This window comes from Mucilaginibacter sp. MD40 (genome assembly GCF_002288635.1).
Classification (GTDB): Bacteria; Bacteroidota; Bacteroidia; order Sphingobacteriales; family Sphingobacteriaceae; genus Mucilaginibacter.
Genome location: NZ_NRSW01000001.1, coordinates 3,985,004 through 4,042,674 on the forward strand (window position 1 = coordinate 3,985,004; position 57,671 = coordinate 4,042,674).

A 57,671-nucleotide genomic window follows, 5' to 3' on the forward strand; every position below is an offset into this window, starting at 1 on the left:
GAAAAGCCAGGCAAATGCCTGGCTTTTCTTGTTTTATATCTCAAAAGGCTTAAACGCCTAATAATAATCTTGCAGGGTCTTCCAGCAGTTGTTTAACACGTACCAGGAAGCTTACCGATTCGCGGCCGTCAATGATGCGGTGGTCATAAGATAAGGCCAGGTACATCATCGGGCGGATAACCACTTGTCCGTTAACGGCTACCGGACGCTCGACAATGTTGTGCATGCCCAGGATAGCTGATTGCGGCGCGTTGATGATCGGAGTCGACATCATGGAACCGAACACACCACCGTTGGTGATGGTGAAGGTACCACCGGTCATTTCATCAATGGTGAGTTTGTTCTCGCGGGCTTTACCTGCTAAAACAACTATGGCTTTCTCAATTTCGGCCAGGCTCATGGCATCAGCATTACGGATCACCGGAACCACCAAACCTTTTGGTGCCGATACCGCTATAGAAATATCCGCGAAATTACTGTAAACAATTTCTTCACCTTCAATGCGGGCATTCACTGCAGGCCATTCTTTCAGTGCCTCAGTAACCGCTTTGGTAAAGAACGACATGAAGCCTAAGCCTACGCCGTGTTTTTCTTTGAATTTATCTTTGTATTTGCCGCGCAGTTCCATAATTGGCGACATATCCACCTCGTTGAAGGTGGTTAGCATGGCTGTTTCGTTTTTAACGGCAACTAAGCGTTTAGCAACAGTTTTGCGCAGTGAAGACATTTTCTCACGGCGATCGCTACGCGGGCCTTGTGCCTGAGGAGCGGCAGCAGGAGCAGCGGGTGGTTTAGCAGCCGGAGTTGCAGCAGCGGCCGGTTTGTTTTGCGCGCCAAGTGCATCACCCTTAGTGATACGGCCGTCAACGCCTGAACCGTTTACAGATGCAGGATCAACTCCTTTCTCGGCCAGTATTTTTGCAGCGGCCGGTGACGGCGTGCCCGACGCGTAAGTGGTACCTTTTGAAGGGGCAGCCTGTGGCGACTCATTCACTTTATCGGCAACAGCCGGTGTAACCTGTGCTGGCGAAGTTGCAGCAGGGGCAGTTGCGCCCGCGCCTTCTATTTTGCAAACCACCGCGCCAATAGCCAGCGTATCACCTTCGTTAGCCAAAGTTTTTAACGTACCGGCTTTTTCGGCGGTAAGTTCAAAGGTCGCTTTGTCTGATTCCAGTTCGGCAATGGCTTCATCCATTTCTACGGCTTCGCCATCTTTTTTGATCCAGCGTGATAGGGTAACCTCGGTGATAGATTCGCCAACCGGTGGCACTTTTATTTCTATAGCTTCGCCGCCAGCCTGCGGTGCAGGCGCGTAGGCATTGGCCGGGTTCTCAGGGCTATTAGCCGTGGCAGGTTTGTCACCATCGGCAGTGGTAGCAGGGGCGCTTTCGGCGGCCGGTGCAGCGGCGGCAGCGCCACCTTCCTCAATGGTAGCCACAACAGCACCAATGGCTAAAGTATCGCCTTCGGCAGCCGCTGTTTTTAAAGTTCCCGCTTTTTCGGCGGTAAGTTCAAATGTTGCTTTGTCTGATTCCAGTTCGGCAATTACCTCGTCCATTTCTACATGGTCGCCATCCTTTTTTTTCCAGGATGCCAGGGTAACCTCGGTAATGGATTCGCCTACCGGCGGAACTTTTATTTCTAAACTCATATTTTTATTGATAGTAGTTGTAGTTTTTTTATTTTCGTTGGAAAGTTGGAATGTTTTAAAGTTGGAAAGTTGACCTATCGGAAAGTTAACATTTTAACCTTACAACATTGCAACCTTACAACTTAACAATCAATCCGCTCCGGCGTTGGCCATTTTTTCAGTCGTTTTCTCGATTTTCTCTTTAACCTTTTTGCCGGCAGGCGCTTCAAACGCTTTTGAAACAATATGCGCTTGTTGTGCCGCATGTTGTTTGGCAAAACCGGTAGCCGTACTGCTGCCTTCCAAACGTGAAATCACACGCAGGTTAAGGTACTTATCATCATGGAACTTGCGGCAAATGTATGGCCATGCTCCCATGTTTTCCGGCTCTTCCTGTACCCAGAAAAACTCAGTGGCGTTTTCGTACTTAGCTTTAACTTTTAGTATCTGCTGTACTGGTGTAGGGTACAATTGCTCAACACGTACAATAGCTACATCCTTGCGCTTATCTGCCTGTTGTTTCTCCAACAGATCGTAATATACTTTACCGGTGCAAAGCAGTACGCGTTTTACTTTTTTAACATCAACAAAAGTATCATCAATCAACTCATGAAACTTACCGTTGGTAAACTCGCTTAAAGGCGATACGCAATTAGGGCTGCGCAGTAAGCTCTTTGGTGTAAATATGATGAGCGGCTTACGGAAGCTGCGGTGCATTTGCCTTCTTAAAATATGGAAGAAGTTGGCAGGAGTTGTACAGTTAGCTACCTGTATGTTATCATCAGCGCAAAGTTCCAGAAAGCGCTCTACACGTGCCGATGAGTGCTCGGGGCCCTGCCCTTCATAACCGTGCGGCAATAACATTACCAAACCATTACCACGCTGCCATTTTGTTTCGGCGCTGGCTATGTACTGGTCAACAATGATCTGGGCGCCGTTAAAGAAGTCGCCAAACTGTGCTTCCCAAATGGTTAACGCGTTAGGGTTAGCCAAAGCGTAGCCATATTCAAAACCCAGCACACCATACTCAGACAGTAAGGAGTTAAAAATACTCAGTTTAGCCTGGGTGTTAATGGTCTCTAATGGTGTATACTCGTCTTCAGAATCAACCAGGGTTAATACCGCGTGGCGGTGTGAGAAGGTACCGCGTTTAACGTCCTCACCACTCAGCCTCACCGGGAAACCTTCTTTCAACAGGGTACCGTAAGCCAGTTGCTCACCCATTGCCCAGTCAAATATTTTGGTAGAGTTAACCATTGCCTTGCGGTCTTCAAATAACTTTTCAATCTTTTTGAAGAAAGCCTTGTCTTTAGGCAGATCGGTGAGGGCGTTACCAATTTCGCTGATCACCTCTTCGCTTACCGAAGTATCCGGAGTGCTAATGAACTCGCTGTGGTTGGCCAAATGCAGGCCCTTCCAGGCACCTTCAAACATCGGGATGGTATCAGTAAACCTGTCAGAAGCTTTCGCTTCATCCAGCATTTTTTGCAACTCGGCACGGAAATCTTTTTCCAGCTTTTTCACATACGCCTCATCAACCGTTTTTTCAGTTATCAGCTTTTTGCTGTATATCTGCAATGGATTGGGGTGGGCCTCAATAGCTTTGTATAATACGGGCTGGGTAAACTTAGGTTCATCAGCTTCGTTATGGCCATAGCGGCGGTAGCAAAGTATGTCAATAAAAACATCTTCGTTAAATACCTGGCGGTATTCCATAGCCAGGTTTACTACATAGGCCAATGCTTCCACATCATCACCATTCACATGGAAAACCGGTGATAACACCGTTTTGGCCACATCTGTACAATAAGTACTTGAGCGGGCGTCTTTATAGTTGGTGGTGAAACCTATCTGGTTATTAATCACCAGGTGAATGGTACCGCCGGTGCTGTAACCATCCAGTTTTTCCATTTGCAATACCTCGTAAACAATGCCCTGGCCGGCAACTGAGGCATCACCATGTATCAATATCGGCGCTATTTTAGAATGGTCGCCGTTGTATTTAAAATCTATCTTAGAGCGGGTTATACCTTCCACAACCGGGTCAACCGCCTCCAGGTGAGATGGGTTGGGGCAAAGGCTTAAGTGAACCTTTTTGCCTTCGGCTGTTTCCACATCGGTAGAGTAACCGAGGTGATATTTCACGTCGCCACCAAATGGTTGTGATGAATCGTAATTTTTACCTTCAAACTCAGAGAACACCTCTTTATAGGTCTTCTCCATAATGTTGGTAAGCACGTTTAACCGGCCGCGGTGAGCCATACCGATGATAAACTCCTCGATACCCAGTTCCGATCCTTTCTTTACAACAGAATCCAGTGCTGGTATCAATGCTTCGGCACCTTCTAACGAAAAACGTTTCTGGCCCAAAAATTTAGTACCCAGGAAGTTTTCAAATACCACTGCCTCATTCAGTTTTGACAGCATTTGCTTTTTCTGCTCGGCGGTAAATGACGGCGTATTACGTTTTTTCTCCATCCGGTCCTCAAACCACTTTAATTTAATAGGGTTGCGGATGTAAGTATATTCGGCGCCAATAGACTGGCAATAGGTTTGTTCAAGCAAGTCGCGTATATCGCGCAGTTTGGCGGGGCCCAGGCCCACTTCAACACCGGCATTAAATACGGTATCCAGGTCGGCGTCGCTTAAACCAAAGGTTTCAAGCTCTTTACCAGGAAAGTATTTGCGGCGTTCGCGTACAGGATTGGTTTTGGTGAATAAATGGCCGCGTGAGCGATAACCATTTATCATATTCATTACGTTGATTTCTTTAAAAAGATGGCCTGATGTTTCCGGAGAAGAAACACCTGCAGCAGGGGCATTATCCTGGCCAAACTGAAATCCTTCGAAGAATTTCTGCCAGCCATAGTCTACTGATTCGGGGTCTTGTTGATAAGCTTCGTATAATGAATTGATGTAGGCAGCGTTTCCGCTGTTTATATAATTTAGGCGATCCATAAGATTGCTATGTGGTAAACGGTGCAAAACTAAGCATAATAGTACAATATGCCGAAAATATCTGTTATAACTTTTTAGTCATAACTAAGGTTTGATAAAAGATTTCTTTTAAGGTTTAAACCTTATGTTTCATAAACCGCCTATCAGGCAATAGGCAGGGTGTTGCCAATGGCCGGGAGCCAGGTGTTAATGTAGGCGTTATCAGACTGGGATGGCTTAGCCGCGTTAAAGAAACGGTTGCTTTTGGTATCATTACCTACACCGGCCAAAAACGCCCAGTTGCCCCAGTTACTTGCCGGAGAATAATCAATCAGCTTTTCTTCAAAATAAAGAGCGCCTTTGGTCCAGTCTACCTGTAAATCTTTAATAAGGTAAGCGGCAACTGCCTGGCGTGCATAATTACTGATATAACCAGTAGCATTTAACTGGTGCATGGCGGCATCAATATACGGTTCGCCGGTTTGGCCGTTCTTCCAGCGCTCAAAAAGTTCATCCTGGTTATCCGCTATATCCGGCGCACTGCCAAACCCCTCTGACCGGAAAAATTTTTGCCCGTGCTTTTTAAACATGAACCGGAAATAATCTCGCCACAGCAGTTCCAGCATCAGCGGGTCGGCGTTTTGCAGGTGATGTTCTTTCTGGTAGTTAAGTACCTCCCAATATACCTGCCTTGGCGATATGCAGCCAACGGCCAACCATGGCCCCAGCCCCGATGAATTGGGCTGGTTACGCACATCAGCGTTAGACAGGTATTGCTGCATGCGCTTTAGCGCTTCAGTTTCTCCACCGTTTATCTTTTCACCGGCACGGGGATCGTCCACCGGTTCGGGTACGCCAAGGTCATGCAGGGTTGGTAATTCGCCCGCGTCATTAATTTCCGGGATGATCACCTGTTCCGGAGTTGTCACCACCGGGCGTACGGTACTGTCACGTTCCACCTTCTTTTTAAATGTGATAAAACTATCGGGTATATCTTTTATAGGGAAAGGCAGGTCTTCTTTATGGTACATGGTATGCCCTATAAAGTGTTTGAGGTTAAGCTGCTTCTTCCAAAGGGCCTCCTCTACCTTTTCAGAGATGGTGGTTTCATCCGGCGCCACTTCGCGGTGGTGGTATACTTCACTCACCTGGTATTCCTCAGCCAGCTGTACCAGCACCTCGGCAGGGTCACCGGTGCGGATGAGCAAGTCGGCACCTATTTGGCGTAAGCTGGCACGCAAATCGGCGACAGACTCTATAAGGAAACGGGTACGGAAACTGCCGGTTTTAGTAGCACCGGCGCTGTTTGCTTTAAAATAGAAGGGGTCAAAAACGTATACAGGTAATACTTTATCAGCCCGGCGCACCGCTTCAGATAATATTTCATTATCATGGATGCGCAGGTCATTTCTAAACCAAACCAGTATAGTTTTATCACTCATATGAACAAATCAATCTTATTTAGATTGATTTCAAAGATGCTAAATTTTTACTTCTTCTGCACTTGTCGCTGCAATATTTGACATCGTCCCAACACTTCTCCCACTTTTTTCGCCATGAGAAAGGTTTATTGCATACCAGGCAATTTTTAGACGGAAGATGTTGTTTGTTTCCTTTGTATTCCATTAATATAATTCTTCATCTATTCATCCGTCGGCTGAAGCCGACGGCAATGAATCACCCGGCGCATTTAATAACATCATTGCCGTCCCGTTCATGGGGACGGATAGGCACCAATTAGAATAATATAAATGCTATTCTACTACCGTCGGCTGAAGCCGACGGCAATGAATCACCCGGCGCAGTTCATAATATCATTGCCGTCCCCATTTATGAGACGGATAACATGCAAAGCCTACTGCAATTGCTTTCATAGTAAATGCCACACTACTACCGTCGGCTGAAGCTAGCGGCAATGAATCACCCGGCGCAGTTCATAATATCATTGCCGCCCAATTTCTGGGACGGACAGACAACAGCCTGTCAACCAAGTGTTATTCTATTGTAAAAACTAAAGCAAGCCCTGCATCGTTAATATAACAGAGTAGCTTTTATCACTACCTTTACTACAAATAAAAACATTTATGGCCACTACCGAAAGCATACAAAAAGCCTATATCGATTATGTGCTGACAGAGGGGAAGCAACCCCAGTCTGTTTACGTTTTTGCCAAAAAGAACAAAATGGCGGAAGAAGAGTTTTACCGCTTCTTTGGCTCTTTTGACGCTATTGAGCAAAGTATATGGACCAGCCTGATGCAAAAAACCATCAGCGAGATCCGTTCGCAGGAAATATGGCCACAATACAGCTCGCGTGAAAAAGCATTATCATTTTTTTACAGTTTTTTCGAGCTGTTAAAAGGTAGCCGCAGCTTTGCTGTATACAGCATAAAAAAACATAAAACCATTGGCACACCCAAGGTGCTTGAACCGGCTAAAGACATTTTCGAAGAGTTTGCCACCGGTATTTTAAATGAGGGACTTGAAAGCGCCGAATTAAGCGACCGTAAATTTTTCAGCAAGCGTTACAAGGATGCCCTTTGGGTACAGTTTGGCTTTGTACTTAACTTCTGGATCCATGATGATTCGGCCGGTTTTGAGAAAACCGACGAAGCTATTGAAAAAGGCGTAAACGTAACCTTCGATCTGTTCCAGCGCTCGCCTATAGATAACCTGTTTGAATACGGTAAGTTTCTGGCCAAGAATGGTGGTATAAAAGAGAAAATGGGTTTTTAGTAAAATTTGATTGAACAACAACACGCCCGCCGCATTTACAGCCATTTTTGATATGGATGGTACTATCATTGATAATACCTCCTATCATTATAAAGCCTGGCAGGAGTTATTCAAAAAACATCAGCTGCCGCATCTTACTAAACAAACCTACCTTAACCAGATAAGTGGGGTTCCTATTATCAACACGGTTAGGCAGTTTTTTGGTAAAAACGCCGATGAGCAGTTTAGCCAACAGCTTGCCGAAGAGAAACAAGCGTTATACCGTAAGGGTTATGGGCCTCATGTAAAGCCTATAGAAGGTTTAGAAAACTTTTTAGCCGGTTTAAAAGCTGCAGGTATTAAAATAGCTCTTGCAACATCATCCGGTAAAGAGGATATTGATTTTATTTTTAACTCGGTAGCTATAGGTAAATACTTCGATACCCTTGTTACCGGCAATATGGTAACAGAGCCTAAACCCTCACCGCAAATTTTTCTGAAAGCAGCAAGCCTGCTTAACGCAGAACCCGCCAAATGCCTTGTTTTTGAAGACTCGATAGCAGGGTTAAATGCCGGTAAAAACGCGGGCATGAAGGTTGCCGGTATAACCACCAGCCATAGCGCCGCCGAAATAGCAGGATTGGCCAACATAGTGTTTAACAATTACACCGAACTGGACATAAGCCGGCTAAATACTTTATTTGAAGATACTATAAAATGAGCGACAATAAACCAAAAGAACAAAATAGTATACCCACCAGTAAGGTGGAGCGTAGTGCCAAGTTTGTAACTACAGGACTTAAAATAGGCGGTAATTACATAAAGCACTATTCTAAAAAGCTTTTTAACCCCGACCTGGACCGCAGCGAACTAAACGAGGATAACGCGACTGACATATACCAATCATTAAGCGAACTAAAGGGCAGCGCGTTAAAAGTTGCGCAAATGCTTAGTATGGATAAGAACCTGCTGCCACAGGCTTATGTGGATAAGTTTAGCCAATCGCAGTACAATGCGCCTCCACTCTCCGGGCCGCTTATTGTACAAACCTTTAAAAAGTATTTCGGTAAAACGCCCGAGCAGATCTATGATAAGTTCAATATCCGCTCAACCAATGCCGCTTCTATTGGCCAGGTACACCAGGCCGAATTAAACGGCAAAAAACTGGCGGTTAAGATCCAATACCCAGGCGTGGGCGATTCCATTTCATCAGACCTGAAACTGATAAAGCCTTTTGCCTTCCGGATGCTGGGCATGAGCGAAAAGGAACTGGATGTATACATGAAGGAGGTGGAAGAACGCCTGCTGGAAGAAACAGACTACGAACTGGAAGTACGGCGCTCTATAGAATTTTCCATAGCGTGTAAAGTGCTGGATAATGTGGTGTTTCCGGACTACTACCCTGACCTGTCCAGCAAGCGCATCATCACCATGGATTGGCTGGAAGGTATTCACCTTAAAGAGTTTTTAGCCACCAACCCGTCGCAGGAACTGCGCGACCGTATAGGCCAGGCGTTATGGGATTTTTATAATTACCAGCAACATGAATTGCGTGCCGTGCATGCCGACCCACACCCCGGTAATTTCCTGATCACGCCTGATGGTAAACTGGGCGTTATCGACTTTGGTTGTATTAAAGTAATGCCTGACGATTTTTATTACCCGTTTTTCTCACTTACCTCTACCAACCTTTTTGAGGATAAGGAAGAAACCATTAAGGCTTTTCGCAAGCTGGAAATGATATTACCATCAGATACGCCGCAGCAGGTTAATTTTTACCACGAATTATACAAACAAATGATCAGCCTGTTTGCCAAGCCTTATATTACAGATGTATTTGATTTTAGCGATAAGGCCTTTTTTGACGACTTGTTTGGCTTTGGCGAAAAGGTGGCCAAGATGCCTGAGTTTAAGCAGGCCCGCGGCGTAAAACACTTTATATATATTAACCGTACTAATTTTGGTCTGTACAATATCCTGCATGAATTAAAAGCCCGTGTAAAAACAGACACGTATAAACCGCATGTACAGGAGTTAGATCAGGTGGAATAGTAGCGCCATGGCCAGGCAAAAGGTGAATAGCCAGGCAACATTTGATTTTGCCCGCCATATTTCCATATCGGCAATACGCCCTGTACCGTAAAAAGAATTATACCTGCGGCGGCAATAATAGCCATACATGATAAGAAAAGAAAGAATTATAAAAGCAATGCTGATGAGAAGGTATTGAAAACTTTGGGTTAACATATATTTTATAACAATATGGCTTTTTACGTGCAAAACAGTTGCCATGTTGCTTTTTTATCACATTTGTTGATTTTGGTGAAAATTTAAGGTCATAAAAAAAAGCAGGTTGTTTAACCTGCTTTTAATTGTGTACTTATTTGCCTTTCGGGGGGAAATTAATCCCTATGCGGCAGCATAAGTGAGCAGTAAAATGGTTGTTAAAACAGCGCAAAAAACCAGGCTGATGTTGGAGCGCATGGCCCATGATTCTATGTCAGTAATTCGGCCCGTGCCCATGAATGCTTTTGCGCGCTGCCTGCAATAAACGGCAAATGCGATTGTTGAAAACATGATTAATGCGCCAAGTACAATTAAAAAAACCTGAAATGTTGTTGAAAGCATCATAAAATATCCTCCTCGTAACTTCTTAATAATCAGAGAACCGGACTTTTTATATTTTTGTTTGTAAAATAAATGTTATGCAAGTATTATTTTTTAAATTTTAAGAGAACTATTGTGCGCAATGGTTAAAACATTATACAAACATTTTTATTATCAAGGGCGTAACCATACGGTTGTTATATAATGGATAAGCATATTTCAAAAAAATGAGCGCAAAAAACATACTCATTACCGGAGGCTCGGGCCTTTTAGGCAAACAACTAACCCATGAACTTTTAAACAAAGGGTATAGCGTTAGCCACCTTAGCCGTAAACCCAATCCGAACAATACCCGTATAAAAACATTTGTATGGGATGTTAATAAAGGAGAGATAGACCCGGCCTGCATAGACGGTGTTGATACCATTATACACCTGGCAGGCGCTGGCATTGCCGATAAACGCTGGACGGACAAACGTAAAAAAGAGATCACTGATAGTCGCACCAAATCCATTGCCTTGGTTTACAACCTCATGCGCAACAAACCACACCGGATTAAAACGGTAATATCCGCATCAGGCATTAATTACTATGGCGATTGCGGCGACCTTATCCTGAACGAGGATACACCACCTGCAAATGATTTTATTGGTAACTGCTGTGTAGAATGGGAGAACGCTGTTGACCAGGGTACTGAGTTTGGCCTGCGCATCGTAAAGTATCGCACGGGTGTGGTGCTTGATAAAAAAGGAGGAGCCCTGCCTAAGTTGGCTATGCCTGTTAAGCTTGGTGTTGGCTCGGCGTTAGGTAACGGAAAACAATGGGTACCGTGGATACATACACATGATGTAACCGGCATGTATATCTTCGCGCTGGAAAATGAAAGTCTTGCGGGCGTATTTAACATGGTTTCGCCTATGCCGGTTACTAACCTGCAGCTTACAAGCTCGGTAGCCGCCCAATTGAAGCGGCCTTTATTGACACCTAAAGTACCGGCATTTTTAATCAAACTGCTATTCGGCGAAATGGCTTCACTTGTTTTGGGCAGCGTGAGGGCTTCGGCATTAAAAATAGAGAACGAAGGTTACCAGTTCAAATACGCGGATATCGGCTCTGCATTAAAAGAAATTTATGGATAACAAAGCACCTGTAAACGTATTCTGGTTTCGCCGCGACCTGCGGCTGGATGATAATGCCGGCTTGTACCACGCGCTGAAAGGCGAACACCCCGTATTACCCTTTTTTATTTTCGACCGAGATATCCTCGACGATCTGGAAGATAAGGATGATGCCCGGCTTACCTTTATCATGAATGCGCTTGAAGACATAAACAAGCAGCTGCATGAGCATAAAAGCGGCCTGCTGGCTTGTTATGACAAACCCAAACAGGCCTGGCAAAAGCTCCTGGAAGCTTATGAGGTAAAAACCGTTTATACCAACCACGATTATGAGCCTTACGCCAAAGAGCGCGACAGCCATATTGAAAGCTTACTGAAAAAAGCCGGCGCCGAATTAAAGACCTTTAAGGACCAGGTGATATTTGAAAAGCAGGAAGTGGTAAAAGACGATGGCAAGCCCTACACCGTATTTACCCCTTACAAGAACAAATGGCTGCAAAAACTTAAACCGTTTTATTTAAAGGCTTACCCAACCCATAAATACTTTAAGCAGTTATTGCATTTTAAAGCGCCTACGCTGCCGACACTTAAAGAGATGGGCTTTGAGAAGAGCAGCCTGCAACTCCCGGATAAAAAATATAAAGATATTATAGCCGACTACGGCGAAACACGCGACATACCGGCAATAAAAGGCACTTCGCATATTGGGCCGCACTTGCGTTTTGGTACCGTAAGCATAAGACAGTGCGCTGCCGATGCCCATAAAGCGCATGATAAAACCTGGCTGAATGAACTGATATGGCGCGAGTTTTACTCCATGATCCTATATCATTTCCCGCAAACGATGGATCATGCTTTCAGGCCCGAATATGACCGCATTAAATGGCTCAACGATGAAAAGCAGTTTAAGGCCTGGTGCGAGGGAAAAACAGGCTTCCCGCTGGTTGATGCCGGCATGCGCGAATTAAATGCTACCGGTTTTATGCACAACCGCGTGCGTATGGTTACCGCGAGCTTCCTAAGTAAAGACCTGCTGATAGACTGGCGCTGGGGCGAGCGCTATTTTGCCCGCAAACTGCTTGATTATGAGATGGCCAGCAATGTTGGCGGCTGGCAATGGGCTGCTGGCAGCGGTACTGACGCGGCGCCATACTTCAGGATATTTAACCCCGACAGCCAGGCCAAAAAGTTTGACCCTAAACTGCAATACATCAAAAAATGGGTTCCGGAATATGCCGATTTTAGCAAATATCCAAAACCCATTGTTGACCACTCCTTTGCCCGCGAACGCTGTTTAAAAGCGTTTAAAGAGGCGCTGAGTAAGTAATCATGGTTGTGTTACCTGTGTAATCTGCATTTCAAAATGCAAAATAGAATTTGGAGGTATAGTATTGTATCCGCTAACACCATAACCCAACGCTGAGGGTATATATACTGAAAGTGATGTACCGGTAGCGGCATGTTTTTTCAACGCGTCTTTAAAACCTGTTACCGTCCCAAAAATACCCTGATATGTAATAGCAGTAGTAGAATTGGTATTATCAAAATATACACCATTTAAAAAAGAACCGGCATAGGTCAGGCTTACGTTGGAGTAATCACCAATTTCGCCTACTGTTCCCGTGCCCGGGGTAATCACCTTGTAGTAATAGCCTAATGGGTCTTTAGTGTAACCGCTTATTACGTTATTAGCAGTCAGGTAATTTCTGATCACCATATCATCGTAAGCATTTTGGTCTTTTATCACATTTACATAAATATCCAGGCTTTGGTTACCTGCAATACGGGTATTAGTGTTGGTGATACTGCCTGAACCATAACCCCTGGTACCATATGCCAACCGTGAGGGTATCAACACGCGCATGTTGCTACCTTTATATTTTAAAATATTGTGTATGGCCAGTTGCAGCCCCGATGGCAATGCAAAACCACTTATAGCAGCCGGGTTAGTTAAATGGCCCAGAAAATCATACCGCCTGTTGGCAATGGTATCACCGATGACAAACTTACCATCCATAGAGCGGATGGTATATACAATAGATACCTGGTCAGAATACTTGAGTGTATCACCTTTCCCCTGTCCTATTATTTTATAATAGATGCCCGAGTTACCGTCGCTTAGGGTAGTGGTATCCTTAGTGAAGCCGGTAAGGCCGTTGGCAGTCATGTAGTTTTGTATCTGCTGGTCGTCGTATTGCTTTATATCGGGCTGGTTTTGGTCGTTCTTTTTACAGGCGGATAAAGCGGCAAACGCGATGAGCAAAAAAGTAAAAAATCTATGTTTCATTTAAAATCAGTTCGTTATATCTAAAAGTTCTATCTCAAAATCAACCACGCTGTTCTTGGGCAGGCCAATGCCCGGCTGATCGTAAGGCCCATACGCATAACGTGATGGGGAGAGGATACGTATTTTTCCGCCCTTTTTTATTTCGGGTATGGCCAGCCGCCAGGCCGGCATTACTTCGCCTAAAGTAAATGACGGATGAAAATCATTGCTCTGCGCGAACAACTTACCCGTGGTCAGTATTTTGGCGGTATAATCAACCGTTACACGGGTAGAGTTGGTGAACAAGTCGTTACCGCTGCCCGGTTGCAATACAATGTAATATATACCGGTTGCCACGTTGGCGCTGTCTACCTGCTTTACGCTTCCACGCAGGTTATTATCATCAATATACTTTTGTATAATACCATCATCAATCACCGCCTGCTGCCTTTGCAGGGCTACAGCATCGTAGCCTTTTTTACACCCGGCAAATACCACGGCGAACAATAACAATATCAGCAGTATCCTGTTCATGAATTTCGCAACCGCAAATTTATTGTTTTATATGGCAAAAACAGCAGCTTAACACTTTTTAACACATACAGGTATAAAATAGTGCCGTCAGGGTTTGTAATTGAGGGTAAGCTGGTTGATCTTTTTAAGCATTTCGGTAAGATACTGCTTGTCAGCGTCGCTGATGTGGGCGTTAAGGTAGTTGTTAAACTGCTTTACCACATTTTTGGCCAGCTGGCGCTTTTCCTTGCCAAGATCGGTGAGGTATATCTTTACAGAGCGCTTGTCGCCCTGGTTTGATGCCCGGTAGATGAGCCCCGATTGCTCCAGCTGATTAAGCATGCGCGATAAGCTGGTTGACTTGAGCCCAAGCAGCGCCGCCGCCTGTGAAACAGTTGTTCCCTCCTCATCAATATTTATGAGCAGGTAACCGATAGACTGTGTAATGCCAAATTCGGTAACTATTTGGTTGTAACGATTAGCAACCGTTTGCCAAACTATCTTTAAAAAATAATCAATAGTTTCCTGCTGTTTTACATAGCTCCGCATATAGCACAAACATAATATTTTTAACGGTATATCTTTAGCAATGAGTTTAAAGTAAAAGCTATAAGGTTGATATAGCTATTGGAAGCTGCACCTATTTTAACTTTTAAATTTTGAATTTTTACTTAATAGCCATTTGTTGTATCATCCCCCCTTGGGTCGGCGCCGCCCTGGTAGCCTGCCGGGGTCAGCAATATAGCATCTACCCTGCCAATGGCGCCACGCGGAACTACTTTGTATCCTTTTTGCTGTAACAATAATATCGTCGCCTCGTTAAACGCGCCTTTTTCGGCTTCTACCTCATCGGGCAGCCACTGGTGGTGGAAACGTTTCGCGGCTACAGCTTCCTGCATATTTTTATCAAATTCAATTACGTTAAGTATCGTCTGGAAAACCGACGTGATAATGGTTGAACCTCCGGGGGTGCCTACTACCATAAACAGCTTTCCATCTTTTTCGAGGATTGTTGGCGTCATGCTGGATAGCATGCGTTTACCCGGCTGTATGCTGTTGGCTTTACCGCCAATAAGGCCATACATGTTGGGTACACCTGGTTTTGCGCTAAAATCGTCCATCTCGTTGTTGAGCAAAAAGCCCGCGCCGCCCACAAATATCCTGGAACCGAAGGTATCGTTAAGTGTAGTGGTTACCGATACCGCGTTACCATCGCCATCAACAATAGAATAGTGGGTGGTTTGCTCGCTTTCATAACCCGGGAAGGTGCCGGGTTGTATGGCCGCGCTTGGCGTAGCGGCATCCCAGCTAAAATTTTTCATTCGGGCATTCATATAGGCCGGCTCGATCAAGCCGTTTACCGGAACTTTAAAAAAATCAGGGTCGCCCAGGTATTTAGACCGGTCGGCGTATACCCTGCGCTCTGCCTCTACCATTAGCCTCACCGTACTATCAGTATTAAATCCCCAACGGTGCAGGGGGTATTTCTCCACCGCGTGCATCAATTGTAATAAAGCCACACCTCCGCTTGAGGGTGGCGGCATAGTGATGATGTTGTATTGCTTATAACTCCCGGTAAGCGGTTTACGCCATACGGAATGATAGTTTTTTAAATCGGCAGCAGTAACCAGGCCACTCCCCTTTTTCATCTCGGTAACAATTAAGCCGGCCACAGGGCCGCTGTAAAAGCCCTCACGGCCCTTATCGCGTATGCGTTCCAGCGTATGGCCCAAGTCTGTTTGTACCAGCACATCCCCTTCTGCCCAGCCACCAGTTTTAAGCAGATAGCTTTTGTCAGGGTTTCGTGCCGAAAAATCGCCCGAAGCACGGTTGAGGTCGCTTGCCAGTCTTTTGGTGACCTTAAATCCTTTAAGAGCAAGCTCAACGGCGGGCTGTACCAGCGAGGCCCATTGGAGTTTTCCATATTTTTGATGAGCGGTAAACATGCCATCTACTGCTCCGGGCACGCCCGATGCCTGGTGGGTATAAGTACTTTTGCCGGGGATAATATTCCCGGCAGCATCCTGGTACATCTTTTCTGACGCAGCAGCCGGGGCTTTTTCCCTAAAATCGAGCGTGTTTGCCACGCCACCTGCCTGCCGGTATACCATAAAACCACCACCGCCAATATTACCCGCTTGCGGGTGCGTAACGGCCAGCGCGAATTGTACGGCCACCATAGCGTCAACCGCATTGCCGCCTCTTTTTAACACATCCACACCAATTTTTGAAGCATCCGGATAGGCGCAAACCACCACACCATGCGGATATACCTGCTGCTGCGCCTCGGCCATATTTAAAGCTCCCACTATACCTGCCAACACGTAAAATATAATGCGCCTATAGTTCATATTAATGTTCTGTTTTTAGGCAAGATAAGTGATTTATCAGCCAAAACCATAGCCATAAAAGCCATTTTTTTACCACTGATTTTGAGCCGAATGACTTATCATTACACATTTTATTAACCCATTTACAGCATAAACAACACTTTATGCCGTTACTTATGGAAACTTTTTTACAATAAACAGCATCTTAACAACATGAAAAAAATTCTCCTTTACGCATTTGCGATATGCACTTTTGTACTGATGGCCGGGCGCTTACAAGCCCAGGATTACAAGACGGCCGTAGGCCTTAAGTTTGGTGGCTACGAGAACGGCCCTTCCATCAAATATTTTATGAATGAAGGTACCGCCCTTGAAGGTATAATAGGCCTGCGCAGCCACGGCGTAGTTTTTTCGGGCTTGTATGAGTTACACCAACCTGCTTTTAACACCAGCGGACTAAAGTTTTACTATGGCTTTGGCGCACACCTGGGCAGCGTAGGCAGCGGTGTTTACAAACGTTTTGGTGGTGATGACAAGATCTATAACGACAGCCACCTATTGTTAGGTGCCGATGCTGTGCTGGGGCTGGAGTATAAAATAGCCGAGGCGCCGATAGCTATAAGCCTTGACCTGAACCCACGCGTTGAACTGGCCACCGGCCCATTCTTTGATGTGGCGCCGGGACTGGGAATTAAATATACTTTTTAAGTTTACCATTTAAACAGAAACGGCCCGCCAAGCGGGCCGTTTCTGTTAGTGGGCAATAATGAGCTTATGCCCGTATTGCTTTTGCCCCAGCTGCACTCTCAGCACGTAAGTACCAGGCAACTGGTTGGCAGTATTAATGTTGATACTAAAATTACCCGCCGTAACTTTCCGGCTGGTTTGGTAAACCACCACACCGGAGGTATTCACGAGCGATAATTTCATCAGGTCATCAGCTTTGGCTACAAAAACCACATTTACATTATCATTAGCCGGTACAGGGAACAGCGTAAGTCCTATTTCGCTGTTTTTGTCGGGATTTTTGGCGACCAGGGCGTATTTAAACTCATCCGATTCGGTGATACAGCCGGTATTAAGCGTTACCTGTACTTTATAATTGCCGCTAACCAAAGGGGTATAGGTAGCAGCAGTAGCACCGTCAATAGCCTCACTGTTCAAGAACCATTGGTTACCGTCGCTGCTGCTTGATTTCAGCATATCGTTATCCTGCGTTATGGATGGCTTAGTTACATTAACCGCTACGCGCTGGGTAGATGCGCAACCCGGGCTGCGCACTTCCATATCATAAAAATAGTAGTAGAAATTACGGTAATAACTGGTATCGGCGCTGTTTTGGCCAGATACGGCAGTGTTTCCTGTGATTTTTATAATGTCACCTATGCCAAAAGGATAACCGCTTACCGGCCCCCTGTTGCGGTATAACGACGCGCCCGCTTCAAAAGTTGGGGTAATGGTGTAATTACCGGCGGCTGGCAACAGCAGGTTTAAAGTATAGCGTTTCCCTTTATCAAGCGGATCATCCGGCAGTTCGGTAGGGAACGCGGCCGTGGTTGACGTGGTCCTGGTGGCGGTAACGTTCAGCCTTACAGTAGCTACCACCTCACCATTATCATTGGTGGCGGTAAAGGTTACACGCCCCGGTGTGCCTACATATAGCCGGGCGCTTTCAATGGTGATAGCCGCTCCGGTACTTATGCGCACACCCGATGTATACTGGTTGTAACCACCTGTAGGGGCTGCATTTTTATTAACAAGGCCCAGCTTTCCGCTAAAATCATTTAAGCCTGCGTAGTATTGATTATTAACCGGTGGTGTAGTAACCGTCGCGGTTGACCCAGCGCCTACCGGCACAGTAGCCGTTGGCGAGGTGTACCAGAACAGTTGCCCATCCCCGGTACCGCTTAGCTGGTAAGCCTGTGTATTAACGCAGTAAAAACCCGTGGCCGATGGCGACTGTGGCGGTGTGCCCACCGTTATGCTATCCGTAACTGAATTATTTGACGGAATAGGATCATTTGCCAGGCCTGTAACCGCTGTTACGGTATAGGTAGTACCGGTAACTGTATTAAACTGGCTGCTAAGCGTAAAATCTGTTTCCTCCTCGGGAGACAGTGTACCCGTGTATGTTTCATTGAAAACCACCGGTGTAATGCCGGGTGCATTTACCGTTACCTTAACAGGGATATTGCTGATAGAAGCGCTTCCAAAGTTTTTTAAACGCACAGTAACGGCCACGGCTTTATCACAGGTAACCCCGTCGGTACCATTCAGGATGGCTATAGCACCCGCGTCAACAGCCGGTTTAAGGAACTGCACGCGGTAGTCCTGCGTTTCGCCTTTAGCATAGTTTCCGCAGGGTGATATGGTAGCTGCATCGCTGGTTTCAACCAATACAATACGCAGCAAAGTAGTATTGCCAGGCACAGCGTTGCCAGGCACGGTTAAGTTACCTGTAAATGTACCGGGGCCGTTGATAACGCCCGTGGTAGCCACCGTTTCGGTATTATCGAAAACGCCATCTCCATTCCAGTCTACAAATATCTTAGCCGCTTTGTTGAAATTCTCCCCGCAAGTACCCAAACTTAAACCGTACGGATAAGTTTTGCCTACCTCAAGCCGTATGGCGGTATCGGTTTCATCCGTATACCCGGTGCAGCCGGGCGCGCCATTCTTATTAATGTTTGACAAGGTAAAGTTGGTGATCTTGGAATCAACGGCCGACACCGGTGCCGATGCGCAATAGGGACTGCCCCCTACTCCGGTAGCAATAAGCGAATAAGCCTGCAAGCCGTTACGCAGGGTGCCTTTGTGCGATATAGTGATGGTATATTTCTTTCCGGGTATACAATTAGGAATATACACCTGCTCTATGTTATCCCTGATGTTATCGCCATTGGTAGCCGCCGCCGATGGATTATCGGGCGAAAGCACCCAGGGGGTATAAGTGGTGCTGCCATCGCTGATGCGAAGGTCAAGGTCATTCACCAGCTTTGGCGTGCGGTCGTTGATCGTGGTACCGGTGGTTGGTGTGCCCTCAGGGTCGGTCCACGAAATGCTTACCGAAAGGGGCCCGTTACCAGACGCGATGATATCACGCGTAGTTACCTGTCCCTGATTCAGCGTATTTTCGGCTATGATACTTTTAACGCCATTATCTGTAATGGACTGCGCCGCCTTGCGCATATCCAGCAAACCCCAGCCGTATATATAATCGGGACCAACGTTGCCCGCGTCAAATGCCGTGTGGCAGGCCAGCCCTTTGAGGGTAGCGGCACGCATAAAATTTCCCGAGTTTTTTTGAGCGTAATATTCCTGTAGCAGGTATAATGACCCTGTAATGTTAGGTGCTGCCATAGACGTACCCGACAGGTATAAGTAATAACTGGGGTTTTGTGCCCCGGTTGAGTAGATGTTTTCGCCATCGCCAACAATATCTGGCTTCACCCGCCCGTCATCTGTTGGCCCCCAGCTACTGAAATAAGAGGTGCTGATATCCTGCCGGTTTACCGGCCCATTGGGCTGCGGCCCAACCGAACCAACGGTTAATATATTCTTGGCCGTACCTGTAGTGGTGATTACATCATAACCATTATTACTGCTGATGGTTGCCGGGCGCGGGCCTTTATTGATAAAAGTAGGATCAGTACGGCTGGTATAGCCATAGTAGGTGCTGCCAACGGGTGGGCCGTTGCTCGAACGGCTATTACCTGCCGACTCAACAATAAGATAATAAGGCGCGTTGTAGGCGATCTTGTCCCATGACTGGGTGCGTGCGTCGTAAAAGCCGAAATTATAATCCTCTGTATCACCAGGTAAGCCGTACCATTCCCAGCGACCATCAGCGGCGTTGTAATCCCAGCCGCCAACATCCCCGTAAGAGTGGTTAGAAAGTAAAAGACCGGCGGCGGCACTGCTCATCTCTGCCACGTCGTTATCAAAATCCCATGACTGGAGCGTAGCCGCCCCGAAGGCCATTCCCTTCGCCGGCGCGTATATACCTTTGGCCAGCATGGTGCCGGATACATGCGTGGCATGGTCAATAGCATCGCCGGTATTATTGAGTTTGATGGTCTTTCCATCGAACTCGCGGTGGAGGGCATACACGTTACCGCCATCCCAAATACCCAGCTTATTATTTAAAATCGCGCTTGAGCCACTTAAATTAAGGTTTAAAGACCCGCCGGGCTGCACCGCGTTGGTACCGGTGGTAGCAGCGGCAATGGTATTATTATGTGTGGTGAGGTATACCGGGAACCCCCTGTCGTTTACACCCTGTAGGGCAATGAGATTACCGGCCTTATCTATACGTTTAACCACCCAACCCTTAGCTATGGCCAGCGTGAGGGCCTTTTGGTGGCGCTGAGTAAAGTTTTGCGCGGCCTGACCGGCCAGCATATCCAGTTCCCTTTTGCCTGTGGCGCTTACGGGCAACTGTTGAGCAAAAGATAAAAAATGTAAACCGCTTAAGAGCAGTACAAATAATAAGGTAAGCGGCTTTTTAAACATTTACAGCATGCGTTTTGGCAGCTTTAAAATTATTTATTTTATATTATAACAGCCCCATCAGCTGCAAAAAATAATAGTTAATGGCATAAACATTGATTTTATTTAATAGTTAAGCCAGCCAACACCCATTACGCGCTTTCATTTGTACTTATCCATATCCCTTTTCGTTCAATCAGGCTGCATTTACAGGTAACGAATTACACATTATGGGGAAAATATTACCCACTGCAATTTTTCTTTTTTACTAATGTTTTCAGAACAATCAGATTGGCCTGTGTAATTACCACATGTTTACTCCTTATGTGTTTACAACCACAGGGAGTGTTTTTAACAGTTGATTTTGAGCATCTTTTTTGCATTACGCGCGTACAAAGCCCGACATTTAACCCTAATTACTTAGCTTTTGAAAAAACGTTTACTACTCCTTACTGCATTACTACTCAATATTACCCTGCTTTTTTTTAATCAAAAAGCAACAGGGCAGGTGGTGTTTAACTCTTTGCAGGGTAACTCGCCGGTATATACCAAAGGCGTTACCAACGCTGTGGTATATGGTTTTAGTGTAACTGTGCCTGCGGGAGCATATTTCAACGGCGGCCCGCTCAGGATTGGTGTTACACAAAGCTTAAATGGTTTTACCAGCAGCGCCAACTTGGTGCGGACAACCAGCGCTGACCCTACACTTGCCTTAAGTGCGCCACAAGGCACCTATGGAGCAAACGTAAACGGATCAGGAGATAATGGAATTGCTATCAATGGATGGCCTATTATAGACAATCGCTTTAGTTTTTTTCTGTTACCTATTATTTTTACCTGGTTATCAGTTACAATACCAGCCCTAATACACCTCAACCTACCTCTTATAATTTTTACTTACCTTCAGCAGCTAATATTACCCAAAATGGTTACGCAGGAGGTATAACGGTTAATAACACCAACTCTACTACATATAGCTTTAGCTACGCGCCTCCGGCACCTGCCTTTTCATACGCTACACCACAGGTTTACACTACCAATATTGGCATAACGCCGCTTGCCCCTACCAACACCGGCGGCGCGGTGGGTAGCTACAGCGCAGCAGCAAACTTTGCAACCGTTAACGCGAGTAATAGTGTAGCGGTAAACCCTGTTAACGGCAATATTTATGTTACCAGCACTACGGGTAACGCGGTATATATATACAATTCGGCAGGTACGCTTCAAAGCACCCTAACCGGCGCAACCTACAACTTCAACAGCCCTGATGGTATTACCATTGACAATTCCGGAAACGTTTATGTAAGTAATGGCACTGGTGGTACCATAAAAAAAATAACCCCTGCCAATGTGGTTACTACCATTACCGGCTTTAACCGTCCCACAGGCATGGCCACCGATGCCGCGGGCAATTTATACGTGGCCGATTTTGGCGCCAACGCCATTTACAAAATAGCATCGGGCGGTACTACCGCGGGTACGGCTTATATTTCAGTTTCGGGCCCATGGGATGTGGGAATTAACTCCACCGGCGACCTGTATGTAACCGTTGATGGCCCTACCAACAACATCAACCAGATATACAAATATCCGTCAGGCTCCACCACGCCTACAACGGTTGTTTCAACAGGCTTAAACTCGCCCCGTAACATTTCCATTGACAGCCAGGGTAACGTGTTTTTCGCCGACTGTTATAATGGCGCTATTAAACTTTTAAACACCTCAGGTACAGTAAGCACTATAGTGAGCGGTTTAAGTACCCCGGTCGGTATAGCACAAGATGCCTCCGGAAACTTGTTTTACACCAGCTTTAATAACAACCTGGTTTATAAATCAACCGCAAGCGGTTACTCCATCAGCCCAACATTGCCGGCCGGTTTAAGCTTTAATAATTACACCGGCGTTATCAGCGGTACGCCCACAGTAACCTCGCCGGCCACCAATTATACGGTTACGGCAACTAATGGTGGTGGTAGCAGCACCGCGGTGGTAAATATTACGGTCAACCCGCCGGTGAGCCTCAGCTACACTACGCCGTTAAGTTTTACAGCGGGCAGCGCCATACCTACCCAATTCCCTACCACAACGGGTAACCCTACCAGTTATTCTACCACCGGCTTACCAGCGGGTTTAACGCTGAATACCACAAACGGGCAAATTACGGGTACGCCAACTACAGCAAGTGCCGCCGCTAATTACAGCATTACCGCTACAAATGGTACCACCAATGCTACGTTTAATATCAACATCACAATATCAGCCGCTACCTACCCAACAGGATATGCTTACAAAATGCCCATTACGCTCAATACTACCGGGCTGGGCATCAGCGGCAACTTAACCAAGTTCCCGGTATTGCTAAAAATTGTTGACCCGGGCTTAGTAGTTACTACCGGCGGCTGCAGCAACCGCGTACAGTTCCCAACAGGCCCGGCTTATGACTTTGCTTTTGTTGACCCCAACTCATCTGCCAACGAATTGCCTTACCAGGTAGAGTCATATGACCAAACAACGGGTACTTTGCTTGTTTGGGTGCAGATCCCCATCATCTACAAATCGTCTAACAACGTACTTAACTTTTATTACGGTAACGCAACAGCGCCCTCAACACATACCACCACGTTCTACCAAAACACCTGGAAGTCGGTAAACACTACCTCCAGCAACTACCAGGGGGTATGGCACTTTACGGAAGTACCATCAACCACCGCCGCCAGCGTTTTAGATGCCACAGGATCCGGCAATGACCTTACCGCAAGCTCTACCAGCGCAACTAGATCAAACGCAATTATACAAAGTGGGGCAACACTTAACGGAGCAACATTAGCTAAAACCGGCGCAACCAACCTTACGGCTTTAAATACGCCTATGACCATGTCGTCATGGATGTATTACAATACTTACCCTGCATACGCTTCAAACGTAATGACGGTGCAAAATCAAGCGGTAGGGTCCTACTCACAGATGGCCTTCAGGGGTACCGCTAATGCCGCCAATAACAATGCCATATGCCTTAACCTTGGCGGTGGAGGTGTGGTAGTGAGTGCCGATGTGTGGCCAACAACAGCCGCCTGGCATTATGTTGTTTACACTTATGATGGCACAAACAGCACCATTTATGTAGATGGGGCGTTAGCCAAAACCAATACCACATCGCCCAATACGGCCGTAGCCAACACCATAGTTTTTGGCAGTTATACGCCATTTGGGCCCGAAAACTTTACCGGTACGGTTGATGAATCGAGGGTGATCAACACTAACCTCTCTGCCGATTGGGTAAAAGCCGAATATGTTAACCAAACCGACCCCGGCACCTTTACTGTTGAGGGTACAACCGTGGCCGATGCTACCAACGTAAAAACCATACCGGGCGGGGTTACCTATACCTACAACGGTACCACTTACACGCCTAATATTACCGGCCCTTCCAACACGCCATCATTCAACGGAAATGAGAACTTCGTGATATCCAATTCAACAACCTTATCGGCGGGGTTAAACATGTACGGCCTTACCGTGAACAGCGGTGTTAACCTTGGCGTTAACGGGCAAACGCTAAACGTAGCCTGTAATGTTTACAACAATGGCACTATATCCAATACCAGTTCAACTATATCCTTCAACGGTACTTTTACGCCGCAATATTACTATGGCACTAATACCTCCGGTACCGGGCAGGTAGGCAACATGATTATCAATAACACAGCTACCAGCGGACAGGTAAGGATTACCGGCGGCCCTATAGATCTGTATAATACCCTCACCCTTACCTCAGGCAACCTGTTTATTGATAATGCCAATAACGGTGCCCTTACGCTTAAAAGCTCCGGTACGGTTACCGCACGAGTAGCGGCAATACCTTCAGGCTTAAGCGTTACCGGTAATGTTACGGTAGAGCGCTGGTTTACCGGCGGCAGCGCGAGTAACCGCGGCTGGCGGTTAATGAGTTCGCCGGTTAATAACTCCACCAATATACAATTAGCCGCCAACAGTAACACGGCCACAACGGCGGCATATAATTTTTCAAGCCTAAAAAACAACCTGCCTTTCAGCGGTACTGGCGGTGCAACTAACGGCTTTGATGCTTCTACCAATAATGGGCCTACGGTGTTACTTTACAACACCAGTACATTCCTGTTCTCGTCGCTGCCGAGCCTTACCACCAGCGTACCGGTAGGCTCAGGATTTTACTTTTATTTCAGAGGTAACCGCAGCTCTAACAAATTTACTCGGCCATTCCCTAACCCTGAGGCAAATACCGTAGGGCAGCAAACCGGCTACCTTAACCAGCAAAGTTTCAGGTACAACCTATCCAATGCCGGCAACGGCTGGAACGCCGTAGGTAACCCCTATCCTTCAACCATAGCAGTAAGCAGTGCTGCCCTATCGCCATCAGGTACTACGGGCTTTATTTATACCTATACTTCAGGAAACAGTGTTGTCACGCAACTCGGTTCTGCTAATATTGCCAGCGGCCAGGGTTTCTTTGTAAGGGCTAATGCTGCCGGCGGTTATATAACATTTACCGAGGCGCTTAAATCCACTGCCCAACCTACCGGGGCTGCGCTATTAATGGGTTTACCTAAAGCTACACCCGAGCCGCTTTTAACTATGCGCATGGTACAGGATTCGGCTAATTACGATATTGCGCATCTGCGCTTCCTGGACAACTACAAGCCTACCTATTATGATATGGAAGATGCCGATGATTTTAACGGACAAGGCCAAACCGTGTTCCTGAGCGCCATGACCAGCGACGCGCACAAGGTAGCCGTGGCCTCGCAGCCTTTTGACAAGCAGCGCACCTCTGTTTACCTTTCTATTGATGATAGCAATAGCGGCATATATACGCTTAAAAGAGATACCCTAAAAGATATACCTGATATTTATGAAGTGTGGTTAATGGACCACTTCACCAAGGATTCGCTTGACCTCAGGGCCAACAGTACCTATAATTTCAACCTGAATAAAAATAACCCGGCTACTTTTGGCAGCAACAGGTTCGAGGTGGTTATCCGCAAGAGGCAGTTACCTCCATACCAGTTGATCTCCTTCAGCGGTACACGCAACGCCAAAGATGTTACACTTAACTGGAACACCGTTAACGAATACAACTACACCAGTTTTGAACTGCAGCGCAGCATTGATGGTCAGAATTTCCAGGCCGTGCGTGACATGCAGTCAACCACATCGGGCACGTATAGTTACAAGGATGTAGACGCGCTTCCGGTGGGTAATGTGTACTACCGCCTTAAACAGGTAGACATTAACAACAAGGAATCTTACTCTAACGTGGTGATCATTAACACCGCCGGTAACGGATCGCTGAGTATTTATCCTAACCCTACGTCAAACAATATCAACTTCAGCCTTAACAATACCGTTAAGTTACCGGTAAGAGTGCGCATTTATAACTCTACCGGCGGATTGATGAAAACCGCGTTATTCAGTAACAGTTCAGGCCAGCAGGATGTTTCCGCGCTGATGCCGGGCACCTACACCATTCAGATTACTACCGAAGGCAACAGCGACGCTGTGCTTACCGGAAAATTTATAAAACTATGATGATCAAGTGCAGCTGGAAAAGTTTATTTCTTTTATTAACCGTATTCTTCCTGAACACCGTAATGGCATTTGCAGATGACCCAACCCCGTGTACAGGAGACCCCGACGACCCGAACTATGACCCTAACGCGTGCAACCTGCCCCTTGATACATGGGTATATATCCTGGTGGCGGTAGTCCTATGTTACGGTGCCTATAAATTGTATAAAAAGAACGCGCAACCGCAGTTGCTTAACAATTGAGATAAATAACGACCTTATATAAAAAAACGGCGCGCGTGTATGTACAGCGCCCGTTTTTTATATAATGGATGTTTGTAAGATTATGATCTGTTCATTGGTGTTAACTGCAACTGCTTTATAATACCATCAACTACTTTAGGTATATCATTCATGGTACGCTTAGGGTTTTGCAATTCGCCTACCCCGTAACCGCGCCATACAATTTGCTGTGTACGGGCATCAACCAGGTCAATAATAATAGTGCCTTCTTTATAGTGTACCTTTTGGGCATAACCCGGGCCATAAAAGCCACCCCAGCCCCACGGGCGGTACCAACCACCCCAGCCCCAGCCGTATCCCCAACCCCAGCCCCAGCCAGGGTAACCGGCGTAATAAGGGCTGTAATACTCCCACTTGGTGCCGCGGCCGGTAACCGTAGCGTAACGCACCAGCAGATCGGGGTTTTGCTGTGATAAAACCAGCCCTTTTGCCGTAAGCGCTTGTTTGGTAGCTTCCTGTATTTTGCCGTTGCCTATTTCGTCAAGCGGTCGCCACTGCTTGTTAGGGCCTTGCATGGGGCCGGCAAGGGCAAATGTACGGTAAGCAGAAAGGTTTGTTTTGTTAGCTGCCGCAGTGTAGTAATTGTAACTGCTGCAGGCAGAGAGCACTGATACAAAGGCAGCTATCAGTACCAGGTGGATATATCTTTTCATGGCGTCACCAATTTTTTTTATACCGATTAGACTAAGACAAGTATAAAGGTTTAACTGTTTTTACACTAAATAAAAAATATTTTTTCAGGTAAGATATTTCCCTACAATTGGCATACGCCGGCCCATACCAAAGGCCTTGGGCGATACCCTTAAAATAGGCGGCGTTTGGTAGCGTTTATGTTCGGCCAGGTTTACCAAACGCAATACTTTACGCACCGTTTCCTCGTCAAAACCCTGTTTAATAATTTCGGCCGATGAACGTCGATACTCCACATACTGCGAGAGTATGGCATCCAATATATCGTATTCAGGTAACGAATCGGTATCTTTCTGATCGGGCCTTAACTCTGCCGATGGTGGTTTAATAATGGTATTTTCCGGTATGATCTCCCGATCGCGGTTAATGTACCTCGCCAATTGGAAAACCTGGGTTTTAAATACATCGCCAATAACGGAGATACCGCCGCACATATCGCCATACAAAGTGCCATACCCAACGGCTACCTCGCTTTTATTAGAGGTGTTAAGCAATATATAACCAAACTTATTGGTCATGGCCATTAGCAGGATAGCCCGGCTGCGCGATTGTATATTTTCTTCGGCAATGTTAAAAGGCAGGTTTTGGAACTGTGGGTGCAAAGCTTCTTCAAACGCATCGGTTATTTTAGCAATAGCTATCACTTCTGATTTACAGCCCAGGTTACGCACAAGGTCTTCGGCATCCTTAAGGGAATGGTCGGTAGAGAATTTAGACGGCAGCATAACCGCCATCACATTCTCGGGGCCCAAAGCCTCGGCAGCCAGCGCGCAAACCACCGCCGAATCAATCCCCCCCGAAAGGCCAAGTATGGCCTGTTTAAAGCCCGATTTGTGAAAATAATCCTGTATACCTAATACCAGGCCATCATGTATCTGTTGTATATCGCTATCGCGGTTAAGCTTAAGCGTTGGTTGATGCGTAAAGGTTATCTCGCCCTCATTATTCAGCGTGTAGTAAGCAAGCTGTTCTGTAAAATACGGCAGTTCATCTACAGCCTCACCGGCACGGTTAAACACCAGTGAGCCACCATCAAATATCAGTTCTGTTTGGGCGCCTACATGGTTCACATAAAAAAGCGGCAGGTTATAGCGGCGCGCGTTATCGCTCAGGATAGCTATACGTTCTTCATCGTGGTTATAAGCAAAAGGCGATGCCGCTATGTTGATCATCACATCGGGGTTTTGCTTAATAAGCTCATCCATTGGCCTGGTAATGTACAGCGGGTTCTCAATGGTATTCCATAGGTCCTCGCAAATGGTTAATGCTATTCGCTTGCCCTTAAAATCAATGCAGTTAAAAGATGTTGACGGCTCAAAATAGCGGTACTCGTCAAAAATATCATAGTTGGGCAGCAATGCCTTATTTACTACCGCCTTTACTTCGCCATCCTCAATAAAGTACGCGGAGTTGTTAAGGTCTTTCCCCTCAGGGTTGTGGTTTGGCGTTGGCAGCCCTATGATACAGGCAATATCTGTACACTCGGCGGCTATCTGATAAGCCGCTGATTCGCAATGGCTGATAAACTCATTAAATTCCAGAAAATCACGCGCCGGGTAACCGCATACGCATAACTCCGAGAACACTACCAGGTCGGCGCCGTTTTGCCGGGCCTGCTGTATGGCATGGATAATTTTGCCGGTATTGGATTCGAAATTACCGATATGATAGTTAAGCTGTGCTAATGCGATCTTCATGGTTGGTGTATAACTGAACGCGAACTATGCCGCTGTACAAATAAAAAAATTATTTTTGCTAAAACGTTATAGCAATGCCTTATTCGTGTAAAACAACTGTAATTTATGTAAGTTTTATTTTTTCACTGGCGCTTACGGCCTGTAGGCACCGCGATAAGGCAGATGTAAGCCAAATACCGGTGACTGTAAAAATTGAACGCTTCGATAAGGATTTTGACCTAATGCGGACGCAGCCGATGGACCAGCAGGCCGGTGTACTCTACAGCAAATACGGTAAATTTTACCAGGATTTTATAGAACGTATTTTAAAAGCAGGCAGCGCGCGCGATACCGCCTACTACGCCGTATTGCGGCAGGTATTCGCAGGTAAGGCTTATACCGATCTTAAGCACGATGTAGATGCCGCATTCCCGAATATGGATAAGCAGAATGCCCAACTTACCGACGCGTTTAAGCATATTAAATATTACTTTCCTAAAAAAAGCCTGCCCAAAGTTTACGCTTACTTTTCAGGCTTTCAGGCGCAAACCACCATTGGCGACGGCTATTTTGGCATAGGGTTGGACCTTTTCCTGGGGGCAAACTCCAGGTTCTACCCGGCGCTGGTGCAAAGTTTCCCGCATTATATTTCGCGCAGGTTTACGCCGGATAATATTACCCCGCGCGTTGTGGAAGGCATGGCCCGGGAAGACATGTTTCCTGAAAGCGATAAAGACAATACCCTATTAGACAAGATGGTTTACAACGGTAAAATACTTTATTTTATGGACCAGATTTTACCTGAGGTGGCCGACTCAACCAAGATAGGCTACACCAAAGCGCAGCTAAAGTGGTGCGGTGATTACCAGGCGAGCATATGGGGCTATTTTTTAGAGGAGAACCTACTGTATGAAACCGATTATCAAAAGATACAAAAATTCCTAACTGAAGCCCCCTTTACACCCGGGTTGGGAGATAACAATGAATCGGCGCCTAAATTAGGCATATGGGCCGGGTGGCAGATCGTGCGTGCCTACATGGATAAACATCCCGAAGTTACACTTCCGCAACTCATGGCAGATCATAATGCCCAAAAGATACTGAACGAATCCAAATACCGGCCAAAGAATCCAAAGGAATAATTTCGGATAGCTGCAATACTCTTAAAAATAAAAAAGCGCCACCTGTCAGGTAGCGCTTTTTTAATATGTAAAGCTTTTAAACTTATTTCAATATCGCGAAAACAGCACGCAGTACTAATATGGTACCAATACCCATCAGGATGTTACCAATTGCAGAAGCCCAGTGGAAATCGGCAAAGCGGATAAAAACACCTACTAAACCAATAGCTACAGCAAGAATTAAAGCTATATAATGTTTTTCTGAATTCGCGTTTTGAGTTGAATGTTGCATTGCTAAAGTATTTGAGGCAAAAATATAAATGTTTACCGAAAAAACGGATAGCGTTTATGAATTAATTGCCTTTTCTTTTTTGGTCCACCCCTGCGGCAGGTTTTCTTCTATCTCAATGTTCTCAAATTCGGCGCTGGCACGCGAACCAACCACTTTTGCCCATGCCGCCATTTTAGCTATCCCTTCTTCAAGGCTCACATTTTTCGAGTTACCAAATACCTTTGCCGCTTTAGAGTGGTCGCTATGGGCATGCATTACTTCTTTGCGCGCTTCCAGGTGGGTTACTTTGGGCTCAACGCCCAACTCTTTGGCTACTACCTGTACCAGTTGGTTTACAGTGTAAGGTTTATCGGCACCAACATTAAACACCTCATTATAAGCCGCAGGTACGTTTACGCTATTAGCAATATGCGGCGCTACATCATCAATATAGCTAAAGGCGCGGGTTTGCTCACCGTCGCCGAAAATGGTCATCGGTTTTTCCTGCATGATCTGGTTCATGAAGATACCGATCACGTTTCGGTACTTATCGCCAATATTTTGGTTCTCGCCATAAACGTTGTGCGGGCGGAAGATGACATAATTTAAGCCAAACATGTGGTGTGCAGCCTTTAGATCCATCTCAACAGCGTATTTAGCTACACCATACGGATCCTCCGGTTGCGGCACCATGCTTTCCAGCATAGGCAATTGGCCTGCACCGTACACGGCAATTGATGAAGTAAACACAAAACATTTAACCTTATATAATACTGATAAGTTGATAAGGTTTACCGAGCCAATGAGGTTATTATTATAATTAAACCGGCGTATAAAATGTGATAAGCCTTCGGCCGCGTAAGCTGCCAGGTGGTACACATAATCAAATCGATGCTGCTCAAACAATTTTTCTAACATGTCAACATCGTTAATAGAGCCTTTAATAAACTCGGCACCATCGGGCACATGATCTTCAAAGCCACCGCTCAGGTCGTCAAGTACAATTACTTTGTGGCCGAGTGCTAAACAATGTTTCGCTACATGTGATCCTATAAATCCGGCACCGCCGGTTACTAATGAAGTAGTCATAATGCTGTATGGTAGTTATCGTTTATTTGTTAATTTTCAGGTTATTTGCAAAAACCAGGCCCGGGTAACAACACCTTAATAACAGGTTAAAGTTAGGTATTTATGGGTAAAAGATAACCATACCTGTTGAGGCAATTCCCCAATTACCTGGCATATGCATTATAAACCAATAATTTTTGTACTACATATTAAGCAGGCTATCAGGCACCACTTGCGCTTCTCTATGCAACCGGCTTTGGCATTATCATTGTACTTTCCATATTATCATTTACTTAAATATAAATATCATGGGCTTATTAAAATTTATAGCTGTAGGCGCGGCGGTAGGATTAGGCATTAATTACCTGACCAAAAAAAGACCTGAAGACGGCCGTTCGGTGCTGGATGACCTTACCGAAAAAGCACCTGAATGGTTTGATAAAGCAAAAAACTTTGCTGCAGACCAGGTAGATATACTCGCTGAAAAAGTAAAGGCATAAACATCATTCAACTTAATAATTAAGCCGCCAAAATATGGCGGCTTAATTATTGTAAAACTTTTAAGTGTACACAATTTCCAGAATATAAGTATTGCTTAATTATCAAAGCTGCTGGCTTGAATCAGACCTGTAAACACTTTGTTTTAAGTGCTTGGGTTCTTCACTGCCATAAAAGCAGGGCGCGATAGCTACAGATAGCAAAACTTCCATATGCTTCTGTAACAATTTCTTCCACCAAAATTGGTATTTTCGAGGGTAAACCACATGCGCTCGATGGTCTTTACGGCACAACTCTTCAAGTGCCAGCAATTTGTACATCACTTTTCGTGAATGATCAACCACTGCGTGAGAACGTTTAGTGTAGCCCAGTAACTGGTTTATTTCCCGGTTAGTTTTACCATGCAGTATCATGCTAAAGATAGTAATGTGGTGGGTAGAAAAGCCCTTCGTTTTTAGCGTCGGCCTTGTTATAGCAATTGCATTGTTTTTTTGATCTTGTCCCATTGTGTGTAACTGTTTATGGCTGCAAATACTTTTTTACCGTGCAAGAAAATTTGCTTTCTCGATAATTAAATAGTGATAAATGGCGGTGCTAAAACAATAGCTTTGTTGCTGCCTGATGGGGTGTAGTTTTTTTGCATACAGTATTAGGTTGGTGTATACAACTATTTACGAAACTGCCCTACTTACCAGATGAATGCCATTTTGTTCATTTTATCTCGGGCGTGTTCATTTTGTTCAGTTTTTTATAGCCGGGTAAACATTACTTGTATTGGCTAAATTGCTTGAAGAAAACACCTATTCCGAAGCTTGTTTTCTTTTAAATAAAGTTTAAAAATCAATTTATTTTTTAACCCCTAAATCACTAAAAATGAGTGAATCTTATTTTCCCGAAGGAAGCATCCCGGTAGCCGAAGCTAATTTCATGATCGCTAACTGGAAAGCATTTGTTGACGACCCAACCTCTCATTTTGAAGGCCGCTCGTTTCTTACACCAATTGCCAGTTTTACTAACATTGTACAATTTAACCCCGATGCGGAAGATGTACGTGTTTATATAGGACTGGAAACACCCGGTGATCCGCTTAGTGCCAAACTGATATTTATACCGGTGGTTGACGGTAAAGAAGTGCGCCGCATTATTATGCCTCAGGGTGAAGGTTCGGGTACGGAGGTAGAAGGCGGCGACGGCAGCCAAAGCAACACGTATGACATGACAGTAGTTTGCCCGCCAAAATGTGGCGAAGAGCCGCCAATCTAATAATTTTTAACAAATTTAGGGGATTTATAAGCTTAGGATTTATCTTTAGCTTATGAATCCCCAATTAATTTATGACATATACGCCATTTATTTTGTCCCACTTTGCGCGCTCGTGCCGGTTTATTACGGTATAAAAAACTATAAATTTTTAATACCGTCACTAAAAATATTACTCAATTTTATTGTAGTATCCAGCCTCATTAATCTGGTAAACCTCATCATGATTTCGAGGCATATGCATACCGTAAAACTTATTCATCTTTACACTATCGTCGAGTTCTTTTTCATCACCTTAGCCTTTAGCAGAATTTTCAGTAGACGTGTACGCCCATTATTATACGCGCTCATAGCCCTATTTACCATTGCTTGTACTTTCAATACATTTTTTATTCAAAACAAAATCGAATACAATTCATACACGAGGCCTGTAGGCGCCTTAATTATTGTGCTATATTGTATGAGTTATATTATTAAAACCGGTACGGAAGAGCGTAAATGGACAGAAGATAGTTTTAATTGGATAAATTCGGGTTTGCTATTATATTATGCCAGTGGTGTAGTGATGTTCATGTTTAATAACTACCTCCTTAAATGGGATACCTGGGCATTAGTAATATGGACTATAATTGACACTATTTTACTCATAGAATATATTTTATTTGCTATAGGCTTTTACAAATGCAAATTACCAACAACGACAATACAGCTGTCCTGATCATACTGGCTATGCTGGGCGTTTTCCTGGCGGTTGGTACATTTATCATTTATTCTATACGCAACCAGAACAAACTATTGCGGCAGCGGCAGGAGTTCCAGAAAGCGCAGTTAGCGCATCAGAAGGAACTGCTGAAGGCGACTATCGAGTCGCAGGAAAATGAACGGAAACGTATTGGCCAGGACCTTCATGATGATGTTGGCACCACTATTTCGGGCTTGCGACTGCTTATAGAGATGTTTAAGCCTGCTCACCCCGATGATGATAACCTTAAAGAATTTACCCAAACCAGTAAATCTATCATAGATAAGATTGTAAAGGATGTGCGCAACATTTCACACAACTTGTCGCCCACTACCCTGCGCTATTACGGTTTGCCTGCTGCTATTACCGAGCATTGTACCATCATCAATCAATCGGGCAAATTATCTATAACATTTGATAACCAGGCCGAAGCAGAGCTGCAGTCCCTCCACATCACCGTAGCTACAGCGCTATACCGTGTGCTGGAAGAGTTACTTAATAATACTATTAAACACTCCGGCGCCAACAGAGCCACTATTAGCATTAAAATGATTGCGAACAACATCGTCATCGACTACAATGATAATGGTAAAGGCATAACCATTAGCCACGATATATTTAAAAAGGGAATGGGTATGCAGAATATAGAAAGCCGCCTGCTGAATATTGATGCAGCATACACCATACAACCTTATAACGGCCAGGGCTTTGGTATTGAGATTACCTATCCCCTTCACTTAAACCCTGTAACCGCTGCCTCCAATGGATGAAATAAAAATTGCCATTGTGGATGATCAGAATCTGTTCAGGCAGAGCCTGGCCATGCTGATACACTCGGTAGAAAACTTTTGCCTGGTGGCAGAATGTGCCGGAGGGCAGGCTTTTATAGATAGCCTGGAAAACACACGTTACGAAGTAAACATAGCCATCATAGATATGGATATGCCCGGGATGAACGGTATTGAGTTGAACGACTTCCTCCAAAAGCATCATCCTGCGATTAAGGTAATCGTACTAACCGTACATGCTACTGAAACACTGATCACCCAAATGGTTAACGCCGGCGCGGCCGCGTACCTTGCCAAAAACTGCGACAAGGATGAACTGATAGCTACCATAGAGGGGGTTATTAAAAACGGCTTTTACTTTAATAACGATGTAAAAAAGGCACTTCAGAGTGGCGAAAAGCAAAGAGCTATTCTTAATAAAACTGTTAGCCGTTTACCCATTAAACTCACCCGCCGCGAGATACAGGTCCTTAATCTCATCTGTAAGGATATGAATAATGCTGAAATAGCTGATAAGCTTTACCTAAGCCCCCGTACTATTGAAGGGCACCGCAACGCACTCATGAATAAAATAGGCTGTCAAACCACTGCCGGTCTTGTTCTTTTTGCTATAAAATATCAGTTGATAGATCCTGTTTTATAACGTAGATTCACGTGATTTTCATAAAATATTAGCCTATTCATTGGCCGATCTTACCATACTTTTAATTAAAACACAAAACAAATAGAAACAAATATTCTTAATAGGAAATAAAATAGTTAATATTAAATCTATGGGAAATAATATTAAACTTCTAAAACCTAAAGTGTAATCCATATACAACTGCATTGATTATATTTACGTATAATTAATTATTCTGAAAAAGAGTATGAGTGGATAGCATATTTTACTGATAGAAAATTATACTTCTGTCCCTCATAAGCATTGCATGGCCTGCCAACAACCCCTACCGAAAACCGGCCTGCATTTTCAGAAAATTGATCAGAATAAACTTGCCGGTTTATAAATAGAAATATACAATGTAAAACAGATAAAAATAAACCGGCTAAAATTTATAGATTTTTGATTTTAAAAGCCTTGTCGCTCGCGGCACATACCACATAACATATATGTATGCAAGGGCTTAAAACTGTTGCTTATGACAGCATTTTTGCCGCATTATTTTGAATTGCTTAAACATGCCGTTTTAAAAACGGCAGATATTAAGAATATAACTCCACACGGCTGCCGTATTCTTGCCGCACAGATATTTACTGTAACCAGGAATAGTGTAAGCGAAACCACGTTAAAAAGAATTTATGGCTTTGCCCAAACTAAATTTAAGCCTTCGGTATTTACCATTAATATACTGGCGCAATTTTGCGGCTTTCCCGGATGGGAAGATTTTTGTATTGCCCAGGAAAATATACCGGTAAAGGATGAACGACGGTTAACAGGTAGTTGGGAAAGCCTGAAAATAAACACAGAAAAGATTACCAACTTTACCCTACAGGTTTTACGCAACAAATCGGGTATACCGTACTCGCAAACCATTAAAAGAGATTTTATTACCCGGCATTTAAACGCGTTTGAAGAGAGTGATTATAGAGCCACCGTTATATCGGCGCCTGCATATTATGGTAAAACAATCGGGCTTTGTCATTGGATAGAAGAAAAAAACCGCAAAAATATAACGGAGCAAAACAACGATATCATACTGTTATTTAGCGCCGGCGCCGTTATGAACGCTTACTTAAGCGGACATGATCTTAACCAATGGCTGCTCGAACTTTTGGGATATACCAGTAACGAAACTATCAGTGAGATCTTTAGTAAACATAAAAAGCAGCATAGTAAGTTTTTCCTGGTAATTGATGCTTTTGATGAATATGCATATAAGGCCAGGCATTTTAAGCTGTTACTTAACCAATTGCTTGATGTTTTAGCGTTTTATCAGTCCACCCCTTGGTTTAAACTCATCATTACCATGCGGTCATCCACCTGGATAAATAATCGCTCGCAATTTGAGCACATGACAGATCTGTGGTTTACCAATTTTAAAGACAATAATTTATCCGCTATCAATACCCCGCTTTTCAATTTTAACGAAATACGGGAGTTGGCAGCAAAAATAAACCCCGCGCTCAATCACGATCTGCTTCCAGAGATGGTTTTGCACTTCAGGCACCCGCTCTTCTTCCAGATCTTTTACAAAAAGCACCGGGACAATTTTTCATTCAGCTACGCAAATCAAACCTGTTTATATGAGTTGGTATCGGCTTTTGTGCTTAATAAAATTTACATGGGCCAGTATGCTGAAGAAAAGATACAATTCCTTACAGCCTTAGTTGAGAAGATGGACTTTTCTAAACAGCAATACGACGTAGCCCGCAGTAAGGTTGCAAGCGCTATTAAACAATATCAAAAGGCCTATAACGAATTACTGAGCATTGGCTTTATTTGCGAAATTAATAAGAGTACGAGTCTTAATTATAGTACTACTATACAGTTCACCAATAGCTTTTTCCTGGAATATACTATTGCAAAAGTACTCCTCCGTAAAAACAACGATATGTTTAACAAGCAGTTAATTAACCGCCTAAACATATTGTTTGTAAAGGGATCGACCAAGTTGCCTTTACTCAAATGGTATATCATTTACGCTATTAAGACCGGGCAGCAAAACAGTTTTGACCTGCTTACTATGGTACAACTATCCTTTGCGGAAAAAGCTGATCTGGTTAGTTTCCTGGGCGATCTGTTAAGCAGGGAATGTACCATTACCGGTAACTCAGAGTCGCTTGCGCTTTACTTTAAACAGGATTGCAGCCGGGCCTTATTCAATTACTTCTTCGCCCTGGAGTTAATAGATACCAATTATAAAAAAACACTTTACACATTACTACAATTTAACCTCAACAAGCGTAAACGGGTACTTATCTATACAGCACTGGCTATGTCAGCAATTGTCAGGTTAGATATTTCCGAATTGGAGGATAGTTACCACAAGCTTAAAAGCATGCCGCCTGAGGCGTACAGCAGTTTTGCCATAAACCCGCTAAGCTGCATAAGCGCTGTCTATACTTATTTAACAACCGGAACTATCAAAAAAAGCGCATTTATTGAGCTATTACGCTTTTACAATAACCCGCCCAAAGAAGGCAACTACTTCGAGGACCTGCCATCAAACGATTTCGTGTTTTTACTTGCCACAGGGACTTTATTACTATATAAAAAGCCAGCGGTAACGCTTCGCTTTATAGAACTGCTCGAGCGCTATTACAAAAAACCGGAATTATCGTCCAAACATAGCTACGCCTATTTTATTAATATCATCATAGCCGATTGCTATTATCAAACGGGTAAAACCAATGCCCATTTAAATATCTATACTAAATTCTCAGAGATATACACACCTGATACCAACAGCTTCACCAGCTACATGAAAACCATGTTTTACCTATTGAAGATAAAAAACAACATGCTGCTAAAAAGATATAAATATCTTATGGAGGATACTCGTTCTTTAATGGAAATAGCCGGTGAGTTGCACCTTTGTAAATTAGCCCTGCTGGGCCACATACTGTCCTCCGATGAGATTGCAGGCAAATACCCATCTTTTTATAAACAATGCCGGGCAGACCTTAACTATATTAAACAAAAGAGCACTTTAACAGGTGCCGCGTTTGTTTTGCAGCCGCGCCCCGTAACAGCCAAACGCAATAATTAATACCGCAAGTAGCGTTCTATCTTTTATTCCCTATTTTTGAGGGATGAAATCAAGACAGCCCAATATACTTGTTGTAAATGATGATGGTATAACCGCGCCGGGCATTAAGGCGCTTATGCACGCCATGAAAGACTTGGGGCGTGTGGTAGTAGTTGCGCCTGACAGCCCTCAATCTGGCATGGGGCACGCCATTACCATAGGTAAGCCGCTTCGGCTGGATAAAATAGAATTATATGAGGGTATTGAAACCTACCGCTGCAGCGGTACCCCTGTTGATTGTGTTAAACTGGCTGTAAACTCTGTATTTAAGGGCAACAAGCCCGATCTGTGCGTATCAGGCATCAATCATGGTTTAAATAACTCCATTAATGTACTTTATTCGGGCACTATGTCTGCCGCGGTAGAGGGCGCTATAGAAAGCATACCTTCAATAGGCTTTTCGTTGGATGATTACACCATGCAAGCCGATTTTGAACCCTGTATAAAATTTGTAAAGGAAATAGCTGCGCAAGTACTGGAACACGGCTTGCCTACCGCCACGGTGCTTAACGTTAATTTCCCTCAGGGTAGCCATATTAAGGGTATTAAGATATGCCGCCAGGCAAATGCGAAATGGGCCGAGGAATTTGACGAGCGTATGGATCCGCACGACCGGCCTTACTACTGGCTAACAGGTGTATTTCAGAATAACGATCATGGCGAAGATACCGACGTTTGGGCGCTTGACCACCATTACGCGTCAGTTGTACCCACTCAGTTTGATATGACGGCCCACCATGCTATACCTGTTTTAAACAGCTGGAAATTTAATGTTTAAACGTAATAACTTTTTTTCAGGAATTTTGCTGGCCTGCCTGCCGCCATTAATGGCGTGGCTGCTGTTCGCGGTAATACTAAAGAACGAAGCGGCAATTATGGAAAAGCCCGCTGCCCCTTACCTGATAGCTTTGTGTATTAACCTGCTCATACTGCGTTACTATGCCCGCAAGCATTTTGATGCTACCACCCGCGGTATTATGGTAGTTACCTTTGCTTTTATGATATTGGTCTTTTTAACAAGGATAAGGCTTTAAACTTCGGTTGTAGGTGGGGCTTCTAATTTAGCAATGGCACTAAGTGCTTCTTCCCAATTTTTAACGCGTTGGTGATGAGTAACGCCCACATTATGTGCCGCATGAAAAAGCAATGTCTTTCCCTTGAATACATCTAAGTTTTTGCAGTGGTCATCTATCAGGTAGTCGGCATCAATAATGCTTTTGCTCCCGCAGAATACAATATTTTTCCACGTGATGAACGGAAAATGCTCTTCAAGCCATTCTTTCTTTTCTATTAGTGAATTAGGAAATTCCATAGCGGCCGATACTACGTACACATCAAAATCATTCATCAACTGCTTTACAGCTTCTACAGCACCGGGCATCACAGGTATAGTTCTGAAAAATCCAGGTGTAAAAACCATTTTCCTGATGGCTCCCTTTGCAGGGAAGAAATCTTCTTCGTTCTTACCAAATAAACTCTCATAAGGTACATTTACGCCATAGTCACGCTCATACCAAATTAAAAATTGCTTTTCTGTGTCTGCAAGCACGCTATCCATATCGATAGCAATTATTTTTCTTTGTTTCATACTGCAAAAATATGCAATAAATATAAAATATTGCAAAATACAGCAATTAAAATTGCTGTATTTTGCAAATAAATTTTGTTTACTTTTGAATATGCTTAAAGCAGAACGTCAGAATATCATTCTTGAACAGGTAGAAAAGAATAACAGGGTAGTGCTTGAAGAGTTAAGCGCATTGCTTAAAGTATCAACCGATACCGTTAGGCGAGATATTAAAGAACTTTCTGACAGAGGAATGCTAAAAGCGGTTAGAGGTGGCGCAATACACCAATCGCCTTTGCCGCCTACGTTTAAGCAACGGCAACTTATTGAAACTAAAGAAAAACAAATTATTGCAAACAAGTTGCTGGATATTATTAAACCCGATCAGGTAATCTTAATTGATTCGGGTACCACAACGGTGATAGCCGCACAAAGCCTGCCGAAGGATATTCCGCTTACAGTAGTCACCAACAGTATTCCGGTAGCATCAGTACTTGAAGATTTTCAAAACATCAAAGTTATCCTTATCGGGGGTAGAGTTAGCCAGCGTACAGCATCTACTTACGGTTATGAAGCCATTGAAGCCATCAGGAAGATACGTGCCGACATTTGCCTGTTAGGTATTTGTAATATTGACCTAAAAGCCGGAATTACTGGCTTGGACTATGAAGATTGTGAGGTAAAAAAAGCCATGATCGAAACGTCAAGATATATCGTTGCACTTTCTACTGCCGATAAGCTTGGAGTGCTTAACCCGTTTTATATAGCTGCGGCTAATAGTATTGACCTGCTGATTACAGAAAAAGACCCAAGTTCATTTGATCTGGCTGCTTATAAAGAAGCCGGGATCTTAATCAAATAATATGAAGTATTACCTGGTAGCGGGCGAAGCATCCGGAGATCTGCATGGGGCCAACCTGATGAAAGCGCTTAAAGCATTAGATACGGACGCGAATTTCAGATACTTTGGCGGCGACCTCATGAAAGCGGAAGGCGGTGAGCTGGTAAAACATTATGCCGACATGGCATTTATGGGCTTTGCCGAAGTGGTAATGAACCTTGGGACCATTTTAAAAAACCTCAAACGCTGCAAAGACGATATCAGCCAGTACCATCCGGATGTGCTTATTTTAATAGATTTCCCGGGCTTTAACCTTAAAATAGCGGAATATGCCAAAAGCAGGGGAATATTGGTTTGTTACTATATATCACCCAAAGTGTGGGCATGGAACCAGAAACGTGTACTAAAAATCAAACGCGTTGTTGATCACCTTTTTTGCATACTGCCTTTTGAGGTTGATTTTTACAAAAGCTGGGGCATGGATATTGACTATGTGGGTAACCCCCTGCTTGACGCCGTTGACGCGTTTAAACCCGACACTGATTTCCTTAAGAAGCATGGCCTTGGCAACAAAAAACTGGTAGCCTTACTGCCTGGTAGCCGCAAGCAGGAGATCAGCAGGCTGCTGCCAGAAATGTTAAGTATAACGGAACACTTTCCCGATCACCAGTTTGTTATAGCCGGCGCACCATCATTTGATAGCAGTTATTACGACCAATACCTGCAAGGCAAGAATGTTCCCGTAATATTTAGTGCAACGTATGATATACTGCACCATGCAGAAGCAGCTATCGTTGCATCCGGAACGGCCACGCTCGAAACCGCGCTTTTTAATGTACCGCAAATTGTTGTTTATAAAGGCAACCCTATTACCATTGCTATAGGCCGCGTGGTTATCAAGATCGGCTTTATCTCCCTCGTAAACCTCATTATGGATAAAGCGGTGGTAAAAGAACTGATACAGCAGGACTGTAACACTCCAAATATTTTAGCTGAGTTAAACGCGTTACTATACAACAACACCTATCGTGCGGCCATGCTTGCCAATTATCACCAGCTCCACCTTAAAATGGGCATGCCGGGTGCTTCTGCTAAAACGGCTACGCTGATAGTAAAATATGCCGCAAAAAAATAAGGCTTCACTGGTTACAGTAAAGCCTTATTTGTCTCAAAGGTGATTGTTTAAAACAGGATAGATATATGATTGATCAGGCAGCCGACAATTGCTGTAAGGCTTTCTGTTTGTTGCTTGTGAATTGTGTACGGTCTTTGAAAGCCTTAAGGTCTTCCATTAACAAGTTTTTAAGTTCGTTATCAAAACGTGCAACTAATTTGCTGGTAGCTGTTTTATAGGTTTTCATAGTGGTAGTGTTTAATGTTGTGTGTTTTTAATAAGATGATCAGCTATGCAGCTTGTTTTTTTGTTTTGATGGTCTTAAGATCGCTAATCAGAATGTTCATTAACTCTCTGTCGAAACGGTTTACCAATTTGCTTGTTGCTTGTTTTTGATAGGTTTTCATAGTAAAATATTTTAGTTGTTGTGTGTGTTATCTTGTTTTGTTTCTTCCTGGTTTTCAGTTAAATTATCGTGCCTGCGTTTAGCTTCTTCGTATTGTCTTTCAATTTGCTCTTTGTCGCGGCTATCCGATGTATTTTCAGGTGCTTGGGGATTTTCCCACTCTTTTTCCTGATCTGTTTTAGTTGCTTGCTTATCAATTTCCATTGTTATAGCGTTTGGTAAGTACTATTCCAATTGAGTGCCAAAAAATCATTTTTTGAAAATTATTTTAAAAAAAAGTTTTACAGCTATAAAACACCAATTAAAATGTATTATTGACAATTTATAAGACCAAAACGGAAAGCATTTGTGAGCATTTCAGGTTAATGATGGAGATAATTTGGCGCGCAATACCATTTTTAGCACATTTAATCTTTAGTGCAATAGATTTTATAGATAAATCAGTTAAATAATGCGGCTTAGGACTAAAAAATCAAAAAAAATGTTTGTTATAAGCGATTAAACAGGTTATATCTACCAAAAAAATAATAAACTCTATATTTTATTTAAAAAACACCTTTAAATATTATCATTTCATCTAATTACAATGTTAAATAGATGTTAAAATTAAATTACATCATGATAATTGCAGAATTTTATAAAAAAATTTATTGCTTGTAGTACTAAAATTTAATTTTGTTACTATATTTGTATCAGAATTACGAACTAAATAATTTAATTCACTTAACAATCAAAAAGTTACAATTAAATTACAAAATAAATTTTCGTAATTCATTTGATAGTGTTACTTTTACACTATCAAAATTTAATAAAAAGTCTTCTCATAATTTAGGTTTATAATTGGTTAGTAAAGGCCCCTGCCCATCAGGGGCTTTACTTTTTTACAGCCGGTTGTATATTTTTTAGTTCAGGCCTTATTTGTACAAATAACAGCTGATTTTGTATATTTCTCTTTTAATCAATCTGTTTTGGAAAACACACATTCTGTATTAGTACTTTGCCTCGGTTTGGTTTTCAGCGTTTCGCTGCTGGTACTTGTGGCCAACAAACTAAAAATAGCCTATCCCATTTTTTTAACCATGGCAGGGCTTATTATCAGTTTTATACCCGCCGTCCCAAAGATCCATATCGATTCTAACCTGGTGTTCCTGGTAATACTGCCTCCAATACTGTATGATGCTGCGCAAAATATGTCGTTAAAGGCTTTGTGGAAGTGGCGGCGCATTATCAGCGTTATGGCTATTGGCTTTGTGTTATTCACCGCTATTGCGGTAGCCTATGTAAGTCATTGGCTCATCCCGGGCTTTACGCTTGAGCAAGGTTTCCTGCTCGGGGCCATCATCTCACCTCCCGATGCTGCTGCGGCCACTGCGGTTTTACAATACACCAAACTCCCTAAAGGAATGGTATCTATTTTAGAAGGAGAAAGCCTGCTTAACGACGCTACAAGCTTAACCGTATTCCGGTTTGCACTGGCAGCTATACTTACCAACCAGTTTACCTGGCATGAGGCGGCCGGAGGCTTCGCGCTGGTAACGGTATCAGGCATTGTAATTGGCTTATTATTCGGCCTGGTGTTTTATGCCATTTACAAATGGCTGCCTACCACTGCTAACCTGGATATCGCTATTTCGCTGGTTATACCTTATATTATATATATAGCTGCAGAAAGCGTACACTCATCAGGTGTACTTGCTGTGGTAAGCGGCGGCCTCTTTATCGCCTACCAAAACCACTTTGTATTCTCGCACAGCAGCAGATTAAGAGCAGGGGCGTTGTGGTCGTCCATTGTATTTATCCTTAACGCGGTGGTGTTTTTCCTCATAGGGCTGCAACTGCCTGATGTTACCGCGGGTTTGAGTAGCGTAAGTATGCGCACGGCCATAATTATTGCCCTGGCCATCGCTTTCGTAGTGATTACAGCACGCTTAATCTCAGGCATCGCATCAGCTATGTTCACCAAGTTCATTAGCCGTTATATTACCGTAGCGCAAAACAACCCGGGCTGGCGCAACCCTTTAATTATCGGCTGGGTGGGCATGCGGGGCGTAGTGTCGCTGGCATCTGCATTATCCATTCCCTTGCTTTTAGATAACGGCAAGGCATTTCCCAACCGCAACCTCATCTTGTTTATCACATTCGTTACTATTATTATCACATTGGTTGGTCAGGGCCTTGTTCTACCCTGGATGATCAGAAAAATAAAACCAGACGGTAATATTGATGACAAACCTAACGACCAGCAGATAGCCGAAATAGAATTGCAGCTGATGAGAACAGCTATCATGGAAATGGAAAACAGGTATGCCGGAAAAATGAACCACAACCCCTTATTGCAACATAAATATGAGTTTTTAAAGCATAAAACAGTTCTGCTTGAATGCTCAGTACTCGACGATGGCAAGCGCCGGGAAGCTAATCAATTGGTGAACGAATATAAAAGAATTATGACCAGCGTGACCGAAAAAGAGCGCAGTAAACTTCACCGTTTCCGCAAGAAAGATGGTTATGATGACGATGTTATCCGCTATATAGAAAACAGGCTTGATCTGGAGGAAGAAAACATGCAGGATGATATTGAGTAACATCCTGCATGCAGCCGATTAAAAGGTTACTTTCTTTTCGCCGGCATTAATATCCTTTAAAAACTTAATGAGCCCAGCCATGTACGTTTTCTGATCATCGTACATACTCATATGGCTGCCGTTGGCGCAATACAGGTAACTACCGTTTTGAACTTTGGTGGCTACCATTTGCATGTGCTTAGGGTCCATGGTGTCATATTGGGCACCGATGCTTAAAACAGGGACGCTTAGCTTAGGCAGATCAGGCACACGGTTCCAGTTGGTCAATTTGCCGGAGATACCAAACTCGCTTGGCCCCTGCATAGTCACGTATAACGATTGATTGAGCTTACCCAAAGAGCGTGTAACAGGTTCGGGCCATTTATCAAGCGGGATACGGCAAATATGTTTGGCATAAAAATTTGGCATCAGTAAGCTCATATATTCAGGATTATCGAAATCCTTGTTGGCTTCAATCTGCCTTATGCGGGCCAGGACCTTGGGGTCGAATTGCTTGGCCAGCACATCCTGCGCGTATTTGCCATAATCGGGGCAGCTCATCATCATGTTGGAAATAATAAGGCCCTTTAAATGATCCTGGTATTTAAAAGCATATTCGGCAGCCAAAATGCCACCCCATGAGTGGCCGAGCAGGTAAAAATTGTCCTTATCCAGCTTGAGCGCCTGGCGCACCTGCTCTACCTCTTCCACGTAACGGGGCAGGCTCCACATGGAAGTATCCTTAGGGTTATCAGAATTACCGCAGCCTAACTGGTCATAATACACCAACTCGATGCCTTCTTTTGGCAGAAAGCTTTCCATACATTCGAAATACTCATGCGTAGCGCCGGGGCCACCGTTTAACAGCAGCAATTTTATTTTAGGGTTATTACCTATCCTTTTCGTCCATACCTTAAAAGTACCTTTAGGGGTGTTGATCTTTACCACCTGCACCTGCCCGGTTTTTACACCGTTGGTAGTATCGGTTAAGTAAGTTTCGAGGTTATTACTTGCGACCTTGGTTTTTTCAGGCGAGTTGCAGGCGGCAATAGCCAACACCACTGCAACTAATGCAAAAGCTAATTTTCTCATGAAAATGCGGGTTTAACACTATAAATATATTTAATAAAATTTATTCTTTTTCATTTTACCAATAGAATGATATATTTGCAGCCCAACCGAGGGGGATTAGCTCAGCTGGCTAGAGCGCTTGCATGGCATGCAAGAGGTCATCGGTTCGACTCCGATATTCTCCACAACCTTTCCGCAAAATCCGCCGAATTTCGCATGAAATCGGCGGATTTTCTTTTTTCACATACGATTTTACATACGGTCTTCAATTGTAGTGCTGCCATGATGTACGTGTAAAATTTAGAAATTATTTGATTTAAAATTATTTAACTCGAAAATCTGAAGCTTTTTTACAAGCAGTCCTATCTTACCAGTTTGTTATATCATGCTTGGAAGCTGATACAATGTAGTGAGCCACCGAATTTGGCCAATTGATCACAATTGATGCTTATAACGTTGAAGCCATAGCTTTCAAGTAATTTTCTGTTTGTCCAGTTGTATTCGACTTTGCTGTTTTTAGGAATTGTGTATTCAGGCATGATGATACAATCATTAAATCTGATATAATTGACATATACACCTTTTGCAGAATAAAGGCAGCTTCGAGTTTTCTTACCCTTACAATTGCAAAAAATTGGCTCGTCGATAGGGCGGTCAAATATAGGAATCACTTTAAAGCCATTGTCTTTAGCGACTGATTTAAGCATTTCGACATATTTTATATCTTGTCTTAAATAAGATAAATCGGGATACTGGCTTATGAATAATGATTCCTCGTCTTTAAATGCCATATATCCGTCAATGTGTCCAAGTACATCATAATAACTGCGATCAACTATTATCGCATCTAAGCCAGTAAAGTCTTTTATAATTTGGTCAACGTTTTTACCAGGATTATCCTCACGCACTTTATCGGTAAGGAATACCTTCTTCGTGTTGTGTACAAAATTTCCGCCATCAATTACCAATGGTATATCTACAATTTTTGATGTAAATGCTTGAGATAATAGGCGGCGTGTAACTTTATCTAAAAACTGAAAATACTGACCTTCCTTACTTAATGTACAATAATTTGGAGAGTAAATAGGTTTGAAAATCGTATCGCCGGCGAAAATCCCCATGCAATCTCTTAGCCATATCTCATCAAAATAATTAACAACGATTGTGTCTACATTCGGCTTATGCCTAAACATCGCCTTTAACTCCTGTTCAACTTTTTTCGTGTTAGTAATCACAAAGAGTTTAATGTCCCTTGGTATCAACTCTATCAGTTCATTGTAAAAGGGGATTAAGGTCTCGTACTCTTTTGAAAATCCTTTTGGGTAACTTAAAAAAAGGTAACTACTTTTGCTAAAATCTGCTTTTATCATATTGATTAGGGGCTGAAAAAACTACCCCTTGCAAACGTAAAAAGGAGATTTTCGAGGTCAAAACCTCTTAAAATTTTACGAAGGATTCAAAAAAAAAGCGCCGTGTTGAATTTACTTCAATCACGTCGCCACTGTTCAAAATCTTTGTAAGTTTTTCTTACTAAATACCCTGCCCCGACATTTTTAGTAACAATTGCTTTAATAAACCTCCCGCTATTCCATAGATAATCATAAGATAAATTATTGTCCAAAGTATGGCTGCACCCATCACGATGCCCGTATAAAGGAATAATCTTAAGGTCGATATTTTAATGTTAATTGTTTCCGGCATTGTTATCATTGGATTGGTTTGAATTGGTTGATTAATATTTACCGGTGTTGCGCCAGTAGCTTTATAATAGTCATTGATTGATTTACCAGGATTATCTAAAACCCATTCGTTGTAAGATTTCATTAATTATGTGATTTGGATTAATGATGAAAGATAATAAATAACTCATATATGCGTCAATAAAAAACACATATATGCTTCATTTTCGATGTGTGATAAACATCAAAAATGACGAAGTTATAAAGGCTTTCGGAAGAAGGTTAAGAGATTTAAGAATCTCTACCGGTTTATCACAAGAGCAATTAGCCAATGAAGCCGAAATTCCACTATCTCAAGTGGGACGAATAGAAAGAGGCGAAATCAATCCCACTTTAAGTTCTATAAATGTGCTGGCGAAGGCACTCAAGGTAGATATTAAGGAATTATTTTAAGTCCCGTTTTCCCGCTCTATTATTCGGGACAGCAGGACACCGCCCTCAAAAATTATTACCACAACGTATTTTAATTATAGTATTTTTATCATTCTAAATTTTATTACGTATTAGCTAATGAACCTGTTTAATCCATTCAAAATACTACGACCTAATGAGCGGTGGGCACCTTCTCAAAGTCAATTTGACGCTGCTCAAGATGCTTACGAAAAATTATTGCCTCCATTGGTTTATAAAATACGCGCTGCAGTAGTTAAATGGAGAGACGATGATTATGAAGGAGCATCCCAAACATCTAAGTCATTGCTAAACTTTTGGTTTAATCAAGAGCATTTGATAGGTCAAAATAAGTTTGGCTTTTTCTTTTCGCAAAGGGAAGCACTTGAATCAATTGTTTATTTATTTGAAGTAGCTAAAGCTAAAGACAAATATGATCTAATGCGTTTTGATTCATCCCAACGAGTAAGTGCAGGGATGTTTGATGAAACGTGGACGCGTTACGTGGTAAAAATGGCGACTGGTGCTGGCAAAACCAAAGTGATGGCTTTAACATTAGTTTGGTCTTATTTTCATAAGTTGTACGAAGTTAACAGCACCCTCTCTAAAGATTTCTTAGTTATTGCACCCAATATAATCGTACTCAATCGATTACTAAAGGATTTCGGTGGCCTAAAAATGTTTTTTGAAGAACCTTTTATTCCCGACAACGGATATGATGATAAAGATTGGCAAAACGATTTTCAATTAACATTGCATATTCAAGATGATCTGAAGCCAATAACAGAATCGGGTAACATCTTCTTAACTAATATTCATAGAGTATTTTTTAACGAAACTCCCCGAGAATCTTTTGAAACCACTTTTTTAGGTGTTAAGCCTAAACCTAATGCCGATACATCTAAGGGGTTAGACTTAGGCAAGGTATTGAGAAGTGATAAAATCAAAGACTTGGTAATATTAAATGACGAAGCCCACCATATTCATGATAAATCCTTAGCCTGGTTTAAAAGTATTGAGGACATAAGTAATAAACTCAAACTTAAAAATGGTGATGGTATTAGTCTTCAAGCAGATTACTCTGCCACTCCTAAACATAATAACGGGGCAATATTTGTTCAGACTATTAGCGATTACCCTTTGGTAGAAGCCATCAAACAAAACGTGGTTAAGTTGCCAGTACTACCGGATGAAGCATCGCGTGAAAAAATTCACGAAAAAGATAGCAGCGATTTTGTAGAGCGTTATCGGGACTACATTCATTTGGGTTATTTGGAGTGGGAACAGCAATATGAAGAGTTAAAAAATCATAAGACCCCGATATTATTCATTATGACTATGAGTACTAAAGAGGCTGATCAGGCAGCTGCTTTTTTAGAAACCAGTTATCCAGTAATGAAGAATTCGGTTTTAACCATTCACACCAACAACTCCGGTGAAATAAAGGAAGCCGCTAATTCAAAGAAAGACAAAGAAGCTTTAGAGGCATTAAGAAAGGCTGCCGACGATATAGATAAAGATCACTCACCTTACAAAGCAGTAGTATCAGTACTGATGCTTAGAGAGGGTTGGGATGTACGTAATGTTACAACGATAGTTGGTTTGCGGCCATTTGGCGCTGATTCTAAAATTTTACCCGAACAGACAATTGGTAGGGGTTTAAGAAAAATGTTTTCTTTAGATACGCCAGAAAAATTAGTAGTTGTTGGCACACCAGCATTCTTACAATTTGTTGAAGGCTTGAAAACTGAAGGTGTTGAATTTCAATACAGCCCTATGGGTAAGGGTACAAAAGGTAAGTCTCCTGTTATTATTGAAGTCGATAAAGATAATCCTAATAAAGATTTAGATAAGTTAGATATACCTATTCCTCAGATGAGCCCGAGGTTTTACAGGGAGTTCAAAAATTTGGAATTGATCGATATTAATAAATTCGATAATGACAGAGCAGAACTAAAAAACTACAGTCAAGATGAGTTAAAGGAAATTATATTTAATACCATTGATGGCGACTTTTCACATAAGACAATCTTTAAAGACACAGCGCCCGATTACAGAAATGTGATCAGTTTCTTTACTTCGGTTATTTTGAAAGACAGTCGTATGGTAAGTGGCTTTAACACACTTTACCCTAAAGTTGAAGGTTTTATTAAGTACAGACTTTTTAATAAGGAAGTTGAATTATCCGATCCGCAGACCATTCGGAATCTGTCAGAGTTGCGGCCTAAAGAAATCCTGAAATCAACTTTTAAAAAAGCGATAGATGAATTAACCGTAACTGATAAAGGTTCTGCTGAAGTTAAAAACTATATATCGCTAAAGACAACAAAACCCAAAATAGCTGAAGAGCAGCCATTTTTTTATTCTAAAAAATCCGTTTTTAATAAAACAATCGGCGATAATCCATTTGAATTGGAATTAGCTTCTTATCTTGAAAATAGGTTACCGGACGTGATTTCATTTGCTAAGAACACAACGGGAGAAGGTGGAGTTAACTTCAAAATCGAATACCAGGCAGAAGATGGTAACATCAGAGAATACTATCCCGACTTTTTTGTTAAAACTTCTCCTACTCAATACTTTATTTTAGAAACCAAAGGCCGAGAAGATTTAGATGATCTAAGGAAGATCAAGCGACTTACTACTTGGTGTAAAGATATTAACAAGGTTCAGCAGGATTATACCTACAGAACCATTTACATCAAGCAAGAAAAGTGGGATGAGATAAAGAGTTCGCTGAAATATTTTGAAGACATTATTTCAGTTTTTGAAATAAGAATCTCGTTAACAAAAGAAGATGCAAAAAAAATATTAAAGCGAGGTGCCGACGTCTCAAGCTTTGGCGACCCTATCGAATGGCAAAAAAAAGATAGGACAGATCGTAAAATCAATGGGTTATGAGATTAGTCGACAGTAACATCATTATTTACGCCGCGAGGCCTGAATATCTTAATTTAAAAGAATTATTAGAAGAAGAGGATATCGCCATTTCAGAACTAACCAAATTGGAAGTATTAGGGTACCGTCACTTAGCTCCCGAGGCTGAGGAATATTTTAATGCCGTATTTGATTTGGTAACAGTTTTACCTATAAGTGATGCAGTTATTAACCGTGCAATCACTTTAAGACAACAGGCAAATATGAAAGCTGCAGATTCTATCATAGCGGCAACAGCTTTATTGCATTGTACAGAACTAATTACAAGAAACGTAGAAGACTTTAATCATATTAATGATTTAATAGTAAATAACCCATTAGATTGATGAATTTAAACGACGCTGAGAAAAACAATTTAATTGAATTAATAAAGGCCGGCGGAAAACTGCCAAAGGAATACATATATAAGCTATTTTCTGACGAGGAGGATGTGTTCTTATTTTGGAATGGCCGAAAGGAAGATGTAACGAATATTGCATTGCCTTTTCACAGCATTGAACATATAGATGAACCACGGAAAGAGTCAGTCAAAGCTGGAGGTAATTTTAGCATGTTTGAAACTGACTTCAGAGGGAGACAATTGAAGGGTTGGACTAATAAGCTTATTTGGGGAGACAACAAGCTAATATTATCTTCTTTAACAAACGGACCGATTCGTGAGGAGATAGAAAAGGAAGGCGGTTTAAAGTTGATCTATATTGATCCACCATTTGCAGTTGGAGCAGACTTTGGTTTTAACATAGAGATCGGTGACGACATAGTTGAGAAAAAGCAAAGTATCCTGGAAGAAATAGCTTACAGAGATACTTGGGGTAAAGGTATATCGTCTTACCTAAGCATGATGTATGAACGCCTTAAACTAATGCACACTCTTTTAGCAGATGATGGTAGCATGTATGTTCATATTGATTATCGAGTCAGCGCTTATTTAAAATTAATGCTCGACGATATATTTGGCGCGCAAAATTTCATTAATGAAATAATTTGGAAGCGTCGGGGTGGTTTACTTAATCAAAGTAAACAATTTGGAGCATCAACGGATACAATTTTATTTTATGCCAAAACAGATAGAAATATTTGGAATCCTCAATTTACTAAATCGGATACTGAAGATTATATAAATGAAAGATTTAGGTATGAAGACGAGTCAGGAAGAAAATTCAGATTGAGTCCTATTAACTCACCATCATACAGTCCAACGCTATATTACGAATATAAGGGCTATTTACCACCAAAAAATGGCTGGTCCCTTTCAATTGAAACTATGAAGCGTTTTGATGAAGAGGGTAAATTATATTTTCCAAAGGATAAAACTGGAAGAATTCAAAGGAAGCAGTACTTAGACGAATGGGAAGGGCAAGGAGTACAAAGCCTATGGCTTGATATATTTCCTATTAACCCAATGGCACAAGAACGTTTGGACTACCCCACTCAAAAACCAGAAACACTTTTGGAAAGAATAATAAAAGCAAGTAGTAATGACGGCGATTTGATTGCTGATTTTTTTTGTGGAAGTGGAACGACTGCGGCGGTTGCTGAAAAGCTCGGGCGCAAATGGATTACCACTGATCTTGGCCGATTTAGTATTCACACTGCCCGCAAACGATTGATAAATGTCCAGCGGGAACTACAAGCTACTGGCAAAGATTTTAGAGCATTTGAACTACTTAACCTCGGTAAATATGAGCGTCAGTTTTTCATGGATGACCTAACCAACGGTAAACGAAAAGCTAAAGAAGACCTTTACGTCGATCTCATTTTAGAGGCTTATAAAGCTAAAAGAATAGAGGGTCATCTTTGCCTACATGGGGCTAAGTCAGGTCGTTTTGTTCACGTTGGCCCTTTGGATGTTCCTGTTACGCAGACACGTTTGACAGATATTTTTGAAGAATGTCGCCAAAAGCTTTACACACAAGTCGATGTTTTAGGTTTTGAGTTTGAAATGGGTCTTACGCCACAATTCATTCAGGAGCTAAAAGAAAAGGGGGTGGCGATAACATTGAAATACATACCAAAAGATGTATTTGACAAACGCGCCGTAGATAAAGGTCAGGTAAAATTTTTTGACGTGGCTTATCTGGATGCCAAAGTAAATCGAATTGATAAAGGTATTCAAATAGAATTAACTGATTTTGTTACTCACTACACTCAAGACGATATCGAAGATGTTCAACAATCCATGAAGCCAGGGAGTAAAGTAGTTATAGAAGACGGGCAGATAATAAAAGTTGAAAAAGATAAAAACGGTATAATTAGCAGTACTAAGTTAACTCAAAACTGGCATGACTGGATTGATTACTGGGCTATAGATTTTGATTACCTAAGTAAAAAGGAAATCATCAAAGTTAAGAATGAGAATGATGAGGTAGAAGAAAAATGGACAGGTAATTACCTGTTTGAAAACGAATGGCAGAGTTTTAGAACAAAGAAGAACACAGCATTAGAATTCAAATCTGTGCCTTACGAATATGCCAAGCCCGGAAAGTACAAAGTAATGGTTAAGGTTGTAGATATTTTAGGCATAGACACAAGTAAAATTATAGAAGTCAATTTTTGATACTATAGCCGCTACAATTAACTGTAGTTGCACATTGCTGTTTTATGGCCACTATACGGCAGAGTTTTCTAAACTTCGATAAAGGCACCGACCGAAGATTATATTGCCGTATATGGGCTTTACTTCGGCAAATCATACTTAATTAAATTGTCCCATGTCCCTCTTTACCTAAGGGGACGATGGGACATATATATTTTAATAAACTAAATCTTTCACAATGTCAGACAACAAACTGCAATCTCTAACTGAGATTTTTAATCAAAAAGTATTCAGGATACCAGATTTCCAACGGGGTTATTCTTGGGGAAATGATCAATTAACCGATTTTTGGGATGACCTAAATAACCTTAAAGATGACCGAATCCATTACACAGGCCTAATAACTGTAAAGCCAATCAAAAGCGGTGATATTGCTAACTCTGAGAAATGGCAGGAAGACCTGTGGTTGTTTGACAAAGGAATGAAGGCCTATTACTTAATAGATGGACAACAACGCCTTACGACATCTATTATATTTATAAACTGCTTACTTGAATGTTTTTCGACTGGAGAGGGTATTAATTTTGATTCGCGAGAATCATGGCAAGGCAAATTTTTATTCCAGCAATATGGTGACCATTACAAATCGTTCATATTTGGCTATGAAAAAGATAATCCCAGTGATGAGTTTTTTAAAACTCGGATTCTAAACCAAAAGACTTCTACTTCGGACAAAGTTCCTGAACAAACGTTATATACAGCTAATCTTCAATACGCTAAAGAATTTTTTAGCAAGAAATTCAGTAAGCTTGATAAGACCCAGCTTCAAAATCTTTTTAAAAAGTTAGTTAATAAATTAAAGTTCAATTTCTATGAAATTGATGACGAACTTGATGAATATGTAACTTTTGAAACGATGAATAACCGTGGCAAAAGCTTATCAAATCTCGAACTACTAAAAAATCGTTTGATCTACCTCACAACCTTGCTGTCTGACGATCAGTCTCTTAAAGATAGATTACGTAAGGATATTAATGAAACTTGGAAGACAATTTATGAATACTTAGGTAAGAATAAATTTAATCCATTAGATGACGACGTGTTTCTGTACAATCATTGGATAATGTATTTCAAATATGATCGGAGTATCGCAGACGCATCAGCACGTTACCTGTTGCATGATAAGTTTACGCCAAAAAACACTATCAACAATAAGATTGGCTTTCAGGATATTAAGCGCTATGTTGATAGTCTTGCAGAAAGTGTAAGGTCTTACTTTTTTATATTCAACGTTCAATATTCCCATTTTAATGGTGAGGTAAAAGAATGGATGCAGAAATTAAACAGGTTAAGCTTAGGAGCTTTTGTGCCACTGATAATGGCTGCCCTTTGTAAGGAGACAAATCAAGACAACATCTTAAAACTGTTAAAAACAGCAGAGCGGTTCCAATTTTTAATATTCAGATTAAGCCAAAGACAATCTAACACTAAGAATAGTCATTTTTTCCGTCTTTCAAATATGCTATACTTTGGACATGATTATTGGGGGAATGGGCCAACGGACGTATCAAAAGTTACTGGCGATATTTCATGGCACATTGATGGTTGGAAAGATGAAGACTATATCGGTTTATTTGATCTTACCCGTTTTCAAACTTACATCAACGAGTTAGGACAAAAAAGTGAAGGCTATTATTCTTGGAATGGCTTACGATACTTTTTGTATGAGTATGAATTACACTTGCAAACCAAAGCTAACAACAACCAAAAAGTATCTTGGACTGATTTTAACAGCAGGAAAAAAGAAGATACCATTGAACATATTTATCCGCAAACTGCGAATTTGCAGTGTTGGGTAGAAGCTTTTAAAGGAATAGGTAAAAAGCAACGCCATATTTATCTGCACAGCTTAGGGAATCTTGTTTTGCTTGCAAAATCTAAAAACTCATCGTTACAAAACAAATGTTTCGATTTCAAAAAGTCGCATGATGATGACAGCGGAGAATTACAGGGCTTCCATAACGGGTCTTATAGTGAAATACAAGTAGCATCTTATGCAAACTGGACACCTACAGAAATTATAGAGAGAGGTTTAAAAATGTTAAAATTCATGGAAGAACGATGGAGTTTTGAAGTTATTGATTGGGAAATCACAAAAGAATCCTTATTGAATTTCAAAAATGAGATAGCGCCAGCAATAATAGAGTCAGAAAAAGAATCGATATAATAAGAAAAACATTAGCAATTGGGTTGTATTTTTTTACAAGAAATTCTAATCAATAAGAAATAAATTCAATCTAAAAAGTAACATTGTTTTAAAACAGACGCACTTCTAAATAAAAATAATTTACAAAGTATTTTTTAATTGAATAAAATCTTATATTTGGCTCATGCTAAAGTTAAAAGTCCAAAAGGCCACTGAATTCGAAAAGAATGTCAAAGCGACTGTTCAGTCAACAGGTCGACTTGGCTTTTCAGATGGCGCGAAGAAAAAAATGAAGATTGAAACCGGCAAGTATCTCGTTATTGCTACAAACGAAGAGGATTCTACCGATGAAAATCTTTATGCTTGGCTTGAAGATACAGCCGATGGTGGTGGATTTAGAATTAATAAAGGTGGCGAGTACTATAATGCTAATACCAAGCCACTTTTTGACGGACTTGGCATTGATTACAAGGATCAAGAAAATCTAATTATTTATGATATAATTGATTTTAACTATGAAGGCAACTCTATTTTTAAATTTATAAAGCGCATACACACACGAAACAAAAAGAATAAAAAAACGGGTGATAATGATAACTAACCACCCGTTTATCGAAAACTTTATTACGTCTGGGGAGACAATAATTAAGGGCTCGTGCCCCTTATTTAAGTATTTCGTTTTTCAAATTTAGTAAATTTATTTTACAAAAGGTTTAGTTATCAAGTTAACGATTTTGCATTCGCAAAATTATTTTATAACTAATAGCTAAAACAAAATGGCAAAGTTTCAAATTTTTAAAAGCACTGTAAATTATCAATACTATTATCATCTAAGAGCCACTGGAAACAACGAGATCATATTACGTGGTGAAGGTTATACATCTTTATCAGCTTGCAAGGCAGGGATTGAGTCTGTTAAGTTAAATGCACCTTACGACTCAAGATATGACAAGTTGTACACATCGTATCGGCAATATCATTTCAACTTGAAGGCTTCTAATGGTCAAGTTGTTGGTACCAGTGAAAGTTATACTACATCTACAAATAGAGATAACGGTATAAGTTTGGTAAAGGCACAGGCTCCTACCGCGCCAGTAGAAGATTTGTCCTAAAATTAAGTGTTTAACAGAAGCAGGGCCAAGAGCCCTGCTTTTTTGTTATTAAAATTCTTGTTTTCATGCTTCTGCTAAAGTTTTTGGTTTGCCATGCAATGCTTCAAGAATCCGTTTTGTAAAGTTTAAATTATCTCTAATTTCTTCTACACTTACTTTTTCACTATCACTTACTCCGTATAGATTTGTTTCCAGTTTGTTTACTATTTCAATAATACCGTTTTCCTTAAGGAAGGTGCTTAATTCAACGGAAGAGTGTGGTTTAAATTTATGAAACTCGCACCCTTTATGGAGAATCTTATGGCCGGTGTCAAGACCGGGTATATCGCCATTATTATAAATATACTCTACGAAAGCTTTTTCGGGCGAATTGATAGGTCTTTTACATTTGTCGCAAATAAATTTCTGTCTTAATCTTAAAATTGGTTCGTTCATAATAAGTGTTTTTTAATGACCACAAGTTCCTTATTGTCAATATATTAAGCAAGACCTCTGAAACTTTTAGCATTTTGAGAATTATAAATTTTTATATTAAATAGATCAATTGTATAAAATTTATAATTGTTATAATAGCAATATATACCTTCTTCTAAGAACGAAAATGCTGTTCAATCAAGTTTAAAAACTTGCCAATTTTAGGCTTGAAATCTATTATTCTGCGTGAAATGGCAGTTTGCGATTTTTTTTTAATCATGATTGGCTAAAAGTATTGAGCAACTTTACTGTCCCATCATCAATTTTGTCCCCTTGTACAGGAAGGGACGAATAGGTTTGTGAGGTCAATTTGGGACACTAATATTGCTCAATAAAAAGCCGAACCCATAAAGAAGATGGCTCGGCTTTTCTATTTTACATTACTGCACCCATCTACCCACA

General features: G+C 42.3%; 51 protein-coding genes and 1 tRNA gene (1 of these 52 cut by a window edge). 28 read left to right on the forward strand and 24 right to left on the reverse strand.

The window, feature by feature from the left end; genetic code table 11:
* Positions 1 to 49: 49 nt before the first annotated feature.
* The 4 genes from odhB to CKK33_RS19840 all read right to left on the reverse strand — a co-directional run bounded on the left by odhB (position 50) and on the right by CKK33_RS19840 (position 6,193).
* Positions 50 to 1,651, reverse strand: a complete 1,602-nt coding sequence (odhB, locus tag CKK33_RS17925; protein ID WP_095705429.1) for a 2-oxoglutarate dehydrogenase complex dihydrolipoyllysine-residue succinyltransferase — start codon at positions 1,649 to 1,651, stop codon at positions 50 to 52.
* Between the two features lie 129 nt (positions 1,652 to 1,780).
* Complete coding sequence (locus CKK33_RS17930; protein ID WP_095705430.1) at positions 1,781 to 4,588, reverse strand: 2-oxoglutarate dehydrogenase E1 component; 2,808 nt, start codon at positions 4,586 to 4,588, stop codon at positions 1,781 to 1,783.
* A 143-nt stretch (positions 4,589 to 4,731) separates the two neighbouring features.
* Positions 4,732 to 6,009 (reverse strand): DASH family cryptochrome, encoded by a 1,278-nt coding sequence (locus CKK33_RS17935; RefSeq protein WP_095705431.1) that lies wholly within the window; start codon positions 6,007 to 6,009, stop codon positions 4,732 to 4,734.
* Positions 6,010 to 6,028: 19 nt separating this feature from the next.
* Positions 6,029 to 6,193 carry a DUF2256 domain-containing protein gene (locus CKK33_RS19840; protein WP_095705432.1) on the reverse strand — a complete coding sequence of 55 codons (165 nt, stop codon included), beginning with the start codon at positions 6,191 to 6,193 and terminating at the stop codon, positions 6,029 to 6,031.
* A gap of 458 nt (positions 6,194 to 6,651) precedes the next feature.
* Here CKK33_RS19840 and CKK33_RS17945 point away from each other — a divergent pair, with 458 nt between their 5' ends.
* From CKK33_RS17945 to CKK33_RS17955, 3 genes are read left to right on the forward strand one after another with little or no spacing between them, the layout of a single operon-like run.
* The gene (locus CKK33_RS17945) at positions 6,652 to 7,302 is read left to right on the forward strand and encodes a TetR family transcriptional regulator C-terminal domain-containing protein (RefSeq protein ID WP_095705433.1); all 651 of its coding nucleotides are present in this window, start codon (positions 6,652 to 6,654) and stop codon (positions 7,300 to 7,302) included.
* A 10-nt stretch (positions 7,303 to 7,312) separates the two neighbouring features.
* Positions 7,313 to 8,002, forward strand: a complete 690-nt coding sequence (locus CKK33_RS17950) for an HAD family phosphatase (protein ID WP_095705434.1) — start codon at positions 7,313 to 7,315, stop codon at positions 8,000 to 8,002.
* On the forward strand, positions 7,999 to 9,333 hold the full coding sequence (locus tag CKK33_RS17955) for an AarF/ABC1/UbiB kinase family protein (RefSeq protein WP_095705435.1): 1,335 nt from the start codon (positions 7,999 to 8,001) through the stop codon (positions 9,331 to 9,333). Before CKK33_RS17950 ends, CKK33_RS17955 begins: the two co-directional genes overlap by 4 nt.
* Here the strand turns inward: CKK33_RS17955 and CKK33_RS17960 are convergent.
* Complete coding sequence (locus tag CKK33_RS17960) at positions 9,316 to 9,528, reverse strand: hypothetical protein (RefSeq protein WP_233138257.1); 213 nt, start codon at positions 9,526 to 9,528, stop codon at positions 9,316 to 9,318. The two genes, CKK33_RS17955 and CKK33_RS17960, sit on opposite strands and share 18 nt — an antisense overlap.
* 162 nt (positions 9,529 to 9,690) lie before the next feature.
* Entirely contained in the window at positions 9,691 to 9,858 is a 168-nt protein-coding gene (locus tag CKK33_RS19555) for a hypothetical protein (protein WP_158223473.1), read from the reverse strand.
* Between the two features lie 257 nt (positions 9,859 to 10,115).
* Between CKK33_RS19555 and CKK33_RS17970 the strand changes: the two genes are divergently transcribed.
* On the forward strand, positions 10,116 to 11,027 hold the full coding sequence (locus tag CKK33_RS17970; protein ID WP_095705438.1) for a TIGR01777 family oxidoreductase: 912 nt from the start codon (positions 10,116 to 10,118) through the stop codon (positions 11,025 to 11,027).
* On the forward strand, positions 11,020 to 12,333 hold the full coding sequence (locus tag CKK33_RS17975) for a deoxyribodipyrimidine photo-lyase (RefSeq protein WP_095705439.1): 1,314 nt from the start codon (positions 11,020 to 11,022) through the stop codon (positions 12,331 to 12,333). The genes CKK33_RS17970 and CKK33_RS17975 overlap by 8 nt, the downstream gene beginning before the upstream one ends.
* Here CKK33_RS17975 and CKK33_RS17980 read toward each other — a convergent pair whose 3' ends face one another.
* From CKK33_RS17980 to ggt, 4 genes are all read right to left on the reverse strand, one after another.
* The gene (locus tag CKK33_RS17980) at positions 12,334 to 13,293 is read right to left on the reverse strand and encodes an FKBP-type peptidyl-prolyl cis-trans isomerase (protein ID WP_095705440.1); all 960 of its coding nucleotides are present in this window, start codon (positions 13,291 to 13,293) and stop codon (positions 12,334 to 12,336) included. It abuts the gene before it with no gap.
* Between the two features lie 6 nt (positions 13,294 to 13,299).
* Entirely contained in the window at positions 13,300 to 13,806 is a 507-nt protein-coding gene (locus tag CKK33_RS17985) for an FKBP-type peptidyl-prolyl cis-trans isomerase (protein ID WP_095705441.1), read from the reverse strand.
* An 87-nt stretch (positions 13,807 to 13,893) separates the two neighbouring features.
* Positions 13,894 to 14,334 (reverse strand): MarR family winged helix-turn-helix transcriptional regulator, encoded by a 441-nt coding sequence (locus CKK33_RS17990; RefSeq protein ID WP_095705442.1) that lies wholly within the window; start codon positions 14,332 to 14,334, stop codon positions 13,894 to 13,896.
* A 122-nt stretch (positions 14,335 to 14,456) separates the two neighbouring features.
* Complete coding sequence (gene ggt, locus CKK33_RS17995; RefSeq protein WP_095705443.1) at positions 14,457 to 16,136, reverse strand: gamma-glutamyltransferase; 1,680 nt, start codon at positions 16,134 to 16,136, stop codon at positions 14,457 to 14,459.
* A gap of 192 nt (positions 16,137 to 16,328) precedes the next feature.
* Here ggt and CKK33_RS18000 point away from each other — a divergent pair, with 192 nt between their 5' ends.
* Positions 16,329 to 16,823 (forward strand): hypothetical protein, encoded by a 495-nt coding sequence (locus CKK33_RS18000; RefSeq protein ID WP_095705444.1) that lies wholly within the window; start codon positions 16,329 to 16,331, stop codon positions 16,821 to 16,823.
* A 45-nt stretch (positions 16,824 to 16,868) separates the two neighbouring features.
* On the opposite strand, the gene CKK33_RS18005 is transcribed toward CKK33_RS18000, so the two are convergent.
* On the reverse strand, positions 16,869 to 20,627 hold the full coding sequence (locus tag CKK33_RS18005) for a S8 family serine peptidase (RefSeq protein WP_095705445.1): 3,759 nt from the start codon (positions 20,625 to 20,627) through the stop codon (positions 16,869 to 16,871).
* Between the two features lie 403 nt (positions 20,628 to 21,030).
* Here CKK33_RS18005 and CKK33_RS18010 point away from each other — a divergent pair, with 403 nt between their 5' ends.
* The 3 genes from CKK33_RS18010 (at position 21,031) to CKK33_RS18020 (ending at position 26,410) form a co-directional block, all read left to right on the forward strand.
* A complete protein-coding gene (locus CKK33_RS18010; protein ID WP_095705446.1) occupies positions 21,031 to 21,549 on the forward strand; it encodes a hypothetical protein in 519 nt (172 codons plus the stop codon).
* 137 nt (positions 21,550 to 21,686) lie between these two features.
* Positions 21,687 to 26,168: a DUF2341 domain-containing protein gene (locus tag CKK33_RS18015; RefSeq protein WP_095705447.1), complete on the forward strand. Its 4,482-nt coding sequence runs from the start codon at positions 21,687 to 21,689 to the stop codon at positions 26,166 to 26,168.
* Positions 26,165 to 26,410 (forward strand): hypothetical protein, encoded by a 246-nt coding sequence (locus CKK33_RS18020; protein WP_095705448.1) that lies wholly within the window; start codon positions 26,165 to 26,167, stop codon positions 26,408 to 26,410. Before CKK33_RS18015 ends, CKK33_RS18020 begins: the two co-directional genes overlap by 4 nt.
* Positions 26,411 to 26,490: 80 nt before the next feature.
* Here the strand turns inward: CKK33_RS18020 and CKK33_RS18025 are convergent, their stop codons facing one another.
* A complete protein-coding gene (locus CKK33_RS18025; protein ID WP_095705449.1) occupies positions 26,491 to 27,102 on the reverse strand; it encodes a DUF4136 domain-containing protein in 612 nt (203 codons plus the stop codon).
* An 84-nt stretch (positions 27,103 to 27,186) separates the two neighbouring features.
* Positions 27,187 to 28,836, reverse strand: coding sequence for an NAD+ synthase (locus CKK33_RS18030; protein WP_095705450.1), 1,650 nt, complete (start codon positions 28,834 to 28,836; stop codon positions 27,187 to 27,189).
* Positions 28,837 to 28,910: 74 nt separating this feature from the next.
* Between CKK33_RS18030 and gldB the strand changes: the two genes are divergently transcribed.
* Entirely contained in the window at positions 28,911 to 29,957 is a 1,047-nt protein-coding gene (gene gldB / locus CKK33_RS18035; protein ID WP_095705451.1) for a gliding motility lipoprotein GldB, read from the forward strand.
* Between the two features lie 82 nt (positions 29,958 to 30,039).
* Here gldB and CKK33_RS18040 read toward each other — a convergent pair whose 3' ends face one another.
* Both CKK33_RS18040 and CKK33_RS18045 read right to left on the reverse strand, forming a co-directional pair.
* A complete protein-coding gene (locus CKK33_RS18040) occupies positions 30,040 to 30,228 on the reverse strand; it encodes a hypothetical protein (protein WP_095705452.1) in 189 nt (62 codons plus the stop codon).
* 54 nt (positions 30,229 to 30,282) lie between these two features.
* On the reverse strand, positions 30,283 to 31,296 hold the full coding sequence (locus CKK33_RS18045) for an NAD(P)-dependent oxidoreductase (RefSeq protein ID WP_095705453.1): 1,014 nt from the start codon (positions 31,294 to 31,296) through the stop codon (positions 30,283 to 30,285).
* Between the two features lie 287 nt (positions 31,297 to 31,583).
* Between CKK33_RS18045 and CKK33_RS18050 the strand changes: the two genes are divergently transcribed.
* On the forward strand, positions 31,584 to 31,775 hold the full coding sequence (locus CKK33_RS18050; protein WP_095705454.1) for a hypothetical protein: 192 nt from the start codon (positions 31,584 to 31,586) through the stop codon (positions 31,773 to 31,775).
* A 102-nt stretch (positions 31,776 to 31,877) separates the two neighbouring features.
* Here CKK33_RS18050 and CKK33_RS18055 read toward each other — a convergent pair whose 3' ends face one another.
* Positions 31,878 to 32,279, reverse strand: a complete 402-nt coding sequence (locus CKK33_RS18055) for a hypothetical protein (protein ID WP_095705455.1) — start codon at positions 32,277 to 32,279, stop codon at positions 31,878 to 31,880.
* 367 nt (positions 32,280 to 32,646) lie between these two features.
* On the opposite strand from CKK33_RS18055, the gene CKK33_RS18060 reads away from it, so the two are divergent.
* The 6 genes from CKK33_RS18060 (at position 32,647) to CKK33_RS18090 (ending at position 39,346) form a co-directional block, all read left to right on the forward strand.
* Entirely contained in the window at positions 32,647 to 33,036 is a 390-nt protein-coding gene (locus tag CKK33_RS18060) for a hypothetical protein (protein ID WP_095705456.1), read from the forward strand.
* Positions 33,037 to 33,714: 678 nt separating this feature from the next.
* The gene (locus tag CKK33_RS18070; protein WP_095705458.1) at positions 33,715 to 34,545 is read left to right on the forward strand and encodes a sensor histidine kinase; all 831 of its coding nucleotides are present in this window, start codon (positions 33,715 to 33,717) and stop codon (positions 34,543 to 34,545) included.
* Positions 34,538 to 35,206, forward strand: coding sequence for a response regulator transcription factor (locus CKK33_RS18075; protein WP_095705459.1), 669 nt, complete (start codon positions 34,538 to 34,540; stop codon positions 35,204 to 35,206). The genes CKK33_RS18070 and CKK33_RS18075 overlap by 8 nt, the downstream gene beginning before the upstream one ends.
* A 496-nt stretch (positions 35,207 to 35,702) precedes the next feature.
* The gene (locus tag CKK33_RS18080) at positions 35,703 to 38,273 is read left to right on the forward strand and encodes a hypothetical protein (RefSeq protein ID WP_095705460.1); all 2,571 of its coding nucleotides are present in this window, start codon (positions 35,703 to 35,705) and stop codon (positions 38,271 to 38,273) included.
* 43 nt (positions 38,274 to 38,316) lie between these two features.
* A complete protein-coding gene (gene surE, locus CKK33_RS18085) occupies positions 38,317 to 39,090 on the forward strand; it encodes a 5'/3'-nucleotidase SurE (protein WP_095705461.1) in 774 nt (257 codons plus the stop codon).
* Entirely contained in the window at positions 39,083 to 39,346 is a 264-nt protein-coding gene (locus CKK33_RS18090; protein WP_095705462.1) for a hypothetical protein, read from the forward strand. Before surE ends, CKK33_RS18090 begins: the two co-directional genes overlap by 8 nt.
* On the opposite strand, the gene CKK33_RS18095 is transcribed toward CKK33_RS18090, so the two are convergent.
* Positions 39,343 to 39,900, reverse strand: coding sequence for a 5'(3')-deoxyribonucleotidase (locus tag CKK33_RS18095; protein ID WP_095705463.1), 558 nt, complete (start codon positions 39,898 to 39,900; stop codon positions 39,343 to 39,345). The two genes, CKK33_RS18090 and CKK33_RS18095, sit on opposite strands and share 4 nt — an antisense overlap.
* A 91-nt stretch (positions 39,901 to 39,991) precedes the next feature.
* On the opposite strand from CKK33_RS18095, the gene CKK33_RS18100 reads away from it, so the two are divergent.
* Together CKK33_RS18100 and lpxB are read left to right on the forward strand one after the other, a co-directional pair.
* Entirely contained in the window at positions 39,992 to 40,741 is a 750-nt protein-coding gene (locus tag CKK33_RS18100; RefSeq protein ID WP_095705464.1) for a DeoR/GlpR family DNA-binding transcription regulator, read from the forward strand.
* Position 40,742: 1 nt separating this feature from the next.
* On the forward strand, positions 40,743 to 41,855 hold the full coding sequence (gene lpxB, locus CKK33_RS18105) for a lipid-A-disaccharide synthase (protein WP_095705465.1): 1,113 nt from the start codon (positions 40,743 to 40,745) through the stop codon (positions 41,853 to 41,855).
* A 73-nt stretch (positions 41,856 to 41,928) separates the two neighbouring features.
* On the opposite strand, the gene CKK33_RS19560 is transcribed toward lpxB, so the two are convergent.
* Both CKK33_RS19560 and CKK33_RS18110 read right to left on the reverse strand, forming a co-directional pair.
* Positions 41,929 to 42,081, reverse strand: coding sequence for a hypothetical protein (locus tag CKK33_RS19560; RefSeq protein ID WP_158223474.1), 153 nt, complete (start codon positions 42,079 to 42,081; stop codon positions 41,929 to 41,931).
* A 171-nt stretch (positions 42,082 to 42,252) separates the two neighbouring features.
* Complete coding sequence (locus CKK33_RS18110) at positions 42,253 to 42,444, reverse strand: hypothetical protein (RefSeq protein WP_095705466.1); 192 nt, start codon at positions 42,442 to 42,444, stop codon at positions 42,253 to 42,255.
* Positions 42,445 to 43,208: 764 nt separating this feature from the next.
* On the opposite strand from CKK33_RS18110, the gene CKK33_RS18115 reads away from it, so the two are divergent.
* Positions 43,209 to 44,825, forward strand: a complete 1,617-nt coding sequence (locus CKK33_RS18115) for a Na+/H+ antiporter (RefSeq protein WP_095705467.1) — start codon at positions 43,209 to 43,211, stop codon at positions 44,823 to 44,825.
* A gap of 18 nt (positions 44,826 to 44,843) precedes the next feature.
* On the opposite strand, the gene CKK33_RS18120 is transcribed toward CKK33_RS18115, so the two are convergent.
* Positions 44,844 to 45,896: a proline iminopeptidase-family hydrolase gene (locus CKK33_RS18120; RefSeq protein ID WP_095705468.1), complete on the reverse strand. Its 1,053-nt coding sequence runs from the start codon at positions 45,894 to 45,896 to the stop codon at positions 44,844 to 44,846.
* 90 nt (positions 45,897 to 45,986) lie between these two features.
* On the opposite strand from CKK33_RS18120, the gene CKK33_RS18125 reads away from it, so the two are divergent.
* Positions 45,987 to 46,060: transfer RNA gene (locus CKK33_RS18125), tRNA-Ala, on the forward strand.
* Positions 46,061 to 46,258: 198 nt separating this feature from the next.
* Here the strand turns inward: CKK33_RS18125 and CKK33_RS18130 are convergent.
* Positions 46,259 to 47,245, reverse strand: a complete 987-nt coding sequence (locus tag CKK33_RS18130; RefSeq protein WP_095705469.1) for an agmatine deiminase family protein — start codon at positions 47,243 to 47,245, stop codon at positions 46,259 to 46,261.
* A 160-nt stretch (positions 47,246 to 47,405) separates the two neighbouring features.
* Entirely contained in the window at positions 47,406 to 47,699 is a 294-nt protein-coding gene (locus CKK33_RS18135; RefSeq protein ID WP_095705470.1) for a hypothetical protein, read from the reverse strand.
* An 89-nt stretch (positions 47,700 to 47,788) separates the two neighbouring features.
* On the opposite strand from CKK33_RS18135, the gene CKK33_RS18140 reads away from it, so the two are divergent.
* From CKK33_RS18140 to CKK33_RS18170, 7 genes are all read left to right on the forward strand, one after another.
* Positions 47,789 to 48,007 carry a helix-turn-helix domain-containing protein gene (locus CKK33_RS18140; protein ID WP_198952497.1) on the forward strand — a complete coding sequence of 73 codons (219 nt, stop codon included), beginning with the start codon at positions 47,789 to 47,791 and terminating at the stop codon, positions 48,005 to 48,007.
* Between the two features lie 117 nt (positions 48,008 to 48,124).
* Positions 48,125 to 50,905 carry a DEAD/DEAH box helicase family protein gene (locus CKK33_RS18145; RefSeq protein WP_095705472.1) on the forward strand — a complete coding sequence of 927 codons (2,781 nt, stop codon included), beginning with the start codon at positions 48,125 to 48,127 and terminating at the stop codon, positions 50,903 to 50,905.
* Positions 50,902 to 51,267: a type II toxin-antitoxin system VapC family toxin gene (locus CKK33_RS18150; protein WP_095705473.1), complete on the forward strand. Its 366-nt coding sequence runs from the start codon at positions 50,902 to 50,904 to the stop codon at positions 51,265 to 51,267. Before CKK33_RS18145 ends, CKK33_RS18150 begins: the two co-directional genes overlap by 4 nt.
* Entirely contained in the window at positions 51,267 to 53,498 is a 2,232-nt protein-coding gene (locus CKK33_RS18155; RefSeq protein ID WP_095705474.1) for a site-specific DNA-methyltransferase, read from the forward strand. The genes CKK33_RS18150 and CKK33_RS18155 overlap by 1 nt, the downstream gene beginning before the upstream one ends.
* 217 nt (positions 53,499 to 53,715) lie before the next feature.
* Entirely contained in the window at positions 53,716 to 55,704 is a 1,989-nt protein-coding gene (locus CKK33_RS18160) for a DUF262 domain-containing protein (RefSeq protein ID WP_095705475.1), read from the forward strand.
* A gap of 163 nt (positions 55,705 to 55,867) precedes the next feature.
* Positions 55,868 to 56,284: a hypothetical protein gene (locus CKK33_RS18165; protein WP_095705476.1), complete on the forward strand. Its 417-nt coding sequence runs from the start codon at positions 55,868 to 55,870 to the stop codon at positions 56,282 to 56,284.
* 175 nt (positions 56,285 to 56,459) lie between these two features.
* Positions 56,460 to 56,795 (forward strand): YegP family protein, encoded by a 336-nt coding sequence (locus tag CKK33_RS18170; RefSeq protein WP_095705477.1) that lies wholly within the window; start codon positions 56,460 to 56,462, stop codon positions 56,793 to 56,795.
* A gap of 63 nt (positions 56,796 to 56,858) precedes the next feature.
* On the opposite strand, the gene CKK33_RS18175 is transcribed toward CKK33_RS18170, so the two are convergent.
* Together CKK33_RS18175 and CKK33_RS18180 are read right to left on the reverse strand one after the other, a co-directional pair.
* Positions 56,859 to 57,230 carry a hypothetical protein gene (locus CKK33_RS18175; RefSeq protein ID WP_095705478.1) on the reverse strand — a complete coding sequence of 124 codons (372 nt, stop codon included), beginning with the start codon at positions 57,228 to 57,230 and terminating at the stop codon, positions 56,859 to 56,861.
* Between the two features lie 419 nt (positions 57,231 to 57,649).
* Positions 57,650 to 57,671: the final stretch of an AAA family ATPase gene (locus tag CKK33_RS18180; protein WP_095705479.1), read on the reverse strand. 1,988 nt of this gene lie beyond the right edge of the window; 22 of the gene's 2,010 nt are visible here — the last part of the coding sequence; the start codon falls outside the window, past its right edge — the gene reads right to left on this strand; the stop codon is at positions 57,650 to 57,652.

What these genes read in the sequence shown, in the direction of transcription:
- odhB (WP_095705429.1), bottom strand. Translation starts at nt 1,651, where the DNA reads ATGAGTTTAGAAATAAAAGTTCCGCCGGTAGGCGAATCCATTACCGAG.
- CKK33_RS17930 (WP_095705430.1), bottom strand. Translation starts at nt 4,588, where the DNA reads ATGGATCGCCTAAATTATATAAACAGCGGAAACGCTGCCTACATCAAT.
- CKK33_RS17935 (WP_095705431.1), bottom strand. Translation starts at nt 6,009, where the DNA reads ATGAGTGATAAAACTATACTGGTTTGGTTTAGAAATGACCTGCGCATC.
- CKK33_RS19840 (WP_095705432.1), bottom strand. Translation starts at nt 6,193, where the DNA reads ATGGAATACAAAGGAAACAAACAACATCTTCCGTCTAAAAATTGCCTG.
- CKK33_RS17945 (WP_095705433.1), top strand. Translation starts at nt 6,652, where the DNA reads ATGGCCACTACCGAAAGCATACAAAAAGCCTATATCGATTATGTGCTG.
- CKK33_RS17955 (WP_095705435.1), top strand. Translation starts at nt 7,999, where the DNA reads ATGAGCGACAATAAACCAAAAGAACAAAATAGTATACCCACCAGTAAG.
- CKK33_RS17960 (WP_233138257.1), bottom strand. Translation starts at nt 9,528, where the DNA reads ATGTTAACCCAAAGTTTTCAATACCTTCTCATCAGCATTGCTTTTATA.
- CKK33_RS19555 (WP_158223473.1), bottom strand. Translation starts at nt 9,858, where the DNA reads ATGTTTTCAACAATCGCATTTGCCGTTTATTGCAGGCAGCGCGCAAAA.
- CKK33_RS17970 (WP_095705438.1), top strand. Translation starts at nt 10,116, where the DNA reads ATGAGCGCAAAAAACATACTCATTACCGGAGGCTCGGGCCTTTTAGGC.
- CKK33_RS17975 (WP_095705439.1), top strand. Translation starts at nt 11,020, where the DNA reads ATGGATAACAAAGCACCTGTAAACGTATTCTGGTTTCGCCGCGACCTG.
- CKK33_RS17980 (WP_095705440.1), bottom strand. Translation starts at nt 13,293, where the DNA reads ATGAAACATAGATTTTTTACTTTTTTGCTCATCGCGTTTGCCGCTTTA.
- CKK33_RS17985 (WP_095705441.1), bottom strand. Translation starts at nt 13,806, where the DNA reads ATGAACAGGATACTGCTGATATTGTTATTGTTCGCCGTGGTATTTGCC.
- CKK33_RS17990 (WP_095705442.1), bottom strand. Translation starts at nt 14,334, where the DNA reads ATGCGGAGCTATGTAAAACAGCAGGAAACTATTGATTATTTTTTAAAG.
- ggt (WP_095705443.1), bottom strand. Translation starts at nt 16,136, where the DNA reads ATGAACTATAGGCGCATTATATTTTACGTGTTGGCAGGTATAGTGGGA.
- CKK33_RS18000 (WP_095705444.1), top strand. Translation starts at nt 16,329, where the DNA reads ATGAAAAAAATTCTCCTTTACGCATTTGCGATATGCACTTTTGTACTG.
- CKK33_RS18005 (WP_095705445.1), bottom strand. Translation starts at nt 20,627, where the DNA reads ATGTTTAAAAAGCCGCTTACCTTATTATTTGTACTGCTCTTAAGCGGT.
- CKK33_RS18020 (WP_095705448.1), top strand. Translation starts at nt 26,165, where the DNA reads ATGATGATCAAGTGCAGCTGGAAAAGTTTATTTCTTTTATTAACCGTA.
- CKK33_RS18025 (WP_095705449.1), bottom strand. Translation starts at nt 27,102, where the DNA reads ATGAAAAGATATATCCACCTGGTACTGATAGCTGCCTTTGTATCAGTG.
- CKK33_RS18030 (WP_095705450.1), bottom strand. Translation starts at nt 28,836, where the DNA reads ATGAAGATCGCATTAGCACAGCTTAACTATCATATCGGTAATTTCGAA.
- gldB (WP_095705451.1), top strand. Translation starts at nt 28,911, where the DNA reads ATGCCTTATTCGTGTAAAACAACTGTAATTTATGTAAGTTTTATTTTT.
- CKK33_RS18040 (WP_095705452.1), bottom strand. Translation starts at nt 30,228, where the DNA reads ATGCAACATTCAACTCAAAACGCGAATTCAGAAAAACATTATATAGCT.
- CKK33_RS18045 (WP_095705453.1), bottom strand. Translation starts at nt 31,296, where the DNA reads ATGACTACTTCATTAGTAACCGGCGGTGCCGGATTTATAGGATCACAT.
- CKK33_RS18050 (WP_095705454.1), top strand. Translation starts at nt 31,584, where the DNA reads ATGGGCTTATTAAAATTTATAGCTGTAGGCGCGGCGGTAGGATTAGGC.
- CKK33_RS18055 (WP_095705455.1), bottom strand. Translation starts at nt 32,279, where the DNA reads ATGGGACAAGATCAAAAAAACAATGCAATTGCTATAACAAGGCCGACG.
- CKK33_RS18060 (WP_095705456.1), top strand. Translation starts at nt 32,647, where the DNA reads ATGAGTGAATCTTATTTTCCCGAAGGAAGCATCCCGGTAGCCGAAGCT.
- CKK33_RS18070 (WP_095705458.1), top strand. Translation starts at nt 33,715, where the DNA reads ATGCAAATTACCAACAACGACAATACAGCTGTCCTGATCATACTGGCT.
- CKK33_RS18075 (WP_095705459.1), top strand. Translation starts at nt 34,538, where the DNA reads ATGGATGAAATAAAAATTGCCATTGTGGATGATCAGAATCTGTTCAGG.
- CKK33_RS18080 (WP_095705460.1), top strand. Translation starts at nt 35,703, where the DNA reads ATGACAGCATTTTTGCCGCATTATTTTGAATTGCTTAAACATGCCGTT.
- surE (WP_095705461.1), top strand. Translation starts at nt 38,317, where the DNA reads ATGAAATCAAGACAGCCCAATATACTTGTTGTAAATGATGATGGTATA.
- CKK33_RS18090 (WP_095705462.1), top strand. Translation starts at nt 39,083, where the DNA reads ATGTTTAAACGTAATAACTTTTTTTCAGGAATTTTGCTGGCCTGCCTG.
- CKK33_RS18095 (WP_095705463.1), bottom strand. Translation starts at nt 39,900, where the DNA reads ATGAAACAAAGAAAAATAATTGCTATCGATATGGATAGCGTGCTTGCA.
- CKK33_RS18100 (WP_095705464.1), top strand. Translation starts at nt 39,992, where the DNA reads ATGCTTAAAGCAGAACGTCAGAATATCATTCTTGAACAGGTAGAAAAG.
- lpxB (WP_095705465.1), top strand. Translation starts at nt 40,743, where the DNA reads ATGAAGTATTACCTGGTAGCGGGCGAAGCATCCGGAGATCTGCATGGG.
- CKK33_RS19560 (WP_158223474.1), bottom strand. Translation starts at nt 42,081, where the DNA reads ATGAAAACCTATAAAACAGCTACCAGCAAATTAGTTGCACGTTTTGAT.
- CKK33_RS18110 (WP_095705466.1), bottom strand. Translation starts at nt 42,444, where the DNA reads ATGGAAATTGATAAGCAAGCAACTAAAACAGATCAGGAAAAAGAGTGG.
- CKK33_RS18120 (WP_095705468.1), bottom strand. Translation starts at nt 45,896, where the DNA reads ATGAGAAAATTAGCTTTTGCATTAGTTGCAGTGGTGTTGGCTATTGCC.
- CKK33_RS18130 (WP_095705469.1), bottom strand. Translation starts at nt 47,245, where the DNA reads ATGATAAAAGCAGATTTTAGCAAAAGTAGTTACCTTTTTTTAAGTTAC.
- CKK33_RS18135 (WP_095705470.1), bottom strand. Translation starts at nt 47,699, where the DNA reads ATGAAATCTTACAACGAATGGGTTTTAGATAATCCTGGTAAATCAATC.
- CKK33_RS18145 (WP_095705472.1), top strand. Translation starts at nt 48,125, where the DNA reads ATGAACCTGTTTAATCCATTCAAAATACTACGACCTAATGAGCGGTGG.
- CKK33_RS18150 (WP_095705473.1), top strand. Translation starts at nt 50,902, where the DNA reads ATGAGATTAGTCGACAGTAACATCATTATTTACGCCGCGAGGCCTGAA.
- CKK33_RS18155 (WP_095705474.1), top strand. Translation starts at nt 51,267, where the DNA reads ATGAATTTAAACGACGCTGAGAAAAACAATTTAATTGAATTAATAAAG.
- CKK33_RS18160 (WP_095705475.1), top strand. Translation starts at nt 53,716, where the DNA reads ATGTCAGACAACAAACTGCAATCTCTAACTGAGATTTTTAATCAAAAA.
- CKK33_RS18165 (WP_095705476.1), top strand. Translation starts at nt 55,868, where the DNA reads ATGCTAAAGTTAAAAGTCCAAAAGGCCACTGAATTCGAAAAGAATGTC.
- CKK33_RS18170 (WP_095705477.1), top strand. Translation starts at nt 56,460, where the DNA reads ATGGCAAAGTTTCAAATTTTTAAAAGCACTGTAAATTATCAATACTAT.
- CKK33_RS18175 (WP_095705478.1), bottom strand. Translation starts at nt 57,230, where the DNA reads ATGAACGAACCAATTTTAAGATTAAGACAGAAATTTATTTGCGACAAA.